General features: G+C 70.6%; 49 protein-coding genes and 1 pseudogene (1 of these 50 running past the window's edge). 27 read left to right on the forward strand and 23 right to left on the reverse strand.

Annotated features, from left to right (window positions below):
- Together AMK25_RS24300 and AMK25_RS24305 are read left to right on the forward strand one after the other, a co-directional pair.
- Positions 1-464 (forward strand): hypothetical protein (locus AMK25_RS24300; protein ID WP_073830713.1); only part of this gene is annotated, 464 nt, incomplete at its 5' end.
- A gap of 137 nt (positions 465-601) precedes the next feature.
- Positions 602-1078, forward strand: coding sequence for a hypothetical protein (locus AMK25_RS24305; RefSeq protein WP_073830886.1), 477 nt, complete (start codon positions 602-604; stop codon positions 1076-1078).
- Between the two features lie 38 nt (positions 1079-1116).
- On the opposite strand, the gene AMK25_RS24310 is transcribed toward AMK25_RS24305, so the two are convergent.
- Positions 1117-2208: a GlxA family transcriptional regulator gene (locus tag AMK25_RS24310; protein ID WP_198937669.1), complete on the reverse strand. Its 1092-nt coding sequence runs from the start codon at positions 2206-2208 to the stop codon at positions 1117-1119.
- Positions 2209-2279: 71 nt separating this feature from the next.
- Between AMK25_RS24310 and AMK25_RS24315 the strand changes: the two genes are divergently transcribed.
- On the forward strand, positions 2280-3578 hold the full coding sequence (locus AMK25_RS24315; protein ID WP_073830715.1) for an MFS transporter: 1299 nt from the start codon (positions 2280-2282) through the stop codon (positions 3576-3578).
- 27 nt (positions 3579-3605) lie between these two features.
- Here the strand turns inward: AMK25_RS24315 and AMK25_RS24320 are convergent, their stop codons facing one another.
- Genes AMK25_RS24320 through AMK25_RS24330 form a run of 3 tightly spaced genes read right to left on the reverse strand, consistent with a single transcriptional unit; the run spans position 3606 to position 5172 of the window.
- Complete coding sequence (locus tag AMK25_RS24320) at positions 3606-4328, reverse strand: RICIN domain-containing protein (RefSeq protein WP_073830716.1); 723 nt, start codon at positions 4326-4328, stop codon at positions 3606-3608.
- A 48-nt stretch (positions 4329-4376) separates the two neighbouring features.
- Positions 4377-4661 (reverse strand): DUF427 domain-containing protein, encoded by a 285-nt coding sequence (locus AMK25_RS24325; RefSeq protein WP_030501939.1) that lies wholly within the window; start codon positions 4659-4661, stop codon positions 4377-4379.
- 40 nt (positions 4662-4701) lie between these two features.
- On the reverse strand, positions 4702-5172 hold the full coding sequence (locus tag AMK25_RS24330) for an aminoacyl-tRNA deacylase (RefSeq protein ID WP_073830887.1): 471 nt from the start codon (positions 5170-5172) through the stop codon (positions 4702-4704).
- Between the two features lie 91 nt (positions 5173-5263).
- Between AMK25_RS24330 and AMK25_RS24335 the strand changes: the two genes are divergently transcribed.
- The 11 genes from AMK25_RS24335 (at position 5264) to AMK25_RS24385 (ending at position 16996) form a co-directional block, all read left to right on the forward strand.
- The gene (locus AMK25_RS24335) at positions 5264-6649 is read left to right on the forward strand and encodes an FAD-binding oxidoreductase (protein WP_073830717.1); all 1386 of its coding nucleotides are present in this window, start codon (positions 5264-5266) and stop codon (positions 6647-6649) included.
- A complete protein-coding gene (locus AMK25_RS24340) occupies positions 6646-7989 on the forward strand; it encodes a class I SAM-dependent methyltransferase (RefSeq protein ID WP_073830718.1) in 1344 nt (447 codons plus the stop codon). Before AMK25_RS24335 ends, AMK25_RS24340 begins: the two co-directional genes overlap by 4 nt.
- Positions 7990-8080: 91 nt before the next feature.
- Positions 8081-8641, forward strand: coding sequence for a winged helix-turn-helix domain-containing protein (locus AMK25_RS24345; protein WP_073830719.1), 561 nt, complete (start codon positions 8081-8083; stop codon positions 8639-8641).
- Positions 8634-9461: an SRPBCC family protein gene (locus AMK25_RS24350; RefSeq protein WP_073830720.1), complete on the forward strand. Its 828-nt coding sequence runs from the start codon at positions 8634-8636 to the stop codon at positions 9459-9461. Before AMK25_RS24345 ends, AMK25_RS24350 begins: the two co-directional genes overlap by 8 nt.
- 78 nt (positions 9462-9539) lie before the next feature.
- Complete coding sequence (locus AMK25_RS24355) at positions 9540-9773, forward strand: zinc-ribbon domain-containing protein (RefSeq protein WP_073830721.1); 234 nt, start codon at positions 9540-9542, stop codon at positions 9771-9773.
- Between the two features lie 260 nt (positions 9774-10033).
- Positions 10034-11104, forward strand: coding sequence for a hypothetical protein (locus tag AMK25_RS24360; protein WP_073830722.1), 1071 nt, complete (start codon positions 10034-10036; stop codon positions 11102-11104).
- Complete coding sequence (locus AMK25_RS24365; protein ID WP_073830723.1) at positions 11101-12606, forward strand: hypothetical protein; 1506 nt, start codon at positions 11101-11103, stop codon at positions 12604-12606. The genes AMK25_RS24360 and AMK25_RS24365 overlap by 4 nt, the downstream gene beginning before the upstream one ends.
- Positions 12607-12776: 170 nt before the next feature.
- Complete coding sequence (locus AMK25_RS24370) at positions 12777-15056, forward strand: putative bifunctional diguanylate cyclase/phosphodiesterase (RefSeq protein ID WP_198937671.1); 2280 nt, start codon at positions 12777-12779, stop codon at positions 15054-15056.
- A gap of 128 nt (positions 15057-15184) precedes the next feature.
- The gene (locus AMK25_RS24375) at positions 15185-15817 is read left to right on the forward strand and encodes a hypothetical protein (protein WP_043326326.1); all 633 of its coding nucleotides are present in this window, start codon (positions 15185-15187) and stop codon (positions 15815-15817) included.
- Between the two features lie 109 nt (positions 15818-15926).
- The gene (locus tag AMK25_RS24380; RefSeq protein WP_073830724.1) at positions 15927-16685 is read left to right on the forward strand and encodes a MerR family transcriptional regulator; all 759 of its coding nucleotides are present in this window, start codon (positions 15927-15929) and stop codon (positions 16683-16685) included.
- 26 nt (positions 16686-16711) lie between these two features.
- Positions 16712-16996, forward strand: a complete 285-nt coding sequence (locus tag AMK25_RS24385) for a putative quinol monooxygenase (RefSeq protein ID WP_073830725.1) — start codon at positions 16712-16714, stop codon at positions 16994-16996.
- Between the two features lie 7 nt (positions 16997-17003).
- On the opposite strand, the gene AMK25_RS24390 is transcribed toward AMK25_RS24385, so the two are convergent.
- Positions 17004-18518: a GntT/GntP/DsdX family permease gene (locus tag AMK25_RS24390; RefSeq protein WP_073830889.1), complete on the reverse strand. Its 1515-nt coding sequence runs from the start codon at positions 18516-18518 to the stop codon at positions 17004-17006.
- Positions 18519-18539: 21 nt separating this feature from the next.
- Positions 18540-20081 carry a gluconokinase gene (locus tag AMK25_RS24395; protein WP_073830726.1) on the reverse strand — a complete coding sequence of 514 codons (1542 nt, stop codon included), beginning with the start codon at positions 20079-20081 and terminating at the stop codon, positions 18540-18542.
- 265 nt (positions 20082-20346) lie between these two features.
- Here AMK25_RS24395 and AMK25_RS24400 point away from each other — a divergent pair, with 265 nt between their 5' ends.
- Together AMK25_RS24400 and AMK25_RS24405 are read left to right on the forward strand one after the other, a co-directional pair.
- Positions 20347-21501 carry a hypothetical protein gene (locus AMK25_RS24400; RefSeq protein ID WP_073830727.1) on the forward strand — a complete coding sequence of 385 codons (1155 nt, stop codon included), beginning with the start codon at positions 20347-20349 and terminating at the stop codon, positions 21499-21501.
- Positions 21502-21543: 42 nt separating this feature from the next.
- Positions 21544-22752, forward strand: coding sequence for an aminoglycoside phosphotransferase family protein (locus AMK25_RS24405; RefSeq protein WP_073830728.1), 1209 nt, complete (start codon positions 21544-21546; stop codon positions 22750-22752).
- On the opposite strand, the gene AMK25_RS24410 is transcribed toward AMK25_RS24405, so the two are convergent.
- Complete coding sequence (locus tag AMK25_RS24410; RefSeq protein ID WP_073830729.1) at positions 22749-23609, reverse strand: AraC family transcriptional regulator; 861 nt, start codon at positions 23607-23609, stop codon at positions 22749-22751. The genes AMK25_RS24405 and AMK25_RS24410 overlap by 4 nt on opposite strands.
- Positions 23610-23730: 121 nt before the next feature.
- Between AMK25_RS24410 and yidD the strand changes: the two genes are divergently transcribed.
- Positions 23731-24102, forward strand: a complete 372-nt coding sequence (gene yidD / locus AMK25_RS24415) for a membrane protein insertion efficiency factor YidD (protein WP_241826469.1) — start codon at positions 23731-23733, stop codon at positions 24100-24102.
- Between the two features lie 142 nt (positions 24103-24244).
- On the opposite strand, the gene AMK25_RS24420 is transcribed toward yidD, so the two are convergent.
- Genes AMK25_RS24420 through AMK25_RS24430 form a run of 3 tightly spaced genes read right to left on the reverse strand, consistent with a single transcriptional unit; the run spans position 24245 to position 26359 of the window.
- Positions 24245-24979 carry a YqjF family protein gene (locus AMK25_RS24420; protein WP_073830730.1) on the reverse strand — a complete coding sequence of 245 codons (735 nt, stop codon included), beginning with the start codon at positions 24977-24979 and terminating at the stop codon, positions 24245-24247.
- Positions 24980-25011: 32 nt separating this feature from the next.
- Positions 25012-25377, reverse strand: a complete 366-nt coding sequence (locus tag AMK25_RS24425; protein ID WP_073830731.1) for a VOC family protein — start codon at positions 25375-25377, stop codon at positions 25012-25014.
- A 46-nt stretch (positions 25378-25423) separates the two neighbouring features.
- On the reverse strand, positions 25424-26359 hold the full coding sequence (locus tag AMK25_RS24430) for a hypothetical protein (protein WP_073830891.1): 936 nt from the start codon (positions 26357-26359) through the stop codon (positions 25424-25426).
- Between the two features lie 112 nt (positions 26360-26471).
- Between AMK25_RS24430 and AMK25_RS24435 the strand changes: the two genes are divergently transcribed.
- The gene (locus tag AMK25_RS24435; RefSeq protein ID WP_073830732.1) at positions 26472-28637 is read left to right on the forward strand and encodes an MMPL family transporter; all 2166 of its coding nucleotides are present in this window, start codon (positions 26472-26474) and stop codon (positions 28635-28637) included.
- Positions 28638-28659: 22 nt separating this feature from the next.
- Here the strand turns inward: AMK25_RS24435 and AMK25_RS24440 are convergent, their stop codons facing one another.
- The gene (locus tag AMK25_RS24440) at positions 28660-29322 is read right to left on the reverse strand and encodes a response regulator (RefSeq protein ID WP_073830733.1); all 663 of its coding nucleotides are present in this window, start codon (positions 29320-29322) and stop codon (positions 28660-28662) included.
- A complete protein-coding gene (locus tag AMK25_RS32480) occupies positions 29319-30536 on the reverse strand; it encodes a sensor histidine kinase (RefSeq protein WP_073830734.1) in 1218 nt (405 codons plus the stop codon). Before AMK25_RS32480 ends, AMK25_RS24440 begins: the two co-directional genes overlap by 4 nt.
- Before the next feature lie 169 nt (positions 30537-30705).
- Here AMK25_RS32480 and AMK25_RS24450 point away from each other — a divergent pair, with 169 nt between their 5' ends.
- From AMK25_RS24450 to AMK25_RS24460, 3 genes are all read left to right on the forward strand, one after another.
- Positions 30706-31284 (forward strand): DUF1772 domain-containing protein, encoded by a 579-nt coding sequence (locus AMK25_RS24450; protein WP_083664821.1) that lies wholly within the window; start codon positions 30706-30708, stop codon positions 31282-31284.
- The gene (locus tag AMK25_RS24455) at positions 31281-31742 is read left to right on the forward strand and encodes a hypothetical protein (protein ID WP_073830736.1); all 462 of its coding nucleotides are present in this window, start codon (positions 31281-31283) and stop codon (positions 31740-31742) included. The genes AMK25_RS24450 and AMK25_RS24455 overlap by 4 nt, the downstream gene beginning before the upstream one ends.
- Before the next feature lie 255 nt (positions 31743-31997).
- Entirely contained in the window at positions 31998-37655 is a 5658-nt protein-coding gene (locus AMK25_RS24460; protein ID WP_073830737.1) for an AAA domain-containing protein, read from the forward strand.
- Between the two features lie 69 nt (positions 37656-37724).
- Here AMK25_RS24460 and AMK25_RS24465 read toward each other — a convergent pair whose 3' ends face one another.
- Genes AMK25_RS24465 through AMK25_RS24485 form a run of 5 tightly spaced genes read right to left on the reverse strand, consistent with a single transcriptional unit; the run spans position 37725 to position 47874 of the window.
- Positions 37725-40505, reverse strand: a complete 2781-nt coding sequence (locus AMK25_RS24465) for a sigma factor-like helix-turn-helix DNA-binding protein (RefSeq protein WP_143194786.1) — start codon at positions 40503-40505, stop codon at positions 37725-37727.
- Between the two features lie 36 nt (positions 40506-40541).
- Complete coding sequence (locus AMK25_RS24470) at positions 40542-42551, reverse strand: AIPR family protein (RefSeq protein ID WP_073830739.1); 2010 nt, start codon at positions 42549-42551, stop codon at positions 40542-40544.
- Positions 42548-43555 (reverse strand): PD-(D/E)XK motif protein, encoded by a 1008-nt coding sequence (locus tag AMK25_RS24475; RefSeq protein WP_073830740.1) that lies wholly within the window; start codon positions 43553-43555, stop codon positions 42548-42550. Before AMK25_RS24475 ends, AMK25_RS24470 begins: the two co-directional genes overlap by 4 nt.
- A complete protein-coding gene (locus AMK25_RS24480; RefSeq protein ID WP_073830741.1) occupies positions 43552-46350 on the reverse strand; it encodes a Z1 domain-containing protein in 2799 nt (932 codons plus the stop codon). The genes AMK25_RS24475 and AMK25_RS24480 overlap by 4 nt, the downstream gene beginning before the upstream one ends.
- A 48-nt stretch (positions 46351-46398) precedes the next feature.
- Complete coding sequence (locus AMK25_RS24485; RefSeq protein ID WP_073830742.1) at positions 46399-47874, reverse strand: ATP-binding protein; 1476 nt, start codon at positions 47872-47874, stop codon at positions 46399-46401.
- 329 nt (positions 47875-48203) lie between these two features.
- Here AMK25_RS24485 and dcm point away from each other — a divergent pair, with 329 nt between their 5' ends.
- Positions 48204-50156 (forward strand): DNA cytosine methyltransferase, encoded by a 1953-nt coding sequence (dcm, locus tag AMK25_RS24490; RefSeq protein WP_073830892.1) that lies wholly within the window; start codon positions 48204-48206, stop codon positions 50154-50156.
- An 18-nt stretch (positions 50157-50174) separates the two neighbouring features.
- Here dcm and AMK25_RS24495 read toward each other — a convergent pair whose 3' ends face one another.
- The 5 genes and pseudogenes from AMK25_RS24495 to AMK25_RS24520 form a co-directional block, all read right to left on the reverse strand.
- The gene (locus AMK25_RS24495; RefSeq protein ID WP_073830743.1) at positions 50175-51479 is read right to left on the reverse strand and encodes an ATP-binding protein; all 1305 of its coding nucleotides are present in this window, start codon (positions 51477-51479) and stop codon (positions 50175-50177) included.
- A 54-nt stretch (positions 51480-51533) separates the two neighbouring features.
- Positions 51534-51947: a very short patch repair endonuclease gene (locus tag AMK25_RS24500; protein ID WP_241826484.1), complete on the reverse strand. Its 414-nt coding sequence runs from the start codon at positions 51945-51947 to the stop codon at positions 51534-51536.
- 171 nt (positions 51948-52118) lie between these two features.
- Positions 52119-52892, reverse strand: a pseudogene (locus AMK25_RS24505) (transposase family protein); the annotation flags it as partial.
- 135 nt (positions 52893-53027) lie between these two features.
- A complete protein-coding gene (locus AMK25_RS24515) occupies positions 53028-53828 on the reverse strand; it encodes an inositol monophosphatase family protein (protein ID WP_073830745.1) in 801 nt (266 codons plus the stop codon).
- Positions 53825-54769, reverse strand: a complete 945-nt coding sequence (locus tag AMK25_RS24520; RefSeq protein ID WP_143194787.1) for a DUF5919 domain-containing protein — start codon at positions 54767-54769, stop codon at positions 53825-53827. Before AMK25_RS24520 ends, AMK25_RS24515 begins: the two co-directional genes overlap by 4 nt.
- 302 nt (positions 54770-55071) lie before the next feature.
- Here AMK25_RS24520 and AMK25_RS24525 point away from each other — a divergent pair, with 302 nt between their 5' ends.
- Genes AMK25_RS24525 through AMK25_RS24540 form a run of 4 tightly spaced genes read left to right on the forward strand, consistent with a single transcriptional unit; the run spans position 55072 to position 56188 of the window.
- Positions 55072-55302: a hypothetical protein gene (locus AMK25_RS24525; protein WP_073830747.1), complete on the forward strand. Its 231-nt coding sequence runs from the start codon at positions 55072-55074 to the stop codon at positions 55300-55302.
- Complete coding sequence (locus tag AMK25_RS24530; RefSeq protein ID WP_073830748.1) at positions 55299-55541, forward strand: DivIVA domain-containing protein; 243 nt, start codon at positions 55299-55301, stop codon at positions 55539-55541. The genes AMK25_RS24525 and AMK25_RS24530 overlap by 4 nt, the downstream gene beginning before the upstream one ends.
- Positions 55534-55788 (forward strand): hypothetical protein, encoded by a 255-nt coding sequence (locus AMK25_RS24535; protein ID WP_073830749.1) that lies wholly within the window; start codon positions 55534-55536, stop codon positions 55786-55788. The genes AMK25_RS24530 and AMK25_RS24535 overlap by 8 nt, the downstream gene beginning before the upstream one ends.
- 19 nt (positions 55789-55807) lie before the next feature.
- Positions 55808-56188, forward strand: coding sequence for a hypothetical protein (locus tag AMK25_RS24540; RefSeq protein ID WP_073830750.1), 381 nt, complete (start codon positions 55808-55810; stop codon positions 56186-56188).
- Here the strand turns inward: AMK25_RS24540 and AMK25_RS24545 are convergent.
- Entirely contained in the window at positions 56185-56712 is a 528-nt protein-coding gene (locus tag AMK25_RS24545; protein WP_073830751.1) for a flavoprotein, read from the reverse strand. The genes AMK25_RS24540 and AMK25_RS24545 overlap by 4 nt on opposite strands.
- A 73-nt stretch (positions 56713-56785) precedes the next feature.
- On the opposite strand from AMK25_RS24545, the gene AMK25_RS24550 reads away from it, so the two are divergent.
- Positions 56786-57671, forward strand: partial view of an AAA family ATPase gene (locus AMK25_RS24550; RefSeq protein ID WP_073830752.1) — the 5' portion only. Its footprint extends 407 nt past the window's final position; 886 of the gene's 1293 nt are visible here — the first part of the coding sequence; the start codon lies at positions 56786-56788; its stop codon lies beyond the right edge, outside the window.

Below are 57671 nucleotides of genomic sequence, written 5' to 3' on the forward strand. Positions count from 1 at the left end.
AGCCGGTGAGCGTGAGCGTGCAGGGTGACAAGCTGATCCCGCACGGTGTGCAGGGCACCCAGTCGCGCATCGACCTGAACGACGAGCAGACCGCGAATGTGAAGGCGATCATCGCGGCGACGAAGAAGGCCGGCATGGACGAGCGCGCCGCCGTCGTCTCGATCGCCACGGCGCTGCAGGAGTCGAAGCTGGAGAACCTCGGCCACCTGGGTGACCGTAACGACCACGACTCGCAGGGCCTGTTCCAGCAGCGCCCCTCCTCCGGCTGGGGCACGGTCGAGCAGATCACCGACCCCGAGTACTCCACGACCGCGTTTCTGAAGGGTCTGAAGCAGGTCGACGGCTGGCAGGACATGCCGCTGACCAAGGCCGCCCAGACCGTCCAGGTCTCGGCCTACCCGGACCACTACGCCCAGTGGGAGCAGCAGGCCGCCGACCTCGTCGCCGAACACTGGAACAAGTAAGCACACAAGCGTGAAAGGCCGGCACCCCGAGACGGGGTGCCGGCCTTTTCGCCTGTCCGGACCCGTCCGGGTGAACCGGGCGCGGTAGCCGGGGTGGGCGCGGCAGCGGCGGGGGTTGGATGCGACACATGGACGAGGTGGACGTCGCGGCACTACGGCAGGCGTACGACGAGCTGCTCGCGGAGATCGACGCGGGCGGGTTCGGGCCGCCGCCGGAGGGTCAGTTGAGCGCCGATCAGATCGTGGCGCACCTCGCCGCCAACGACGAGCTGATGAGCGAGGCGACCGAGGCGGTGCTGGCCGGCTCGCCGTTCGCCTACTACGACCTGGACACCATCCACCGCCCCCAACTGGACGCGCTGGTGTCCGAGTGCGGCGGGTTGGACGGCCTGGCGGCGCTGTTCCGGGCCACCAGCCAGAAGCTGTGCGCGTTGGCCGAGCGGCTCGGCCCGGCGGCGGAGACGCCTGTGGACACGGTGCTGCGCGAGGGCTTCGACCTGGACGTGGACGACTCGCTGCCGTGGGGCAGGGCCCTGGACCTGCACATCCGCGTGCACCTGCCGCTGCATCTCACCCAGCTCCGCGCCCTGCGCCGCCAGCCCCACCTCGCCTGACCGCGAGACCGCCCGCCCGCCGATCGTCACGCCGCCGATCATGCAGTTGTGGCAGTGGACAACTCCGACACGTCCGGCCTTCCAGGCGCCACAACTCCAAGATCGGCGGGAGCAGGCGAGGGCGGGGCAGCGGGCGAGGGCGGGGCGGGGGACGCCGCGGGGGAAGGGCGGCGGAACGTCCGGCGGTACGCGCTCGGTGCCACGCCCACCCGGGCGTGAAAGTGCTGGCGCAGCGCGGCGGTGGTGCCGAAGCCAGCGTCCCGGGCGATGCGGTCGACGCTCAGGTCAGTGGTCTCCAGGAGTACCCGGGCGTGCTCGGTGCGCTGCTGGAGCAGCCACTGCGCCGGGCTGAGCCCGGTCTCGGAGCGGAAGTGCCGGGTGAACGTGCGGACGCTCATCCGCGCGTGCGCCGCCATCTCGCGCAGCGCCACCGGCTCGTGCAGGCGTTGCCGGGCCCACTCGCGGGTGGCGGCGGTGCCGTGGTCGGTGCCCCGGGGCACCGGCCGTTCGATGTACTGGGCCTGCCCGCCGTCGCGCCACGGCGGCACCACGCAGCGCCGGGCCGCCCGGTTGGCCGCCGCGCTGCCGTGGTCGGTGCGGACGACGTGCAGGCACAGGTCGATGCCGGCGGCCACCCCGGCCGAGGTGAGCACGCGTCCGTCGTCGACAAAGAGAACGTCGGGGTCGAGCCGTACGCCGGGGTGCAGCCGGCGGAAGCGCGGCGCGTACGCCCAGTGGGTGGTGGCCGGACGGCCGTCGAGCAGACCGGCGGCGGCCAGCACGAACGCGCCGGTGCAGATGGACATGACGCGAGCGCCCCGGGCGTACGCGGCGCGCAGCGCATCGGCCACCTCGGCGGCCATCGTGCCGCCGAAGAGCGGCGCGCCGGAGTGGATGCCGGGGACGATCACGGTGTCGGCGGTGTCGAGGAGTTCCAGGCCGTGGTCGGGGAGCACCTGGAAGCCGGCGCTGCTGCGTACCGGGTGCCCGCCCGGAGTGCAGGTCGTGACGGCGTACAGGGGAGTGCCGTCTACGGTGCCGGCGGCGCCGAAGACCTGGGCCGGGGTGCCGAGGTCGAGCGCCACCACGCCGTCGAGGGCGAGGACGGCGACCCGGTGCGGTACGGACATGGCCCGATTATTGCGCACGATGGCTTTCCGGCCACTCGTCGCCGGGGCCATCCCGGTCCGAGACTCGGCTGGTGACCCGATCCCGCCTGCATCCGGCCTGGCTCGTCGCCGCCGTCGCCTTCGTCGCGCTGGTCGGCGCGGCCGGCTTCCGGGCCACCCCCGGCGTGCTGCTGCACCCGCTGCACGCCGAGTTCGGCTGGCCGCTGGCGACCATCTCCGCGGCCGTCTCGGTCAACCTGCTGCTGTACGGCCTCACCGCGCCGTTCGCCGCCGCGCTGATGGACCGGTTCGGCATCCGCCGGGTGGTGGCCGGGGCACTGGTGCTGGTGGCCGCCGGCAGCGGCCTGACCGTGGGGATGACCGAGAGCTGGCAGCTCCTGCTCTGCTGGGGCGTCCTCGTCGGGCTGGGTACCGGCTCGATGGCCCTGGCGTTCGTGGCGACGGTGACCGGGCGATGGTTCGTCAAGCGCCGCGGCCTGGTGACCGGTGTGCTCACCGCAGGTGGGGCGGCCGGGCAGCTCGTCTTCCTCCCGCTGTTGGCGGTGCTGGTGCGCGACCACGGCTGGCGCACGGCGGCACTCGTCGTGGCCGGAGGCGCGCTGGCGGTCGTACCCCTTGTGGTGTGGTTGTTGCGTGAGCACCCGGCGGACCTGGGGCGGCCCGCTTATGGCGCGACCGAGGTCGTGCCGCCGCCGCGGCCGGAGGGCGGCGCGGCGGCCCGGGCGGTCGGCGCGCTCGCCGCCGCCGCGCGGACGCGGCCGTTCTGGCTGCTCGCCGGTGGTTTCGCGATCTGCGGCGCGACCACGAACGGCCTTGTGGGTACGCACTTCGTGCCGGCGGCGCACGACCACGGCATGCCGGAGACCACCGCGGCCGGGCTGCTCGCCCTGGTCGGGCTCTTCGACATCGCCGGTTCGATCGCCTCCGGCTGGCTCACCGACCGGGTCGACGCCCGGCTGCTGCTCGGCGCCTACTACGCGCTGCGCGGGGCGTCGCTGCTGGTGCTGCCGAGTCTGTTCGCCGGGTCGGCCCGGCCGAGCATGCTGGTCTTCATCGTCTTCTACGGGCTGGACTGGGTGGCCACCGTGCCGCCGACGGTGGCGCTGTGCCGGGAGTGGTTCGGCGCGTCCGGGGCGGTGGTCTTCGGCTGGGTGTTCGCCGCGCACCAGTTCGGCGCCGCGCTCGCGGCCACCGGCGCGGGCCTGGTCCGGGACCGGCTCGGCGACTACGCGCTGGCCTGGTACGCGGCGGGCGCGCTGTCGGTCGGCGCGGCCGGGCTGTCGCTGCTGCTGCGGCGCCGTCCCGCCGACGAGCCCGCGTTCGCGCTGCCGGTGGTCGCGGGCCGGCGGGCCTGGAGCTACCGCGGCTGACCGGCCGGAGTCACCGGGGCTGACCGGTCAGCCGACCGCCCACTGCTGCTCGGGAGCGCCGCTGCACGGCGCCTGCTCCAGCTCGCGGCCGGGCTCGGTGCCCGCGTCGTCGACCTGGGCGCACTTGCCGCTGTGCACGGCCACCAGCAGCGCCACGCCGTCGCCGGCCTGCTGGAGCCGCCACTGCTGGTTGGCCTGCCCGTTGCAGGACCACTGCTGCACGTCCGCGCCGTCGTCGGTCTTCGCCTCGTTGACGTCCAGGCACTTGCTGCTCGCGGCGTTGACGAGCAGGTAGGTGTCGTTCGTGACCGGCGTGACCACCCACTGCTGCTCGGGGCCGCCGGTGCAGTCGGCGAGCGCGGCCTGCGCGCCCTCGGCCTCGTCGCCGGTCACGCCGAGGCAGCGCCCGGACGGCACGCCCCGGAGCACCTTCGGGGTGGCCACCGGCGCGGCGGGCGTTGTCGGCGGCGCGCTCGGTGAGGGCGACGACGACGGCGTGGGCTCGGCAGTCGGTTCCGCGCTCGGCTCGCTCGGCGCCGCGGTCGGCACCGCTGCCGCCGGCACCACCGGCCGCTCGTTGCCGCCGCCGAGCACGCCGGTGGCGAAGAAGGCCCCGAGGAGTACGCCCGTCGCGCCGACGCCCAGCGCGATCCGCATCAGCGGGTCCTGCGGCAGCCGGAGACCACGGGCGCCACGGGCGCGGCGGGCCCCGTAGACGGTGCCGGACGGGTCGGAGTGCGGGTCGGCCATGGGGGCATAGTGACCCACCGGGGCCGCCGGGTGCCAGTCGAGCCGGTGTCAGTCGACGACCCGGACGTCCTTCCAGAACGCCACCCGGTCGCGGACCATCTCCGCCTCCGGCTTCGGGTCGCTGTAGTACCAGACGGCGTCCGGGCTGGTCGCGCCGCCGTGTTCGAGCGTGTAGTAGGAGGCGGTGCCCTTCCACGGGCAGACCGTGTGGGTGTCGGAGGGGCGGATCAGGTCCTCGCGCAGGGCAGTACGGGGGAAGTAGTGGTTGCCCTCGACCAGCACTGTGTCGTCGCTCTCGGCGACGACGAGGTCGTTCCAGACGGCTTTCGGCATGTCCTCCACGCTATGCCGCCGTCCGCCCACCGGCCACCGGTCAGCGCGTCGGCTCCTCGTCGGTCACGTCGGCCACCGTCGCGTCGAGCGCGGCCAGCGCGGCGTCCGCGTCGACAGCGACGGCGAGGCCGTGCTCGCCCGCGCCGAGCGTGATCTCCCGGCCGCGCAGCCGCTCGTCGGCGACCACCGGCCAGGCGGTGCTGGACCCGAACGGCGTGATGGTGCCGCGCGCGTATCCGGTGGCGTCCTTCGCCGCGGCGGCGTCCGGCATCGACAGCCGGCTCACCCCGAGCAGGGCGCGCAGCTTCGGCCAGGAGATCACCCGGCCGCCGGGGGCCAGCACGAACAGCAGGTCGCCCTCGCCGCGGCGGACCACGATCGTCTTGACCACGTCCGGCACCTCGACGCCGCGCGCCGCGGCCGCCTCGGCGAGGCTCGCCACCGGCCCGTGCCGGATGACCCGGTACGGCAGACCGGAGTGGTCGAGAGCGGTCAGCGCGGGATTCGCCATGGCGGTCACGGTAACGCGAGTGTCGACGGCGTGTCGGCGAGGCCACCGTGGACGTCCCACGAATTGTCGTACCCGAGCGTAAGGTGATCTCATGCACGCTGTCCGTGATCATGAACGGGCGGTGGACACGCTGCGGCGCTCCTACGCCGCGGTGCCCGCCGGGGAACCCGTACGGCTGGCCAAGCAGACCTCGAACCTCTTCCGGCCCCGCTCCGCGCCGCGTACCCCGGGTCTGGACGTGAGCGGCCTGACCGGTGTGCTCGCCGTCGACCCGGCGGCCCGCACCGCCGACGTGCAGGGCATGTGCACCTACGAGGACCTGGTCGACGCGACGCTGCCGCACGGCCTGATGCCGCTGGTCGTGCCGCAGTTGCGCACGATCACGCTGGGCGGCGCGGTGACCGGCCTGGGCATCGAGTCCACCTCCTTCCGCAACGGCCTGCCGCACGAGTCGGTGCTGGAGATGGACGTGCTCACCGGCGCCGGGGAGATCGTCACGACCCGGCCCCGGGGCGAGCACGCCGACCTGCACCGGGCCTTCCCCAACTCGCTGGGCAGCCTCGGCTACGCCACCCGGCTGCGCATCGAGCTGCAACCGGTCCGCCGGTACGTGGCGCTGCGCAACATCCGGTTCACCCGCCTGGAGGAACTGGTCGACGCCGTCGGCGAGGTGGTCGCCAAGGGCGCCTGGGGCGGCGAGCCGGTCGACGCCATGGACGGGGTGGTGTTCAGCCCCGGCGAGTCCTACCTGGTGCTGGGCACGTTCACCGACGAGGCCGAGGGCGGCCCGTCCGACTACACCGGCCAGGACATCTACTACCGCTCGCTGCGTCGCCGCACCCGGGACACGCTCACCGCGTACGACTATCTCTGGCGGTGGGACACCGACTGGTTCTGGTGCTCGGCGGCGTTCGGGGTGCAGCATCCGGTGGTGCGGCGGCTGTGGCCGCGGCGCTACCGGCGCAGCGACGTCTACCACCGGATCGTGCGGCTGGAGCACCGGCACCAGGTGGCCGCCCGCGTCGACAGGTGGCGGGGTCGCCCGGCGCGCGAGCGCGTGGTGCAGGACGTGGAGGTTCCGCTGGACCGCACGCCCGAGTTCCTGCGCTGGTTCGCCGCGAACGTGGGCATGACGCCGGTCTGGCTGTGCCCGCTGCGGCTGCGCGAACCCGCCGGCCCCGGGTCGGCGAAGGCGTGGCCGCTATATCCGCTCCAACCGGGCGAAACGTATGTGAACATCGGCTTCTGGGGAAGCGTGCCCATCGCGGCGGGCGCCGCCGACGGCGACGTCAACCGGCAGATCGAGCGCATGGTGTCGGAGGTGGGCGGTCACAAGTCCCTCTACTCCGACGCGTACTACGACCGGGGCGAGTTCGACCGGCTCTACGGCGGGGACACCTGGCGCGCCGTGAAGGACCGCTACGACCCGGACCACCGACTCACCGGACTGTACGAGAAGGCGGTATCCCGAGCATGAGTCTGACCGACCGAACACCCGGGGCGGCGAGCGCCCCGGCCGGCCCGCCGGCGGGCGGCCGGCATACCGGACCCACAGTCGCGGACGTGGTCCGCGCGGTCACCACCGGCGACCTGCCCGTCCGGGTCACCGGCTACGACGGCAGCACGCTGGGCCCGGCCGACGCCGGGATCACCCTGGCGATCCGTACCGAGCGGGGCCTGTCCTACCTGCTCACCGCGCCGGGCGACCTGGGCATGGCCCGGGCCTACGTCAGCGGCGACCTGGGGCTGGAGGGGGTGCATCCGGGCGACCCGTACGAGGCGCTTCGGGTGATAAAGGACGAGGTGTCGCTGCGGATGCCGGCGGTCGCCGAGGCGCTCGCGCTGGTCCGGGGCCTGGGCTGGGAACGGCTGCGCCCGCCGCCGCCCCCGCCGCAGGAGGCGGCGCCGCGCTGGCGGCGGCTGATGACCGGCCTGCGTCACTCGCGTACCCGGGACAGCAGCGTGATCTCCCACCACTACGACGTGTCGAACGCCTTCTACGAGAAGGTGCTCGGGCCGTCCATGACGTACACCTGCGCGGTCTTCCGCAGCCCCGGCGACACCCTGGAGGAGGCGCAGCGGGCCAAGTACGACCTGGTCGCCGGCAAGCTGGCGCTCAAGCCGGGGATGCGGCTGCTGGACGTCGGCTGCGGCTGGGGCGGCATGGTCCGGCACGCGGCCCGCGAGTACGGCGTCAAGGCCCTGGGCGTCACCCTGTCCCGCGCGCAGGCCGAGTGGGCGCGGGCCGCGATCGAGCGGGAAGGGCTGAGCGAGCTGGCGGAGGTGCGCCACCTCGACTACCGGGACGCGCCGCGCGAGCAGTTCGACGCGATCTCCTCGATCGGGCTGACCGAACACATCGGCGTGCGCAACTACCCGGCCTACTTCGGCGCGCTGCGCTCCCGGCTCAAGCCCGGCGGGCGGCTGCTCAACCACTGCATCACCCGCGCCGACAACCGGGCCCCGCACCGGTCCGGCGCGTTCATCGACAGGTACGTCTTCCCCGACGGCGAGCTGGCCGGTCCGGGCCGGCTGATCAGCGAGATCCACGACGCCGGGTTCGAGGTGCACCACGAGGAGAACCTGCGCCAGCACTACGCGATGACTCTTGCCGGCTGGTGCCGCAACCTGGTCGAGCACTGGGACTTCTGCGTCGGCGAGGTCGGGCCGGGCACCGCCAAGGTGTGGGGGCTGTACATGGCCGGTTCCCGCCTGGCGTTCGAGCGCAACGGCATCCAGCTGCACCACGTGCTCGCCACGCACAACGGCCCGGAGGGGGTGAACGGGTACCCGCTGCGTCCGGACTGGACGCCCTGACGCGACGTACCGACGAGAGGCCGCGCGGACCGCGCGGCCTCTCGTCGAAGCCATTGACAAAGAAGTTTTGTACGTACAAACTGATTTTGCCATGAGAGACGTCCTGTACCTGGAACAGCGCGAGCAGGCCGAAGTCCTGCTCAAGCCGCAGCGCATCGAGGTGCTGCGGCAACTGGCCGAACCCCGCACCTGCACCGAGGTCGCGGGCCGGCTGGAGCAGACGCCGCAGCGCGTCTACTACCACGTCAAGCAGCTCGTCGCGGCCGGGCTGGCCGAGCAGGTGGCGCAGCGGCAGGTGCGCGGCATCACCGAGGGCATCTACCAGGCCGTCGCCCGGTCGTACTGGCTCTCGCCCCGCCTGGTCGGCCGCATCGGCGGCGCCCGCCGGGCCCGCGACGAGCTGAGCCTCGGCTACCTGCTCGACCTCATGGAAGAGGTGCAGGCCGACATCGCCGCGCTGGACCGCGCCGCCCCCGAACTGCCGTCCATCGGCGTCTCCGGCGAGATCCGGGTGCCCGCCGAGCGGCGGCAGGAGTTCCTGCACGACCTGCAGACGACGCTGCAGGACCTGTTCACGCGCTACGGCGGCGCCGAGGGGGACGCCTTCAAACTCGCCGTGGCCTGCTACCCGAAAGGCGACAAGCATGAGTGAGCCGATGACCATCCGCGCCCGCCTCGCCGCACCGGTGGCGACCGTCCGCCGGGCCCTGACCGACCCCGCCGAGCTGCGCGTCTGGCTCGCCGAGCACGCCGAGGTCGAGCTGCCCCGGCGGTACGAGTTCTGGGGCCGCTACACGCCCGAAGGTGACGCGCCACACCAGCGGCTGCTGCACGTCGACGACCGGACGCTGCGCTTCGCGTGGACGCTCGACGGGGTGGAGACCACCACCGAGTTCGAACTGGAGCCCGACGGCGACGGCACCCTGCTCACGCTGCGGCAGAGCCACTTCGACTACGCGGAGGCGATGAGCGGCAGCAGCATCCGGGGCGTGCTCCAGACGTACTGGTACCTGGCGATCGCCCACCTCAACGACCACCTGGACGGCCGGCCGCTGCTGCCGCGTACCGACTTCACCTCCGCCGACCTGCGCGGCGAGGTGGTCATCGACGCGCCGATGGACAGGGTGTGGACGTCGCTCACCGACTCGGCACAGGTCACCGCCTGGTTCGGCTACCCGATCGGCGTCGAGCCCTGGGAGGGCGGCCGGTACGCGATGGGTGGCCTCGACGCCGGTGAGGCCGCGAAGGTGTTCGACGTGACGCCGGGGCGGGCGCTGTCCATCGACTGGGGACCGGTCGGCGTGACCTCCTGGGAGCTGGCGGAGACCGACGGCCGGACGAAGCTGACGTTCGTGCAGTCCGGCTTCGACGAGGGCAACCCGCCGTACGCGGCCTGGAGCGGCAACGTGGCCGGGTGGGCCGAGCTGCGCCGCTTCCACGAGGTGCCCGACTGGCAGCCGATCTGGGTGTAAGGAAGGGCCCCCTCTTAACGCCTCCGGTAGAGGAGGGGGCCCCTTTTAACACGGACCCCGGGTGGGTAATGCCGGGCGATGTTCTTCATCTTCGGGCTGCGCACCAAGGTCGTCCGGTCCGGCGTCGTCACCGAGGTCTGCCGCAACTGCGGCAACCAGGCCGCCCAGGTGATCACCCGCCGGGTCACCAAGTTCAGCCTCTTCTTCGTCCCGTTGATCCCGCTGCGCACCCGGTACGCGCAGCAGTGCACGTTCTGCGGCGCCGAGTACGACATCTCCCGCGCCGAGGCCCAGCGCCTCCCGGTCGGCTGACCGTGACCCGTTTCCTCTACTGGCTGATCGGTCGGCAGCCGGCCGCCCCGATCGCCCCGCCGGTGCACACCGCCGCGCGTCCGCCCTGCACGCCGGGCCGCCGGCACCGTCGCCGGCGTCGTCCGGACGCGGGCGCGCAGTCGCCCCGCGCGCCCTGGAACCGTTCCGCCGGCCGGTGACCGGGCGGTCCCCCTGTGTTAACAAGGGGCCCTTCCTCTACCGGAGGCGTTAAGAGGGGGCCCTTCCTTACACTTCATCGGGTGGAAGATCGGCTGGCACGGATCCGGGGTGGTGGACCGCCGCGGCGGCACAACGCCCGCACCATCGCCGCGTTGACCGGCAACCCTGGCTGCACCCGGCGCGCCGTGCTGGACAGCGCGGGCGCGGACAAGCCGGCGCTGGCCGAGCGGCTCGGCTTCCCGGCCCGGTTCGGCCAGTCCCGCTTTGCGATCACCCGGGGCAACGCGTTCGAGGCGCAGGTGAAGGCCGACGGCGGGGCGGAACTGCTGCGCCTGGTCGCGGAGCGGCTCGGCGTACCGGTGCCGGAGGGCGCGACCTGGACCGACCTCGGCGCCGACGACGACCGGCCGGAACGGTCGCGGGCGGCGCTGACCGCGAGCGGCGACGGCCCGGCGTTGTTCGACCACCCGCTGCTCGGCCTGGACGTGGCCGGTACCCGGGTGCACCTGGAACCGGACCTGGTCGCCGCCCGGCTGGCCGGCCGGTTCCACGTCGTGGAGATCAAGTCGTTTCCGGTGATCGACGGGCAGGCCGACCCGGGCAAAGTCGCCGCCGCCGCGATCCAGTCCGCCGTCTACGTGCTGGCGCTGCGCGAACTGCTCGCCGCCGAGGGACGCGACCCGGAGCTGGTGTCGCACGAGGTGGTGCTGGTCTGCCCGCGCGACTTCGCCAACCAGCCGGTGGCCAGCCTGCTCGACGTGCGCCGGCAACTGCTCGTGCTGCGCCGCCAGCTGGCAAGGATGGCCCGGGTCGAGGACCTGCTCGCCGCCGTACCGGCCGGGTTCACAGTCGATCCCGCGGCCGATCCGGCCACGCTCGCCGCCGCGCTGCACGAGGTGCCGGCCCGCTACGCGCCGGACTGCCTGGCCGCCTGCGAGCTGGCGTACTTCTGCCGGCACGAGGCGCGCGGGCAGACGGGCGCGCTGGGCCGGCCGGTCCGCGAGGCGCTGGGCGGCGTCGAGGAGGTGGCCGACGTGCTGGCGCTCGCCGAGGGTTCGGCCGCTCCCGAGCCGGAGCAGGCGGAGGCCGCCGCGCTGCTGCGGGCCGCCGCGCGCCTGCGCGCCGACGCCCTCGCCGGGCAGACCGCATGAGTACGCTGCGCGCGCTCGCCCGGGCGCAGGCGGTCGCCTCCGGGCGGGCCCAGCCGGTGGCCACCGTCCGCCACCTGCACCTGTCGGAGCGGCCACTGGTGGTGGTGCCGCTCGCGCTCGCCGGTGAGGCGAACGCCCCGCTCGCCGCGATTGTCGGCGCCGCGCCCGACGAGGCCCGGCTGCTCGTGGTGCCGCAGCCACGCAACCGGGACCAGCGGTTCGCGTTCGCCGCCGAGCTGGCCGCGATCGTGCTGCCGTACCTGGACGAGTTCCGTGACCTGACCGAGGCGGTACCGGTGGACCGGGGCCGCGACGTCCGCCACCGGTACGCCGACGCGCCGCAACTGCTGGTGCCGAACCCGGCCGGGATCACGTTCCTGCGGCTGTTCGGGCGGTCCACCCGGTTCCGCCGTACCGACGGCGACTATCCGGTGCATCAGTCGGTGCCGATGCTCGGCCGCTGGCTGACGTTCTTCGCCGAGCGCGCCGAGCAGCCCGGCTCGTCGGCGCTGCTGGCGCTGACCGAGGCGCTGACGTTGCACTGGGCGACCGGGCAGAGCACTGTGGAGGATCTGCATCTGCCGGCGGTGCTGGGCTGGCTCGACCCGCCGGCCGGGTTGACCGGCGCCGAGGCGGCGGCCCGCGCCGAGGACCCGGCCCACTGCCCGCCGGCCGGGCCGGCCACCGACCCGGACTTCGACAACCGCCGGCTCGCCCCGGCGATCGAGGCGTACACCCGGGCCGGGGACGACCCGGTCGCGCGCGCGGCCGCGTACGACGAGCTCGTCGGTCTGCTGCGGGACCAGCTCGCGCCCACCTGGGAGCTGATGTGGCGCGGCGTGGGGCTGTTGCGGACGCTGCCGGCCGGCGCGCGGGTGGCCGGCCGGTGGGCCGGTGACCGGGACGCGTTCACCGCGCACGCCGAGCACGTCGACGCCGGGGGTGGTCCGCAGCCGCGGCGTGACGGCGCGGTGGCGGCGGCGCTGCGGTTGCAGCGGCTGGAGCGGGCGTCGACCGCGTGGGCGGTGCAGCGCGCCTACGACGATCCGCTGGTGATGGCCGAGCACCGGCTCGCCGGGGAGGCGTTCGTCGGCGAGGTGACGCTCGCCGACCCGGCGCGGGTGGACGACTCCGGCAAACGGCCGGTGCTGCGCCCGCGCATCCAGGTGGTCACCACCGAGCCGGTGCCGATGCCGGTGGGCGCGAGACTGTTCTCGCCGCAGCGTCCGGCGCAGAAGGCGACTGTGGTGTTCGTGACTCCGGGCGCGGACGGCAAGACCGAGGTGGTGCTGGAGCTGTCCGGCGGGATGGGCCGGGGGCTGACCGCGCCGCCGGGCAGCGTCCCCGAGGTGGGGGAGCGGATCTGCCTGACCAGCCTGTCGGACGTTTTCCTGCCGGGCGGTGCGTTCCCCGCGCCGGAGGAGACACCGTGGACGCACGGCGGGCCGCCCGGCACTGCCGCCGCGCCGCAGGACCCGGCCCCGGCGGAGGACTGGTCCTGACCTGTCGCGGCACTCGCGGCCGCCTGGGTACGGTCCGCTGACCGACAGCCGTCGACTCTGGCGGCGGCCCCCGGCGCTGACTAGGCTTGCGCCGTCCGTCGTCCTGCCCTCGCCGTCGAGGGTGCACGTCTGGAAGAGAGCCGGAGCGCATCGTTGTACCCCAGCTCGACGTGAGCCTCGCCGCCGCGGCGCCGGCCCGTCATCCGCTCGCCGGCCGTGTCGGACTTGCCGCGGCCGCCGTCGCCGTACTCGGGGAGACGGCCTGGCTGGTCGCCCGGCTGCCCGGCGCGGCGCTGGTCAGCGACCTCGGCGCGGTGGCGGTGTCGAGCCTGGCGGCGGTGCTCTGCTTCGGCGCGGCACGACGCCACCCGGTCGCGCTACGCCGGTTCTGGGAGCTGCTGGCGGCCACCATGGTCCTCGCCGCGCTCGGCCGTACGGTGTGGACAGTCGAACGCCTCGGTGGGCTCGGCCTGCCGCACACGCCGCTGATCGCCGGACTGTTCGCCGCCGGCATCGTCACCGGCACCGCCGCCCTGCTCAGCTTCCGCGCCGGCCCGCGCAGCCTGATCGGCCGGGCCCGCACTCTGCTCGACGGGGTGATCGTCGGGCTGGCCCTCATCCCGATCGGCTGGGTGGTGGTGTTCCAGGAGATCACCGAGGCCGGCCTGGCCGATCCGATGCGCACGTTCGGCCTGCTCTACCCGATGTTCGACCTGATGCAACTGACCATCCTGGTGGCGGTCGCCGGCCCGGGCCGGCCGATGTGGCGGGCGCTCACCGTGATCGGGGCGGGCCTGGCGATCCGGGCCGGCGCGGACGCCGTCTACGTGTCCCTGGTCGCGCACGGCAACTACACGCCCGGTCACCCGGTCGACATCTGCTGGCCGCTGAGCTACCTGCTGGTCGGCCTGGCCACCCGCTATCCGCCGCCGGTCGACGAGGACGGCGAGGACGACGTGGTCGAGTCGCCGCTGCCGCCGTGGTGGCGGGTGGCGCTGCCGTACCTGCCGGTGGGCGGCGCGATCGTCGCGGTCATGCTGTCGCGGCGGCCCAGCGGGCAGACCCCGCACGTGGTCTTCGTCGGCATGATGGCCCTGCTCGGCGTGCTGGCGCTGCGCCAGGGGCTGGCCGCGAACGAGAATCTGCGGCTGGTCGGCCGGCTGCGCCGGCTCGCGTACTCCGACCAGCTCACCGGCCTGCCGAACCGGCTGACGTTCGTGCGGCGGCTGCGGCGGGCGTTGCGCGGGGGCGGGCCGGTCGCCGTGGTGCTGCTCGACCTGGACGGCTTCAAGCAGGTCAACGACAGGTTCGGTCACGCCGCCGGGGACCGGTTGCTGACCACCACCGCGGAGCGCATGCGGGACGCGGTCGGCCCGGACGGGATGATCGCTCGGCTGGGCGGCGACGAGTTCGCGGTGCTGGTGGCCGGGGAGCGCCCGGTGCCGCCCGAGCGGCTCGCGATCCGGCTGCTCGCCGCACTGGAACCGCTGCCCGGCGAGGAGGACCTCGGCGTCCACCCGTCGGCGAGCATCGGCATCGCCGAGTACGGGCCGCAGCACACCTCGCACACCGACCTGCTCCGCGACGCCGACATCGCCATGTACGCGGCGAAGGCGGCCGGCAAGGCCGCGTACCGCACGTGCACGCCGGAGCTGCGCGAGTCGGCGGTGAGCCGGGCCGAGCTGATCGCCGACCTGCGCCGCGCGGTGGACGAGGGCCAGTTGCTGATGGAGTTCCAGCCCATCGTCGACCTCGACACCGGCGTGGTACGCAGCGCCGAGGCGCTGGTGCGCTGGCGGCATCCCCGGCTCGGCGTGCTCACCCCGGCCCGGTTCCTGCCGCTGGCCGAGGAGACCGGGCTGATCGTGGCGATCGACAGGTGGGTCATCCACGAGGCGTGCCGGGCCGCGGCGACCTGGCGCGCGAACGCGCCGGAGGTGACAGTGGCGGTCAACATCGCCGCCGCTCACCTGTGCCGGCCCGACCTCATCGCCACTGTCACCGGCGCGGTCGCCGCGGCCGGCCTGCCGCCCCGCGCGCTCACCCTGGAACTCACCGAGTCCGCGCTGATCGAGGGCAGCGAGTCGGTGCTGGACCGGCTGTCCCAGCTGCGCGACCTCGGCGTCCGGATCGCCATCGACGACTTCGGCACCGGCTACTCCTCGCTGAGCTACCTGCACCGCATCCCGGCCACCGAGTTGAAGATCGACAGGTCGTTCGTGTCCCGGCTGGACGCCGGTGACACCCGCGCGTACGCCACCGTCGAGATGGTGAACCGGCTGGCCGGCGCGTTCGACCTGGCAGTGGTGGCCGAGGGGGTGGAGACTGTCGCGCAGCACGCGGCGGTCACCGCGATCGGCTGCCGGCAGGGCCAGGGCTGGCGGTACGGCCGCCCGGCGGCCCTGCCGGACCTGCTTCCCGCGTTGTCCGGGGCGGGCGCGGACCGCTGACCGGCCCGCCCGGGTGGGGGCCGAAGGTCCCGGACAGGCAGGGGATTCGACCCTGCTCACGGGCGGTACGCGCCGTCATGATTATTCTCGTCAGCCAGACGAATACACCCTCCACACGGGAGTCAGATATGAAGCGACGGACGCTCGACCTGCTGTTCAGCATCGGTGGGCTGGGACTGGCGGTCCTGCTGCTCGTCGTCGGCGTCGTCCTGACGACGAACGCCAACTTCGCCAACGACTACGTACGTTCCCAGCTCGGCGAGCAGAACATCACCTTCACCCCGGCGGACAAGCTGTCGGACGAGGAGAAGAAGTCGGACTGCCTGCGCGAGTACGCCGGCCAGAAGATGACGACCGGCAAGCAGGCGGAGTGCTACGCCAACGAGTACATCGGCCTGCACCTGAAGAACATGGCCGGCGGCAAGACCTACGCCGACCTGGGCGAGCCGCAGAGCGCGCTGCGCGAGCAGGTGGCCCAGGCCGAGCAGAGCAACGCCGCCAACCTGGCCGACCTGCAGAAGCAGCTCGCCGAGGTGACCGCACAGCGGGAGACCGTGTTCAAGGGCGAGACGCTGCGCGGCCTGCTGCTCACCTCGTACGGCTTCAGCGAGTTCGGCCGCAAGGCCGAGCAGGGCGCCCTGGCCGTGTACCTCGGCGCGGGCCTGCTCCTGCTGCTCTCCGCCGCCGGCCTGGTGCACGCCTTCCGCACCCCGCCGACCGCGACCTTCGCCGCCCCGGAGAAGGAGAAGGTCACCAACTGACCGCACCGACGACGCCCCCGGCCGATCATGGTCGGGGGCGTCGTCGTGTTTGCGGCTTGACCCTCACGCAGCGGGAGGCGGCAGCCTTGGTCGCGGAAGGGAGGGAACCATGGCGTACACGGTGGGGCAGGTGGCGCGGGCGGCCCGGGTGACGGTCCGGACGCTGCACCACTACGACGAGATCGGGCTGCTGCGGCCCAGCGGGCGCACGCCGGCGGGCTACCGCCGCTACGACGACGCGGACCTGGACCGGTTGCAGCTCATCCGCTACTACCGCGAGCTGGGGTTCCCGCTTGAGGAGATCGCCGAGATCCTGGACGACCCGGACGCCGACCCGGCGGCGCACCTGCGCCGGCAGCACGAGTTGCTGTCCGGGCGGATCGGGAAGCTCCAGGAGATGGTCGCGGCGATCGAACACGCGATGGAGGCGAGGACGTTGGGGATCCAGTTGACGCCGGAGGAGCGGTTCGAGGTGTTCGGGGACTTCGACCCGGACGAGCACGCCGAGGAGGCCGAGCAGCGCTGGGGTGACACCGAGGCGTACCGGCAGTCGCAGGAGCGGGCCGCCCGCTACTCGAAGGAGGACTGGCTGCGCAACAAGGCGGAGAACGAGGAGTGGGGGCGGCGGTTCGCCGCGCTCATCGACTCGGGCGCGCCGGCTGACGGCCCGGAGGCGCTGGCGCTGGCCGAGGAGCACCGGCAGCTCATCACGAAGTGGTGGTACGACTGCTCGTACGAGATCCACACCGGTCTGGCCGACATGTACGTGGCCGACCCGCGGTTCACCGAGTACTTCGAGACGCTGCGGCCCGGGATGGCCGCGTACCTGAACGAGGCCATCCACGCCAACGCGATCACCCGGTCCTGACGGGGGTTCGTGGCAGGATGGCCGGCATGCTCATCGTCGCCGGCACCCTCTACGTCGATCCGGCCCGGCGGGACGCCTACCTGGCGTCCTGTGAGGCCGCCGTCCGCGCGGCCCGGTCCGCGCCCGGCTGCGTCGACTTCGCGGTCAGCGCCGACCTGGTCGAGCCGGGCCGGATCAACGTCTACGAGCGGTGGGAGTCCGACGAGCAGTTGCTGGCGTTCCGGGGCTCCGGCCCGGAGGCCGAGCAGGTGACGGAGATCCTCGGCGCCGAGGTGCACAAGTTCCGCATCTCCGGCGTCGAGGCTCCCTGAGACGTCGCTACAGGAAGACGTCGAGCAGCAGGACGCCGAGGAAGCCGACCACCGAGATGATCGTCTCCATCACCGACCAGCTCTTGATGGTCTGCCCGACGGTCAACCCGAAGTACTCCTTCACCAGCCAGAAGCCGGCGTCGTTGACGTGCGAGAAGAACAGCGACCCGCAGCCGATGGCCAGCGCCAGCAGCGCCACCTCGGGGCCGGCGAGCGTGTCGGCCAACGGCGCCACGATGCCGGCGGCGGTGATGGTGGCGACGGTGGCCGAGCCGGTGGCAACCCGGATGCCGACCGCCACGAGCCAGCCGAGCAGCAGCGGCGAGAGGTTCGCGCCGTCGGCGGCGTTCGCGACCAGGTCGCCCACGCCGGCGTCGACGAGCACCTGCTTGAAGCCGCCACCGGCGGCGACGATCAGCAGGATGCCGGCGATCGGCGGCAGTGAGCCGCCCAGAAAACCGGAGACCTGGGTACGGCTGAAGCCGGACCGGTAGCCGAGGAAGATCATGGCGAAGATGACGCCGGCGAGCAGGGCGATGATCGGGGTGCCGACGATGTCCAGCGCCTTGCGGCCGGCGGTGTCCTCGGCGAGTGTCAGCTCGCCGATCGCCCGCAGCAGCATCAGCACCACCGGCAGCAGCACGGTGACCACCGCCGCCCACAGCGCCGGGGAGCGGCGGGACCGCCGGCCGGCCGGTTCCTCGATGGCGGCGCCGGGGCGGCCGGTGCCGGGGTTGAGCAGGTCGTCCTCGGTGACCAGGTCGCCGTCGGCGTCGGCCCGGCCGTCACCGGGACGGGTCGGGCTGCGGTCGTCAGCGGCGGCGTCCCGCCGGATCGGCAGCAGCTCCGCCGGGGCGGTGGCCGGCACGTACCGGGCGATGAAGTTGCCGAAGACCGGACCGGCGATGATCACCGTGGGGATCGCCACCAGCAGGCCCAGGGCGAGCGTCTGACCGAGGTTGGCGCCGAGCGCGTCGATCGCCACCAGCGGGCCGGGGTGCGGCGGCACCAGGCCGTGCAGCACCGACAGGCCGGCGAGCGCGGGAATGCCGATCTTGATCAGCGGGACATTCACCCGCAGCGAGACGAGCAGCACGATCGGCACCAGCAGCACCACGCCGACCTCGAAGAACAGCGGCAGGCCGATGAGCGCGGCCACGCCGGCCATCGCCCAGGGCAGCGCCGTGCCGGAGACCCGGCCGACCACCCGTTCCACGATGCCGTCCGCGCCGCCGGACTCGGCCAGCAGGCCGCCGATCATCGCGCCGAGCGCGATCAGCAGACCCACGCCGCCGACTGTGGAGCCGACGCCGCCGCTGAACGACGTGACGATCTTGTCGACGGGTACGGCGGCGACCACGCCGAGCACGGCGGCGCCGAGGATCAGCGAGAGGAACGGGTGCACCTTGCCCCACGCGATGAGCAGCACGACAGCGGCGATGCCGAGCAGGGCGGCGAGGACGAGTTGGGTGTCACCGGCGTTCGTGAGCGGTTCCGCGGGAGCAGCGAGCAGTGTGACCACGGCGATCACGCCCTTCGGTCGTCAGCGGGGAGGTGCTGTCGGTGGCGGTTCCGGCGGCAGGCTGGGCGCCATCCGCCGCAGGGACGCGAACGTGGGCACGAGCGCGTCGTACAGCTCGGAGAAGAGGGGGAGCAGCGCGGCGTACGTGGCGGCGGAGGCGGGATCCGGGTGGACCGTCTCCTCGATCCGGACCAGATCGGCGGCGACCTCGATCGATCCGATCAGCCCGAGCGCCTGCATACCCAGCAGCGCGGCGCCGAAGCCGGACCCCTCGTGCCCGGCGGGGAACCGCACCGGCATGCCCAGCGCGTCGGCGAGGATCTGCCGCCACAGTGGGCTGCGGGCGAAGCCGCCGCTGGCGCGGACCTCGCGTACCTCGTTGCCGGCCGCCCGGACCGAGGCGAGGACCAGCGCGAGCTGCTGGCAGACGCCCTCCAGCGCGGCCCGGACCAGGTGCGCCCGGCCGTGGCCGTGGGTCAGCCCGACGTACGCGCCGCGCGGCAGCGCGCTCCAGTGCGGCGCACGCTCGCTCAGCAGGTACGGCAGCATGATCAGCCCGCCGGAGCCGACCGGCGCCTGGGCGGCCAGGTCGAGCAGTTCCTCCTCGGCGTGCTCACCCAACTCCGGGGCGAGCGCGTCGTTCGCCCACTGGAGGACGATCCCGCCGTTGTTGATGGCGCCGCCGACCACCCAGCGGTCCTCGGTCAGCGCGTAGCAGAACACGCCGCCGAGCGGGTCGACGCCGGGGCGCTCCACCATCACCCGCATCGCGCCGCTGGTGCCGATCGAGCAGGCCACCACGCCGGGGCGTACCGCGCCGAGGCCGAGGTTCGCCAGCGGCCCGTCGCCGGCGCCCACCACAAGCGGGGTGTCCGCCGGCAGCCCGGTGGCCCGCGCCGCCCCGGCGGTGAGCCCCGGCAGCACGTGGGTGGTGGGTACGAGCTGGGGAAGCTGCTCCTCGGTGATGCCGGCCAGGCGTAGCGCCTCGGCGTCCCAGGTCAGCCGGTGGATGTCCATCAGGCCGGTGGCCGAGGCGACCGAGTGGTCGGTGACGAGCGCGTCGGCGAGCCGCCGCAGGACGAGGTCCTTGATGCCGACCCAGTGCGCGACCCGCTCGTGCAGCTTCGGCTCCTGCTCGGCGAACCAGACCAGCTTGGGCAGCGGCGCCATCGGGTGCACCGGGGTGCCGGTGCGCCGGTGCAGCGCGAGCCCGGACGGCACCGCCCGCAGCCGCTCGGCCTGCGCGCTGGCCCGGGAGTCGGCCCAGGTGATCGACGGGGTCAGGGGGGTGCCGTCGGCGTCCAGCCCGATCAGGCTGTGCATGGCGGTGCTGAACGACAAGCCGGCCACCGGTACGCGCAGCTCGTCCACCACCGCGCGGATCACGCCCAGCACTGCCTGGTGGATGAGGTCCGGATCCTGCTCGGCCCAGCCCGGGTTCGGCTCCTCCAGCGGGTAGCCGATCGAGTGGCTGGCCAGTTGCCGGCCGGTGGTGTCGAACGCGACGGCCTTGGAGCTGGTGGTGCCGATGTCCACTCCCACCACCACGGCCGGGTCGCCCACCGGTGCACCTCCTCGCCGCCGGGGGCCGCGGTCCGCCCCGCTGTTGCGGCTGACGTTACCCACGTGTCCACGCGCCCGCATGACGAAGCGGGACCGCCGGAGACCGGTGGCACGGAACGTGAATCGACGCGGGAGTTTCCGCCGATTGTGGAGGTCAATCAGCCGATCGGTCTAATTGGTGACTTTCGCGTGTCTTCGTACCCCTGCCGGATCGTTGACATGAATGACACCCCGATTGGTGGGCTCGCGCGGCGGAGGAGTCGGCGTGGCGAAGACTGATTCGACGGGTTCCACATGGCGGTACCGGTGGGCGCACCGGCAGAACGAACGGCGGCAGCGGGCCTTCCGCGCGGCCGACGAGGCGTGGCGACGCCGCGACGACGAGCTGCGCCGCCTGCGTACGCTCGCGGTGTCCTTCCACGGCTCGGCCCAGGCCGGCGTCGGCCTGCCGATGGAGCTGGCCCCCGGCGAGGTGGTCTTCTGGACGCTCCCGGCCGCGCAACTGGTGGAGGTGCGGCACACCGCCGTGCTGCCCGCCCCCGAGCTGACAGTCGACCCCGACCCGCCCGTGCTGCGCCCACGCCGCCCGGAGGGCGTCAAGGTGGTCGACGCCGGGCTCGCGGTGCTCACCAACCGCCGGCTGGTGCTGCTCGGCGGGCGCGGCCGGCGCGACTGGGCGTACGGCCGGATGACCGGCCTGTCCCACGACCCCGGCGCGCCGGTCACCCTGATCCAGGTGCTGGACCGCCGACGTACCTCCGGGTTGCTGCTGCCCACCGGCGCGGTGGCCGACTTCCGGTTCACGCTCACGCTCGCGTTCGCCGACGCGATCGAGCAGCGCGCCGCGGTCGTGGCCGAGCTGGACGAGCTGATCGAGGAGCACGCGGCGGAGCGCCCTCAGCGGCCGCCCGTGCTCACCCCTGCCCAGGCCCGGGTCTCCGCACTGGTGCCCGGCGGCCGGCGCACAGTGGCGGTCGGCGTGGCGCTCGCGCTCGTCGTGCCGGCGATGCTCTTCGAGTCCAACCCGCCGACCCGGGCCGGCTCGGAGCGCGCCGTCGCGGCCACCCCGGCGGCCACCGGAACCCCAGCGCCGCCGCAGGTCGCGCCCGCCGTCCAGGTCCGGCCCACGACCAGCCCCGAGCCGTCGCGCGCCCGTCCCGCGCCGCCGCGCGGCACGCCCCAGCCGCCGGTCGAGCGCCGCTGCGGCGCCCCGGTGAACCCCTTCGGGTACGACTTCTGCGGCGGCCAGCGGATCCGCAGGCCGGCTGCCGGGGTGTGCGACTGGTTCGAGTGCGTACCCGGGTTCTGGTCCGATCGGGGCTGGCTGGTGCAGTGCCGCGACGGCTCGATCAGCCGTACCGGCGGCCAGCGCGACGTGTGCGCCGGGCACAAGGGGCTGCGCCGCACCGTCTGGCGGTGAATCCGCTCGCCTCCCGTAGGGGTGCCCGGATACCGTCCGGCCGTGTCCCGCACCGTGTCGCTGGTCCTGCTCGACTCCGCCGGCCGCCCGCTCGGCGCGCTGCCGCCGTTCGACGTGCCAGAGCCGTGGTGGCAGGAAGCCGCCTCGATCGTCGACACCGTCCGGCGTCGCCACGGTCTGGAGGTCGCCGTGCTGCGGCTGCTCGACGCCGACCGTCCCGCGCCGCCCGGCGGCCACGTCCGCTACCTCGCGCAGACCGCCGACGCGCCCGCCGTACCCCTGGAACCGGTTGCCGTGGACCTCGCGCCGCACCCGTTGCGTCTGCCGTGGGCGCAGGCCGGCGGCCCGGACCGCAGCGTCGGCTGGGCGGCGGGTGAGCTGCGCCGGCTCGGCCGCCCGGTGACGGCGGTGGCGCAGCAGCGCACCTGGAACCTCTCCGCCATCTGGCGCCTGGACACCGCCCAGGGCCCTACGTGGTTGAAGCAGCTCCCCCCTTTCGCCCGCCACGAGCCCATGCTCCTGGCCTTCCCCGGTGATCAAGGAGTTGGTGTCGGTGACGATCTCCCTGGCGACACGAACTCCTTGGTCAACGGGCCGAGGGTGCTCGCCGCGGACGGGGAAGGGCGGATGCTGCTGGAGGACGTGCCGGGACAGGACCGGTACGGGGCCGGGGAGGGGGAGCGCGCCGCCGTCGCGGCCGGGCATCACGTGGTGCAGCGGCGGGCGTGTGGGGTCGTCGGTGAGCTGGTCGCGGCGGGGGTGCCGGATCTGCGCGGGGCGGGGCTGGCGGACTGGATCCGCGAGCGGCTGGCCGGGCACGACGTGTCGGCGGCCGCCGGCCTGCTCGACGGGCTCGACTACCGGCTCCGGCAGGTCCGTGACTGCGGCATGCCCGACACGCTCGTGCACGGTGACCTGCACCCCGGCAACGTGCGCGGCGACGGGCAGCGGCGGGTGGTGATCGACTGGGCGGACTCGTTCGTCGGCCACCCCGCCTTCGACATCCTGCGCCTGACCGAGGACGTCGACGCGGACGCCGCCGCCCGGCTGGTCGACGCGTGGGCGCGGCGCTGGCGTACCGACGCGCCCGGCAGCGACCCGCGCCGGGCCGTCGACCTGCTCGGGCCGGTCGCGCCGCTGCGGCTGGCCGCCGTGTACGCGATGTTCCTCGCCGCGATCGAGCCGAGCGAGCACCCGTACCACGTACACGACGTGCCGGCCGCGCTGGCGCGAGCGGCGGCTACTCCCTAGACCCGGCGGACCGGGATCCACAGCTCCGCGTCGGCGGTGCCGCCGTCCTCGGCGACCCGCACCCGCGAGATCTCCGGCCCTGGGCGGGCCTCGTACGGGTTGGACGGGAACCAAGACGTGAACACGGCCCGCCACAGGTGCTGCACCGCCACCGGGAACGCGCCGGAACTGGAGAACACTGCCCAGTCACCGGCCTCGACGGGCAGGCTGCGCAGGTCGCCGGGCACCTCCGCACCGGTCACCGCCGCGTACCAGTAGTCCAGCTCGGCGCCCTCGTCGCGGGAACCGGCCAGCTCGGCGCTGACGTTGACGATCCCGCGCGGCTCCTGGTCGGACAGCGCCTCAATGCGGCGTACGGTGGCCGGGTCGATGCCCCTGACGAACGCCACGATGTGCGGGTTCATCCCCTCGTGGACGAGCGGCACCCGCGCCGTGAGACCGGCGAGCCGGAAGGCGTCCTTGGTCACGATCCGGTAGTCCATGCTGGTGTTCCCTTCGACGACGAGCCGGAAGGACATCCGGGGCTGGGACCGCAGCACCGCCCCGGTCTGCCGGGCCTGTGTCGGCCCGACGCCGTGCACGGCGCGGAACGCGCGGGCGAACGCCTCGTTCGAGCCGTACCCCCAGCGGACCGCCACGTCGAGCAGCGACTCCCGGCCGGCGAGCACGTCGGCGCCCGCAAGCGTCATCCGGCGACGGCGGACGTACTCCGACAGCGGCAGCCCGGCCAGCGCCGAGAACAGCCGGCCGAAGTGGTGTTCCGACACGCCCGCGACCCGGGCCAGCGCGGCCACGTCGAGCGGCTGGTCGAGCCGCTGTTCGAGGTGGTCCAGCGCGGCGTTGAGCCGATCCAGCACCCGTTTCTTCCCTCCTGGTGACGCCTTCGACGCTAGGTTCCCGGACGCCCACCGACCCGATCACACCGGACCCGGTCCGGTCGCCTCATCGACACTGGCGAGCGTGTCGCATCATGACGTGGTGATCTTTCGGAAGCGGCACCGCAACAAGAAGAAGAGCCGGGACTGGTGCAACTGCGACGTGCCCACCTGTGACGGGCCGGGCTGCTGCGACCTGGGCCTCTTCTCGATGCTGCTCACGCTCGGCTCGGTGACCGCCGGCGTCGTCCGGCGGCCCGCCGTGGACCGGGCCGGCCGGGCCGCCATCCTCGGTTACCGGCGCTGGCTGTCGCACCGCTGGCCGGCGACCTGCCGCTACACGCCGACATGCAGCGCGTACGGGCTCGCGGCAGTGGAGCGGTACGGACTGGCGGTGGGCGGTCGGATGGCCGCCGACCGGGTACGCCGATGCCGCCCCGACGTGCCGCACGGCACCCACGACCCGGTGCGCTGAACCCGCTCGCTGCGGGGCCGCTTGTCTCGGGGCCGCGCGGACGTGTCGTCGCCACGTCGGGGAGGTGGCGGCGTCCCGGTGCGCCGGATGCCGCCACTCCGGCGATCTGGCGTCGATCAAGGCGCTCGGCAACGGGTGGCGGTCAGCCGACCGTGGTGGGGCCGCCGAAGACGACCGGTACGCCGGGGGAGTAGAGCACGCTCACCGGCGGCCCGTCCGGCGCGGGCAGGCCCCCGGCGGTGACCAGTTCGTCGTCCAGGTGCAGCAGTTCGGCACGGTGCAGCGGCCACTGTGGATGCCAGTTCGGCACGTGCAGGGTGCGGCCGTACGCGCGGGTGTGCAGACCCCAGCGGGCGGTGAGGAAATGCTCCAGCGGCGTCGGCTCGGCGATCGGCGCGCCGACGCGTACTGTCATCCGGCTGGACGCGCCGGACGGACCGGGCCAGCGGCGGCGGCACCGGTAGGTGAGCGTGTCGCCGGAGCGGTCCAGCCGCATCGCCGACCACTTGTACGGCAGGCGCAGGCTCAGCTGGGCCACCAGCACCGGCACCAGCCGGGACGCGTCGAGCGAGCGGAACACGACAGCGCGCCGCCCCGAGCCGTCGACCGAGTAGAGCCGGACGTTCGTCTCCCAGAAGGTGCCGAAGTAGGGCACGCCCGGACCACGTCCGAGCCCCAGCCCGACCATCTGGAACCCGATCAGCCCGACGTAGGTGAGCCCGTCGAACGTGTCCGGCCGGGTGCCTGCGGGCAGCAGCGGCGCCACCCGTTCCGGCGGAACCGCCCAGTGCAGAAAGGTGAGGTCGTGCCAGCCCTGCGCCAGCCAGGCCCGGCGGATGGCGCGTACCGGAGCGTGCTCGACCGGTTCGATCTCCACCGGTCCATCCTGTCTCGCCGACGCAACCGGACTCACTCCGGACGGTGGCAGACCGCCTCGACGTTGTTGCCGTCCGGGTCGCGGACGAACGCGCCGTAGTAGGCCGCGTGGTATTCCGGCCACTCCTTCGGCGCGTGCAGCACCTCCGCGCCGGCCGCCACCGCCGCGTCGTGGAACGCCCGTACCGTGGCGCGGTCAGTGGCGGTGAACGCGATGTGCACGGGCACCGGCGTGGCACCGGCCGGGGCGGGCTCCACCCAGAAGTCTGGCGCGTCGACGCCGTAGCCGATCGGGCCGGGCTCCATGAGCCGGCGCCCGCCCAGCGGGGCCAGCACCGCGTCGTAGAAGGCGCCGCTCGCCGCCAGGTCGCGCACCGCTACGGAGAAGTGGTCGAGCACGTCGCCTCCCTGCGATCGTCGATGACCACGCCAGGCTACGAACCCCCTACGACAATTCCGCCGGGCCGGGCGCGCGCCGTCGCCGGGCGGTGTCCGTGACGATCAGCAGGCCGGGCACCGCGCCGAGCAGCCAGACCACGCCCACCGGCCAGTGGATCATCTCGCCCACCGCACCTCGGATGTCCGGCACGTCGCCCACCACGTAGGACGCCTCCGGGTCCGTCGTGCGGCAGTCGAGCGTCCACCTACCCGGAGTCGGCACCCGCACGGTCGCCACCCAGGCATAGGTGGCGGCGTCGCCGCCGTAGTCGCCCGGCGCAACGGAGACCGGCTCGGCCGCCCGGACCTCCGAGTCGTCGCCGGTGAGGCGGCAGTCCGGGTCCGCCGGGGAGAAGCCCACCGCGAAGATCGCGTACGCCCCGGCGGCCGGCGCCGTGAACCGTCCCGTCGACGCCGTGTAGGGACCGACTCCGCCGTACTCCCGAGGGGGTTCGCCGATCGTGCTGTCCTCGGCGCCGAGCCGTACCGTGCTCTGCGCCAGCAGCGCGCCGAACACGACGGCGAGCCCGCCGATCAGATAGCCGCGCCGCGACGCCGGGCCGCCACGGCGGGGGTGACGCCCGCCGACGGCGTACCCGATCAGCGCCCCGGCCACCGCGAGCGCCGCGCCGCCGAGCAGCGCCCGCCCCCAGCGGGCCTCGCCGGTCAGCGGAACCACCCACCGGAAGAAGGCCAGCGACACGGCGAGAAGCACGGTCGTGACCAGCGTGGACACGCCGACGGCAGCGGCGGGGCGCCGGGGTTGGCGGGCCGCCAGCGCGGCGGCGAGCACCGGCGCCGCGAGCACGGGCCACCACAGCGCGGTGGAGACCGGCTGGTCCTCCTCCCACCTGTGGGTCCACTCGAAGAGGATCAGTGGCGCCGGTACGGTCGCGGCCAGCCAGGCGGTCAGGACTCCGGGACCGGGCAGCCGCAGGCTCATCAGCCGAGTCTCGGGCACCCGGATCATCGACGAAAGTCCGCGAGCCGTCCGAAAGGGATTGCTCACGCAGCGTAGGATCGCGTGCGACACAGCCGAACACACGGGGGAAACGATGTTCGAGCGCCTGGGCAGATTCGTCGTGGGCAAGGCGTGGTGGGTGATCGGCGGCTGGGTCGTCGCCGCAATAGCGATCATCGCCGCCAGCCCGTCACTGAGCGACATCACCTCCGCGGACCAGGAGAGCTTCCTGCCGCGCTCCTACGAGTCGGTGCAGGCCACCGAGCTGGCCGAGAAGTCGTTCCCGCAGGCCGCCACCGCCACCGCCACCGTCGTGGTCAAGCGCGGCGACGGCAAGCCGCTCACCCCGGCCGACGAGGCGCGCGTGGGGCAGCTCGCCGCCGCGCTGAAGGCCCGGAACATCCCGCAGACCTCCGGCTACCTGACCGGCCCGCAGGCCGTCGCGCCGGACAAGTCGGTGCAGGTGGTCACTGTCGGTCTCGACGCCGACAGCCCGGACGACCCGGGCCTGCTCGACGCCGTACGCGATCTGCGTGCCGCCCTCGGGCCGGACCTGGCCGGCAGCGGCCTGACCGCCGGGGTGGCCGGCGACGTGGCGAGCTTCGTCGACAACGAGGACACGTTCAACGACGCGTTCGCGGTGGTCGGCGTCGCCACCATCATCCTCATCATCGGGCTGATCCTGATCATCTTCCGCAGCCCGATCGCCGCGCTGCTGCCCGTGGTGGTCATCAGCGTCGTCATGTCCGTCACCACCGGGCTGGTCGCCGCCGCCGGCAAGGCGTTCGACCTCAACGTCAGCCAGGACCTGCAGACCATCCTGCTGATCGTGCTCTTCGGCATCGGCACCGACTACATCCTGTTCCTGCTGTTCCGCTACCGGGAACGGCTGCGCGCCGGTGACGACAAGCGCACCGCCATGGTCGTCTCGGTGCAGCGGGTCGGCGAGGTCATCACCTCGGCCGCCGGTGCGGTCATCGTGGCGTTCCTGGTGCTGCTGCTCGCCTCGCTCGGCTTCTTCGGCTCGCTCGGCCCGGCGCTCGCCATCGCCGTCGGCGTCATGCTCGTCACCTCGCTGACCCTGATCCCGGCACTGGTGTCGCTGCTCGGCCGGTGGGTGTTCTGGCCGTCGAAGGCGTGGCAGCGTCCACCGAAGGCGACCCTGTCCCGGCGGCTCGGCGCCGCCGTCGGCCGTCGCCCGGCCGTCGTCGCAGCCGCCTCCGGTGTGCTGCTCGTCGCGCTCGCCGCCGGGGTGCTCGGCTACAAGGCCGACTACGACTTCAGCGCCGGCTTCCCGCAGGACACCGAGTCTGCGCGGGCCGCCCAGGACCTCCAGCGCGGCTTCGCCGCCGGGGCGCTCGCGCCCACCGAGGTCTACCTGACCACCGGCAACGGCACCCCGCTCACCGACCAGCAGGTGAACGACTTCGCCGCTGCGTCGGCCAAGGCGCCGGGCGTCGGGCGGGCGCAGCCGCCGGAGCGCAGCGCCACCGACCCGAGCGTCGCCCGGATCAGCCTGCTGCTGAACGAGAACCCGATGTCCAACGAGGCGATCACGCTGGTCCGCGACGACCTGCGGGACGCGCTGCACGCCGCCGCGCCGCCGGGCACCAAGGCCCTGGTCGGCGGCGCCACCGCGATCTTCGCGGACATCAACTCGGCGAACAACAGGGACCTCTCGGTCATCCTGCCGGTTGCCGCCGGCCTGATCGCGCTCATCCTCGGGTTGCTGCTGCGCAGCCTCGTCGCGCCGGTCTACCTGGTGATCGCGGTGCTGCTCAACTTCGCCGCCACGCTCGGCGCGACCGTGTACGTGTTCCAGGGGCTCCAGGGCAACCCTGGCGTCACGTTCCAGCTGCCGATCATCCTCTACCTGTTCGTGGTGGCGATCGGCACCGACTACAACATCCTGATGATCGCCCGGCTTCGCGAGGAGGCGCGCGAAGGCCACGAACCGCACGAGGCCGCCGCGATCGGGGTGGAACACGCGGGCCCGACAGTCGCCGCGGCCGGGCTGATCCTGGCCGGCACGTTCGGGGTGCTGATGCTCGCGCCGATCTCGTTCCTCCAGCAGATGGGCTTCGCGGTGGCGATCGGGATCGTGCTGTCCGCGTTCGTCATGTCGATGTTCTTCGTACCGGCGCTGACCGGGCTCATCGGCCACAAGGCGTGGTGGCCGGGGCACGGCGACGAACGGCCCAACGGCGGTGGCGGCGGCCGGCACGCGGCGCCCGAGCCGGCCGACGCGGCGCCGGTCTGACTGTGACCCGCCCCGGCGCGGCTCAACCCTCGCCGGGGCGGACCAGCCCGCTCTCGTACGCGATCACGACGAGCTGCGCCCGGTCGCGGGCGTTCAACTTCTGCAGCAGCCGGCTCACGTAGGTGCGGGCGGTGTCGGGGCTCAGGAACAGCGCCTGCCCGATCTCCGTGTTCGACCGCCCGGCGCCCACCTGCGCGAGCACGTCCCGCTCCCGCGCGGTCAGTCCGGCCAGCCGCGCCGGGTCGGTCACCGGCGAGCGGGCCGCCGCCGCGAGCACCCGCCGGGTGACGGCGGGGGACAGCAGCGCGTCGCCACCGGCCACCGTCCGGACCGCGTCCCGCAGGGCGTCCGGCGCGGTGTCCTTGAGCAGGAAACCGGCCGCCCCGGCGCGGATCGCCTCGAACAGGTACTCGTCGTCGTCGAACGTCGTCAGCATCACCACCTGCACGCCGTCCAGCGTCGGGTCGGTCAGGATCCGCCGGGTCGCCTCCAGCCCGTCCCCGCCCGGCATCCGGACGTCCATCAGCACGATGTCGGGTCGCTGCTCGCGTACCACGGCGAGGCCGCTGCGGCCGTCGCCCGCCTCGCCCACCACCTCGATGTCCGGCGCCCGGTCGAGCAGCGCGCGCAGGCCGGTCCGGACCAGGTGCTGGTCGTCGACGAGGACGACGCGGATCGGGTTCACGCGGCCACCCCCGCCAGCGGCAGACTGACCGCCACGCGGAAACCGGCGCTGCCGGTTTCGACGGTGCCGGTTTCGGCGCTGCCGGTTTCGACGGTGCCGGTTTCGCCAGTGCCGGTTTCGACGGTGCCGGTTTCGACGGTGCCGCCCAGGAGGGCGACCCGCTCGGCCATGCCGCGCAGGCCCTGACCCTCTCCGTCCGTCCGCACGGCGGGTGGGCCACCGCGACCGTCGTCCACCACTTCAAGCGTGAGCCGCCCGGGCGTGGCGCGGACCGTCACGGTGACCCGGGTGGCTTCCGCGTGGCGCAAAACGTTCGTCAACGCCTCCTGCACGACCCGGTAGACGGTGCTGCCCACCACCGCCGGAAGCGTGTCCACCGGCCCCTCGACGCGCAGGTCCACAGCCAGCCCGCCGCGGCGTACGCCGTCCACGAGCGCCGGGATCTGGTCGAAGCCGGGCACCGGCTCCCGTGGTCCGGGTTCGCGGCGCAGCGTGCCGAGCGTGGCCCGCAACTCCGCCATCGCGCTGCCGCTCACCGACCGGATCGCGGCCAGCGCGCTCTCCGCCTGCGCCGGATCGCTGTCGGCGAGCGCCTCCCGGGCGACGGCGGACTGCAACGTGATCACCGACATCGTGTGGCCGAGCGTGTCGTGCACCTCCCGGGCGATGCGCAGCCGTTCCGCCTCGACCTGCCGGGCCGCCTCCCGGTGCCGCTCCTCGTCGGCCGCGACCGCCTGCCGGATCAACGCCGCCCGCAGCGACCTGCGGTTGCGTACCGCGTCGCCGAGGGCGATGACGGCGAGCAGCAACGCCGCCTCGGAGCCCAGCTGGGTACCGACGACGACGCCGATGTCGTCCCCCTCGGCCAGCCGCGCGACCACCGACACGGCCAGCAGGCTCCCGGCGACCACAGCGGCCGGGGTCACCCGCCCGCGTTCGGACACCCGGTAGAGCACGGCCGCGGCCGGGGCGGCCACCCCGACCGGCGGCAGGTCCAGCGCGTAGTACCCGAGAATGGCGACCGCCGTGGCCAGCAGCGCCGGCACCGGCCACCGCCTGGCGCACAGCACCAGCCCGCCGAGCCCCGCGCCGAACAGCACGGCGAGCGCCGCGCCGCCGGCAGCGGGCCGCTCGGCCGCCACGGCCACCGCGACCAGGCCGAGCGTGGCCGCAGCGAGCAGCGCGTCGGCGCGTGCGGGTGAGGTGTCGGGCACGCTTCGAGCCTAGGTCCGCGCGGCCCCTCGCCGCTGTCGTCCGCAGGCGTCAGGGACAACCCCGAGGCGTACGCCGAGAAGCGACAACCGGTCGCGCGGCCACGCGGACGACGGCCGCCGGCTGCCGACCTAGCGTCGATGGCGTCCCCAATTCGTGAGGAGAACCCTCGTGGTACGCACAAGACTGACCTGGATCGCCCTTATTGCGATGGTCTGGGCGGCAATGATGTCGTTCGGCGGGGTCGCCGCCGAGACCGTCATGCTCTACCCGAACGTCTTCAACGACGCGCCCGCCTCCCTCGACCGGGCACGCGAGTTCCTCGTCCACGGCGGCCCACACGACTACTTCCCGCCGCTGGGCGCGTCGGTGATCCTGAGCAGCGTCGCCGCGATGCTGCTCACCTGGCGCGACCGGCGGCTGCGCTGGTGGGTCGCCGGTGCCACAGCAGTCTTCGTCGTCTGCGAGTTCCTGTTCTCGGCTGTCTTCTTCTGGCCGCGCAACGAGATCATGTTCGTGGACCCGGTGGGGACGCACTCGCCGGAGTACCTGCGGCAGGTCGCGGCGGAGTTCGTCGCCGGGCACTGGGTGCGCTTCGCCGGAGGGGCGGTCACCGCCGTACTGGCGTTCGTCGCGCTGCTGAAGTTCGTGCGCGCGACCGCGCCGGGCTCGGCGTCGGCGTCCGTAGGGGCTTCCGCGTCGGCTTCTGTTCCGGCGTCGTCTTCGGGTTCTTCGGAGGTGACGCGATGAGCGGGGCCCGCCGTACCCTCGGGTTCTCCTGGCCGGCGCTGGTCGCGCTCGCCGCGCTGGCCGCCCCGCGCGTAGCTCTGCACGACCTGGACGTGGTGCCGGAGGGCACGATCGTGGCCGCGCTGCTGGCGATCGGGCCGCCGCTGTGCTGGGTGGCTGCCGTGCTGTGGCGGCGGCCGCCGCGCCCGTTCCTGACGCTTGTCGTGGTGGGGGCGCTGTACGGGGTGTTCCTCGCGGTCGGTCACCAGGTGTTCTGGGACTCGTCGCTGGGGATGGACGCGCCGGGGCTGGCCGGGCTGGCGCCGGGGGCGCGGGAGGCGTTGTTGCGGGGTGCGGCGGTGATGTCGAGCCTGGTCACCGGGACGATGGTGGGCGTGGTGGCCGGGGTGGTAGCGGTGCTGCTTGTCCGGGTGCTGCCCGCGCCGCCTGACCACTCTCGCCGACCCGCATCTCCCTAATCTGTACAAGTGGCCTTTGCCGCATGGCGGGACGGGCGGCGGTCATGTCAAACCGGTCAGTGAATTGCTGACGACCGAGGGCTCCCGCTTGTGGGACTTCGCCGGGTAGGGTCCGGAGACCGCCATGGGGAGGTCGGTCGATGTACGTGTTGTCGCGGCACTTATCGCAGACGAGCCGGAATTCGTAGTGCTTCCATCCGCACCAGACTGACCGCTCGGATCTTCGAACCTGCACGATCAACGCAAAGGGTCCACATGCTGTCCCGCTCGACGTCCTCGGACGAACTCCCGTCGGTGATCCTCGACCGGGCCACCGCTCTGGTCGACTACCTCTTGGCCGTACGAGCCCAGATCGAGAAACCTGCCCGGACAGTGCCGCCGGCCGATGCTTTCTGGCAACACAACCTGCCCATCCACCCGGACTGCCGAGTCGGTGTCTCTCCAGACGGCAGCAGCTGGTTGCAGGTGGGCCTACCGGCAGCCCCGAAGCCCTTGCGGGCACCGGTGGAGTTCGCGCCATATCTCGCTGGCCAGGTCTCATGGGAGACGGAACCGCGTCTGGTGGGTGACGACGACACGGTCGAGCGATTCACCACTGGATTTGAGAAGTGGCGGGAACGCGAATGGCGCCCGTGGGCGGAGCAGGCGGGGCGTACCGAAGCGGTCCGCCTGTTGCATCGAAGTCTCTTCGATCTCAAGCACCGCTTGGACATGAACGCTGCCACCCAGGAACTTGTCTGGGGTCACGGGATCCTACGTGTGGAAATCGGCTCCCATCGAGTGCATTATCCGCTGGCGGTCGCGCCGGTCGGCATCGAGTTCGATGCTGATCGATCAATCATCCAGGTGGTGCCGCAAGGGCCGGCACGTCTTCAGACGGACCCACTCACTGGCCTCGATGAGCGGTACCTCAGCCAGCTCCTGGGGCTGGCCGGCCCAGGCGGGCAGCTTGACCTGGACATCTGGGACGACCTGAGCCGGCTGGAGTTCCTGGAACGGGCGCTGCGTCGACTCGGCCTCGACCCGACCGTCCGTGCCGGCGGCGCACCTGCCCCGGCCGGGCCTTACGTCCATGACACCGGCGTGCTCTTCGTCCGGCCCCGGCAGCGGATGCTCCGGCGATTCCTCGAGGAGTTCCGGGCGCGTCTGCTCGCCGGAGACACCGCGGCCATCGGGGCGCTGGCGGCCATCCTCGCTCACGAACCGAGCCGCCTGGAGATGCCGCACGACCAGCCGGAGCGGTGGGTGCCTCTCGGCGAACGCCTGCTCATGCCGCTGCCCACGAACGAGGCGCAGGAGTCCATCGCGCGCCGCCTCGCGCAACACCGGAATGTCGCCGTGCAGGGTCCACCCGGCACGGGCAAGACCCACACCATTCGCAATCTGATCTGCCATCTCATGGCTCACGGCAAGCGGGTGCTTGTGGTGGCGCAGAAGGAGGACCCTCTACGGGTGCTGCGGGACGGGTTGCCCGCAGAGATCCAGTCGCTCTGCTTGGCTGTTCTCGGCCGGTCCACGGATCAGCTCGTCCAGCTTCAGCTGGCCGCCCGGGAACTCTCCGATCGTGGCGCCACGCTCGACAAAGGTATGGAGCAGCAGCGCGTGGACCGGCTGCGCCGGCAGCTCGAAGAGACCGAGCGTGACCTGGGACAGACTCTCGGGGCGTTGCGGACGCTGGCTGAGAACGAGTCGGTGCACTATGAGATCGACGGCGTCCGGCTATCGCCCAGCGAGTTGGGCGGTTGGCTGCGGGAGCGCGCCGAGCGATACGGCGACATCCCCGACGAAATCCCGCCGCACCTCGCCCCGCCGCTGACCGTCGAGGAATTCACCGAACTGCTCGACATCGCTCGACGTACCCAACGTCAGGATCGGGCCCAAGCGCTGCGGCACCTTCCGACCGTGGCCGCGCTGCCCTCTGCGGCTGCCCAGCTGGCCGCCCGGCGCGACCTCACCATTACCCGTGCCGAGCTGGACCAGCTCGCCGCCGATGGGGTGCTGCTGGCAGAGGTACGCGCGCTTGGTCGGCCGATGCTCGACGAGCTCGGCCAGCAGTTGCGGCAGGCCCACGCCATCCTCGCCCGCCGCGAGGGCGCTTGGACGGACAGACTGGCCAAGCTGCTTCAGGCCGACCCGAACTGGCGGGCCATGTGGGAGGACCACGTCGCCGCCTGTCAGCGGGCGTTGGCCGAATTCGGCCAGGCGGCCAGGGTGGTCGCGGCGCACCGGGTCCACGTCCCGGAAACGCATTTGGCCGAACCACGCCGGCTGGTGGCGCAGCTCGGCGAGCTGCGGCAACGCTTTGCCGCCGGTAAGGGTGTCAGCAAGCTCTTCCAAGGTGCGCTGGCGAAGCTCGCCACCGACTGCCGCATTGATGACGAGGCCCTACGCGGCACCGCCGATGTCGATGTGGTGCTCGCGTGCCTGCACCTGCGGCGATTGCGGCAGGAGTTGGATACCCGATGGGCCTACTGGCGTGGCCCGCTCCAGTTGCCACCGGCAGCCGGTGAACAGTCCGAACTATGGGTGGGTGGGCTGCTCACCGACGCGGCGACCGCCCTCGATTGGGACCGGCGTGGATGGCCCACCCTCCACGCCACCGTCCGGCGGTTGGTGCCCCGCGCTGAGCAGGTCGTCGACGTGAGCCGCCTGGCCGCGCTCACTCACCTGGTGACCCGATCAGCGACGGTCTTCGAGCACGATCGAATCCTCGCCGAGGAGCGGGGTCTCGACGCCGCGCTCCAAGTCGGCATGTCCGACACCGAGGCCAGTGAGCTGTGGCGACTGCTGGACCAGAGCAGGCAGGGCGACCTGTCGGGCTGGGACGGCATCCTCGACGAGGTACGACGACTGGCCGGGCTCCGGCCCGAGGCACAACGATTCGCCCAGCTCACCGACCGGCTCCGTCCCGCCGCCCCTGCCTGGAACGCCGACATCGATGCGGGCACTGCGACCGCGCTGACCGGCACCGGGGAGGACTGCCTGCATCGATGGCAGTGGCGCCGCGCCCAGACCTGGTTCGACACCGTCGTGGGAGGCGTCGACCCTGTCGCGCTCGGACGCCGTGTCGAACAGACCCGGGACCGGATCCGGCGCCTCACCCAGGAGCTCGTCGTGGCCTCCTCCTGGCTGGAGGTCTCCAAGGCGCTCGACGACCGTCGGCGGGCCGCACTGGCCGACTGGACCACTGCCCTCCGAAAGATCGGAAAGGGTACAGGCAAGAACGCGGCTCAGTGGCAGGCTCACGCCCAACGCGCGATGAGCGCAGCGGTCGACGCTGTCCCGGTGTGGGTCATGTCCGTCGACCGGGCCATCGAGCAGTTCGCCAGCGGGGCGCACTTCGACGTGGTGATCGTGGACGAGGCGTCCCAGGCCGACATGTTCTCCCTGCCTGTGCTGAGCCTCGCTGAACGTGCCGTTGTCGTCGGCGACGATCAGCAGATCGGCCCGCAACTGTCCTTCGTCGGCACGGTCGCCGGCCTGATCAACTCGCATCTGGTCGACGTACCGTCGGCGGAGCACTTCGACCCCGAGAGCAGCCTCTACGATCACGCTGTCCGTCGATCCCCGGAACGTATCCTGCTGACTGAACACTTCCGGTCCGTACCGGCGATCATCGGCTTCTCCAGCCACACTTACTACGGCGGCGAGATCGAACCGCTGCGGACCGATCGCCCTCTGGGCATCGGCGAACCGGTCGTCGCGGTGCACGTTCCCGACGGCATTCGGCAGGACCTCTCCACGTACGGCAACGTCAACGTCGCCGAGGCGGAAGCCCTCGTCGCACAGGTCGTGGCAATCGTCGCCGAACCTGCGTACGTGGGCCGCAGCATCGGCGTGGTCAGCCTGCTCAGTACCAGCGGGCAGGCTCTCTACCTGCTCACCCGGCTCCGGGAGGAGATCGGCGAGGAGGAGATGGAGCGGCGGCGGCTTCGCGTTGGCGACTCCTACACCTTCCAGGGCGACGAGCGCGACATCGTCCTGGTCTCGATGGTCGTCGAGCCGCACTCCGGGCCGGTCTCGCCCTTCACCAAACGGGACCACCACCGGAGGGTGAACGTCGCCGCCTCGCGCGCCCGTGACCAGCTGTGGGTCTTCCACTCCGTGCAGCCGACGGACCTGAGGGAGGACGACGCGCGCGGACTGCTGCTCACCTACTGCCAGAACGTCAACGCCGTGGAGGAAGCGTACGACGACCTGGAGCGGCGCTGCGACAGCGACTTCGAACGTGAAGTGCTGCGCCGCATTCTGCGCCGCGGCTACCGACCGCTTGCCCAGTTCCGCATTGGCGGCTACCGGATCGACTTCGTGTTGCCCGCGCCGGACGGCCGACGTCTGGCAATCGAATGCGACGGCGACGCCTACCACGGGCCGGACCAGTGGGAGAGCGACATGCGCCGGCAGGCGGTGCTGGAGCGAGTCGGCAACTGCGTATTCGTGCGAATCCGGGGGAGCGTGTTCAGCCGGGACCCGGAGGCCGCGCTGGAGCCGCTGTGGCAGCGCATCGACGAACTCGGCATCGTTGTTCCCGAGCCTACCGGGGAGCCTTCCCGGGACCTGCCGGTTAATGCGACACCTGGCGGCGGGGGCGAGTCGATCGAGATCGGGACCGGTCTGCGGGTGCCGGATCAGCGTCCGCGAACCGATGAGAGCGAGAGCCTTTTTGGCGGGGCAGCTGGAAGTGCGGCGAAACCGGCGAACAGTGGTGTTCCAACTGCGACCGAGGCGTCAGTCGAGCCGGCCGAGGACGCTTCCAGGGCAAGTGGCGAGCAAGGCGTACCAGAGGCTGCCGAGGATGAGGACACGGCATCTGTGCCGGAACCCACAGGCCATGGGACGCCAAGCCTCAGGCCTGAAGCCGTCGATGTTCCTGAGGCTCACTTGGCCGTCGCTTTACCCGTCGTTCCGACGGTGGTCGTGACTCCCGCGCAGAAGTTGCCCGATCCGGCCACGTCGCTGGTCCGCGGGCGCCAGGACGAGAGCGGTCTGGATGAGTGGGTGCCTCCCGGCTACCGCAGCATCGCCTGGCTTCGTCCCTACGAGGCGATGGCTGCCCTCGAAAGCTACCGACACGGCCGTGACACTCCCATCCGTCATGCCGGCAAGGTTCTGGGCTGGGCCCGGCACCAGGGTGGCACCTCAACCGAAGCTCGCCCCAACCGAGCAGATGTGCGCATCGAGCGAGCCGAGGCCGGCGGGCCGCGCTTCGTCTGCTGGGTACGCCAGAACGAGGCGGAGGCCGTCGTCCGCACGGCGAGCACAAGGAAGGACAGCCCCTGCGACACCGACGACGGTCGGAGGGAAGGGCTGGTTCAATACTTTGCCCCGACCAGCCCGGCTGCGATCCGGAACCGAAGCGTCACCCGTCTGCTGCGCTCATCCTGGGAGGAAGCTGCACCCCGCCGCAACCAGAAGGCGTCTGTGGACGAGGTGCAGGTTCCAGCCGCCAGCGTGAATCCTGAGGGAGCCAACAAATCCGAGCCCCGTCCTGCCGTGCTGCAGAGGACGGGCGGGGATGAACTCGCTGGGTTGCCGGCGACGCCGGGCGAGAGCCATGGACGACAAGGCGGAGCTTTCAGCCCGTCGGTGGCTCCCGGAATCCGCGCCGTGGATCGGCGCAGCCTTGAGGCACGCTTCCATCGGGAGATGGTCCGCATCTGTCAACGGGCGAGGGACGAGGTCAGCTACCACCCGAGCCTGTTGCTGCGCCTGGTGACGGAGAAGGGCGGACTGGCCAGCGTGCGACAACTGCTACACAATCCGGCGGTCTCCGATGGCTTCACCGCACTGTGGGAACGGGGACGAGTTGACCTCACGGCTGAGGCACTCGCACTGCGTCCGGAGTTCCACGCCCTGTTCACTGAGCAGGAACTGACAGTCGCCCGCAGCCGTGTGGAAGCAGCATCGTCGTGATGCTGAGTGACGCTGAGATGTCTGCCGTCCCTGCCCATAACAGGACGGCAGAAACTTCAGCGCTCTCCCTCAGCCCAGCGGACGGCCCCGGAGCAGCCTCGTCGAACTCAGAAAGCGCGTGGCCTGTTCGCTGCCTGGTTGGAAATACTCCACCAGTCCGGCCACCTCGCCGTTTGGCCCAGTCACCGCGACGGAACGCTTCTCAGCCGAAGCCTGGGTGACGCTGAACGCCTCATGCTCTCTGATCCAGCAGGCGATCCGCTCACTCTGGCCACGGGTTCTCACCAGCTTGACGTTGGCGTTGAGGTCGAGAGCCCTCGTCGAGGCCTCGTCCACGTAACGAGCCCAGCCCGTGATCTCATCACCGTCATGCACGGGTACATCGGCGTGCAACTGGTACGCCAGGACGGCGGCTTCCGCCTCATGGGGACGAACCCAAGCGACGCTGCGGTACCCCGCAGGCACCGGCACCCAGGCGGCCGACGAATCCTCGTCCGGTCCTCCGTCGCCGCGAACAGCGTCTTTCGTGTTCACAGAATTGCCGTGCAGATCGTCGGCGTGCGGCGCGGCGTCACCTTCAGGGTCCGCTGACGTCGGCAGGTCGGCTTCGACCAGGGAGAGCTTGAACGCCTCCGACCGGCTCTCGGCGGTGGTCTGGCTAGTCCAGTTGTCCCGCTGACGTGTCCACACCTGCTCGAGGAGCGCCGCGATGTCGTCGTCGCCGCGCTGCCGGTAGGCCGCCAGGATGCGTCGAGGCTTTGCGTCTTCAGGAAGGTCGACTGCAGTGGCCAGGGCAGCCTTGGCGGCCTCCACATCGCGGGTGTCTGCGGCACCGACCAGTTCAAGAGCCTGGGTCAACGGATCCGTGCCGGGCGCAACCGGCTCACGGACCATAAGGCTGAAGCGGCCGTACGGCTTGAACTCGAGAAAGGCGTTCTGCCCCTCCCTGGCCTGCAACTGGTCCAGGAACCTCTTGATGGTGCCGCTGGCGGGCTGCAGCCCCGTCCAGCGGATGCTTTGGGTGCCGAGATCCGAATCGAGCTCAACCACCTCGCCCTGCACACATCCGACGAGGCTCGCGACACCTGACGGCAAAGGGAAGCCGGATCCACGGAGGTGATCACGGGTGATGACAATGCGGAACTTCCACACATCGCCATGTCGGAACAGCCTGCGGGTCGCGCTTGGGGCTTTGCGGGGCGCTGCTGGAGATTCCCGGCGCCGTACGACGCGACCGGTGATCTCGTATTCGCCGTTGCCCGCGTAGGCCTGGACACTGCTTGGTGACACGTCGAACCGGTTCGTGATCGACTCCACCAACCGGCTGAGTTCGATCTGCCCGCCGGCTGCAGCGAGTTCGAGACCGATCTGCTGGCGGATCGACGTGTACTCCTCCACCTCCCAGCTCGCCAGTCCCCACGTCGCCCTGTCGGTCCTGACGAACCGATCGTCGCTGCCGAGCACGTTGGTCAGGCTGCGGATGGTGGCGTCTCGGCCCATTTCCTGGTGCAACTCGGCAGCCTGAAGCGGTTCACCCGTCGCTGCCAGCAGGCTCGCCGCGTGATCGTTGAGGGATCGCGTACGGGTCAGGATCTGGTCGTTGTACACGACGTAGCCGCACCAGTTCAGCCATGCGAGCAGCTCCGCCTTCGGCATCGCGGTGGCGGAGGTGGCCGCAGCGAGGTCGACAAGACCGTGCTCGGTCGCGAAGTCCTCGAGCAGGATCCGGGTCTGCTCGCGTGCGGCGCCCACATCGGGAGCTGCGGCCCACCCGTCACTGACCTCGAAGTAATCGTCGAGGCGGTCGAGCACCAGCCATAGGGGCACCTCAACACCCGGAACATCACGGGCGAGATCGGGGTGCAGGGTGATCAGTCGGTCAAGCGCAGCGATAGGTTGGATCTCGGCACGGAGACTGGCCAGCAGGTTTCCGATGCTGGTGCCGAAGTGGAAGGTACGTGCCAGTAGTTCCTTGAGCCGGACTTCGATCTGGCGCACCCGCTCGCGGGAAACGTCGAAATCAACCGCGAGTTCAGCCAACGTCCTCGGTGGCCTGCCGAGGAACCGGTCACGGAGGATCTGCAACTGCCGCTCGTCGAGCTCGGACAGGAAGGCGGTGAACTCCAAGACCGGGTCAGGACTGGCGCCATTGGGCACCATGTCGGCTGCCGTCAGGGAGTTGAGCCGCAGTGCCACTTCCTGAATCTGCTCGGGTGCGCCGTCCTCGATGACGACCTTCAGCAGAGACTGACCGCTGCGTCGCCGAAGATGGTGCCATGCGGCAAGCTGAGCCAGGTCCTCGAGCAGCTGAGCCTGTGCCGGTGGCAGGCTCACTGTTGATGCACTCGTGGATGGAGTGTGTTCTGCCCTGACGTCGATCTTGGGCAGGTCGCCGGACCGGATGATGGCAGCGGACACCAGCGCTGCGACAACCTCCTCCACAGTGCCCTGGCCCGTGCCGCGGACATCGTACAGGTCCTTCACCGACAATGGCTCAAGCTCGGCGACGGTCTGCACCTGAAGTCTATGGAAGGCTGTCCGCGCCCTGGCTCCCGTCGTGAGAGTGGCAAGCGGCATCCGTCCGGGCACCGTCGGGAAGCTTTCTCCGAAGGTCGCGTCCAGATGCCGGGCCAGAAAGAACCGGGCCAGGTGACGGCAGAGCACTTCGTGTTCGGCCATCATTGTCGTCACAGCAGGTGACTCGGTGAGCCACCAGTCCGGAGATGGGGTGAGATCAGCCAACTCCCGTGCTGTGGCAGGCGTGTGATGGGCAAGCCAGGGCAGCACCCGGGTCCAGAGCGCGTCGTGATACGCCTCGGGAGGGAGATCCCCGAACGGTGCGCTGGTCACAGTGGTCCTCTCATGCTCGTACGCTGAGCGCCGATGTCAGGGCTTGCTTTTGAACCCGAGCCGCTCTGCCTCGGCCATCACCCGCATTGCCTGCGCTGCCTGCTTGTCACTGATTGTCCAGCTATGGTTGACGTATCGGCCCACGTTGTCAGCCAACTGCCGCTGCCACGGCTGGAGATTGCTGGTCTCCTTGGCCCATCGCGCCAAGGCGAACCATTCAGGGGCTGGAATCGCCAGCACCAAGGACACATCACCGCTGGTGCTGTCAGCCGGGTCTGTCGGTGTGCTGTCGTCGAGTGGCTGATCGGTCAGCTCCGCCGCGAGGTCGTCGGGGACCGTCCACGGGATGGCGAGCACGGCCTCCCAACAGTCCGGGCGCTTCGCCCACTCGCCGATGTTGGTGCCTCCCCTGAGGGGGTTGACGATCACCTCGCGGACGGGCGCGCACAGGTCATCAAGCGCGGCGGCGAGCGCAGGCGACAGGCGCTGCTCCCGCCAGATGCGGTCCAGGTCCACCCGTCGATTGGTGGCCTCCGCCAGCCGCGCGATGGAGTACGAAGTGATGTTGATCTTGTAGCCGCCGAAGTCCCTCGCCGCGACGATCTTGTCGGTGGCCTTGAACAGGATCGCTTTGGCGAGCAGGCGCTGTGCGTAGCTGATGTTGACGTCCGGAGCGTTCTCACCCATACGCACCATGAGCTCGCGGAAGTTCTTCTCGGCCCCTCGGCTCACCAGGTAGGGAAGACCGCCCCACGAGTGGATGAACTTGGCCGCGTCAGCCTTGGTGAACTTCTGGCCGGTCGGATGCAGGCTCTTGAACTTGCGCTGGTTCGCGGGGGTGCGTTCGCGGGCCAGGGCGTCGGTGTACTGCCCTCGGGCACGCTCGTAGAACCACTTCGTCTCCTGCCCGCTTCCGTCCGCTGCCGGTGCCCAGAGCGATCGCGTGACCTGCTCGATGGCCACGTGGAACGGGTGGTTGGAGCTGAAGTCGACGACCGTGACCTTGTTCTGGGTGTTCGAGTACTTGGAGATCTCCGGAACGATCTCCTGCAGGCGGTCGGGGGAAACCCGGGTCAGTTTCATCTGTACGTGGACCCGGCTGAGATCGGCCTTGTCACGCGTGTGCGCGTAGTGGATCGAGGCCGTGGTCTGACCGCCGTTGACGATCTGCAGATCGTGGATCCTGCTGATCGCCTGACCGCCACCGGGCAGCTCAGTGAACTCGACGGTCGAAGCGGTGGCGGTGATGCCGTTGTTGTAGGCCAGAAAACGGTCCGGGTTGGTCAGGAGGGTTTCCCGGATGCCCTTGTTGACCCCACCCTTGGTCTGCAGGAACGACCGGACATTCAGCTCCAGCAACCGTGTGCCGTGCCGACCGTAGAGGTCGGCCAGATCCTGTCCCGGAATGATCGCCAGGAAGACAGAGTAGTTGCGGTCGGTCTCGGGCGTGGCGAGGCAGGGGAGCGGCGGATTGAACTCGACCGCGATCGGCTCACTGAGCGTCCCCGAGGACGCCAGGCGGTGGAGCCGGGTGAGGTCCCAGACCTCATGGGTGACGGTGAGACCGTCCAGCTCGCCGGGCGGCAGCGTCGAGACTGCGCTGACGGTGTCCGTCAGGAGGAACAAGCGGATCCGCGGAGCGTCGGGCAGAGCCTTCTGGACCGCGACGCACATGTCATGCACGTCAGACGATTCATCAATGTCCTTCGCCAAGCCATCACGGCACTTGCGGACGAAGGTCTGCAGGCGCTTGAAATGTCCCTCGGCCTGGCTCCGGGTCAGGCGACCCTCCTCCGGCTGAAGGCTGAAGTGAGTTATGAAGAGATCCAGGGTCCCGAGGGACTCGTTCATCCCGTAGCCGTTGACCTCAAGACCGATCGCCTTGTGGTACGCGGTGAAGGTGTTTTCCACCTCGCCGGCCTGCTCCAACTCATCCAGCACACGGCGGGTGAAGGTGTCTGGAGCGGTGGCGTTCTCCGCCTCGGCTGTCGCGAGCACGTCGGCGACGAGTTCCTGTGCGTAGGCCGACAGGCTGCTCTGGCTCATGCCTCCCCCTTGACAATGCTGGCGACCCGCTCAGCGGGGACACCGTACTGGTCCAGTCCGACAGTGCTGATTCGGTAGCGGCAGCCCCCGACCCCCGACCGTAGGTCACCCTCGGTGATTCGCGGAAAGTCGCCAGTGACGTGCCAGAAGTGCGTTTCGCGGACCGTGTAGCGGAGCTCGTCGTACAGATGCCGGTGTTCGGAGAGGTAGCCGGCACGGATGAGCAGATCATCGATCTCCGCTCTCACCACCGCCGACGGTGACGCCTCCCTGAGAGAGTCGACCACGGCGTTGAGCGACTCGCCGGAGCCGCCCCGGCGCTCGTCCAGTTCGAGGTAAGCCAGCAGCAGGAGATCCGTCCCGGTGTCATCGAGCTGACGCTCGCTCGCAATGACGATGGTCCGAGGGCTTCTTCCTGTTCCGGTCTTGACCTCAATGGCACAGGTCGTCAGTTCGAAGTCCTGATTCGTTCCCATCGGCCCGCGCCAAGCCGACACCGCCTCCTGAGGCGGCAGGACCGGACACAGGTGGTCGCGTAGGACGACCAGTTCCCCGAACAGGCCTCGTCGTGCCTCTTCACTGAGCCCCGTGTCACGGATGGACTGGAGGAGATGACGCCAGTGTTCGAAGCGCTCGATGGCCGCAGCCAGAGCCTCAGCGGGACCCTCCGCCGCGTGCGCGGTCGTGGCCACGTCGGCAATCAGCGGATTGAAGACCTCCCGCCGTTCATCCGCTGTGAGAACGACCCGAAGTTCGGTGCTCCCGTCAGGAGCCGTCGCGAACTCGATCCCAAGGCCTCGGGTGCTGGGCAATGACGGATACCGTTGGGCCACCGGCTGGCCGGCAGATGCCGGCACCCGCAAGAGGAGCACGCGCCTCCCCGTTGGCTGCTGGACCGCCAAAAAGATGTCGTGTCGCGATCGTGGAAACAGACGCCGGGCGACGATGCCGTACGGGTGATGCTCAGCCTCGAGGGGCGCCCAGTCTTCTTCTCGGACCTTCACTCGTCCGGATCCTCGTCATCGAAGAGATCGATCTCCAGCTGCCTCCAGACGTCATTGACGACGTACTCGGTCTCGGTCGGATGCTCCGAGAACGGAAAGCTGATCGCGAAGCCCACCAAGGGAGGAAGGTCCACGTCAGCTTTGGCCTCAGGATGCTCGATCGGGTAGATCAGGAGCAAGGGCTCCTGCACCGGCCGGAACCTCCGCAGCGGCTGCCCTGTGGGAATGCTCGGCTCCTTGAACTCCTTCCCCTTGCGGTCGGTTTCGAGCCGACGAGCTGCGCTCGTCGCTTCCAGAGCGCGTGTCCGAAGATCCTCGGGCAGATCCCTGCTCTCGTCTGCTGGACTGAGCACGCGCTTGATGGTGTGCCGTCCTGGCTCCGCTTCCAAGCCTTCGGGACGGGAACGGGTCACGAGGCGAAGAGAGTGGGTGCCAATCGTGCGCAGCTTTCCGGTAGGCGTGCCCACCAGCCGCACCGTCCAGCTCGACAGTTCGCGCACAGCGATGCAGCCACGGATGTACTGCGCGATGAGCGCTGGGCGCACCCGGTAGGAACCGCGGTCGGAGATGTATCCGTCGAGGAAGCCGTCGATGATCTCCGTGGGCGGCACGCCCCGCCAGACCAGACTGGTCCCGTCGGTTTCAGGACCGCTTTGCTGGTCTAGGCCGGTGATGAAGCGTTCGAGGATGTCGAAGTTCCGCCGGACGGCCTCGGGATGCAGGCTGAAGACTGTCGTCTCAGGAAGCGCCCCGGAATAGCTGAGCCGCACCTTGACGCCGCGTCGCATCTTGTTGGCGGCGGTGACCGCCAGTCCGGCCGGAGAAGCGCGAACGCGCAGTCCGAAACTCTCCGGCGTCTGGCCCAGGCGCGCCATCTCCGCGAAGTCCTGACGGAGCTCGTTGTCCGCTGCTGTGATCTCCCCGTACGAGTTGAAGAGCTCCGGCGTCGTGTACAGCCTGCACAGGTCCTCGTAGCCGGGGCGGTAGCCGAACCAACGGCCCATCTGGAGCAGTGTGTCGTACATACTCGACGCGCGAAGGTAGTAACTCACACTGAGGCCCTCGAGCGTCAGCCCACGGGAGAGCTTGTCCGCACCGACGGCGATGACGGACAGCCCGGCCTTGCGCTTCTCGTAGTATTCGAGCGCGTCGCGGGAGGTGCCGTTGACGGCACGGACATCGATCTTCCGGAGAGCCGGTCGCAGCTCCTTCTCAACGTCGGTCCATTGAACCGGCGAGGCTTCCTCGGCCGGAAATATCGCACTGGTGGTGGCGAAGTCCCTCTCCCACAGGTCCCGGAGTTGGCCTAGCACGTGGGCCGCCTCGCCGCCCATGCCGTCGCGGAGCCGGTCACGCATCAGGCTGACGTACTCGTCGATCTGGTCGCGGATCCGGTTCTGCACGCTGACGAACCGCGTGACGTGGATGAGCATTGAGTTGTGCTGGGTGCCCTGTCCCCGTACCCGACGGGCGGCGCAGGTCAGGATGAAGGCATCGATCGCTTGGCAGAGCGACGGGGGAAGCTCCTCGGGCGGCATCCACTCCTTTTTGTGCCGGGGGGGCATCCAGACCTCGTGGTCATGGACGGGGCGGAAGATCGGAAGTGCCTTGATTCCGTCCTCGTCAGGGTCCGTGGCGCTGAGCCCGAACACCCGTTCCGGTCCGAGGTAGTTCGAGGGCGCAGGCAGGCTCTCGATGAAGCTTTCGGGGAACAGGTCCAGCCCGAACGTGTCGTGGTCCGCCTTCGGCTTGATGTAGATGTTGGCGAAGGGCGTTGCGGTGTACCCGACGTAGACCGCCTTGTCGAAGCTGTTGAGCAGGTGCCTGATCGAGCGGTTGATCGTCGAGGGGTCGGTGTCGTCGTCCTTGGTCGTGTCGACGGATGCGTGATCCGCCTCATCGTCGATGACGAGGAGAGGAATGTCCCGCACGACCTTGGACTTGCCGTCCCCAACGGGCACACCCTCAACCTCGACGATCCACTTGCGGACGTTTTCAAGGATGCTCTTGTGCTTCTTGATCACCAGAACGACGGGGTAGTCGCCGATCGGCAGGTTGAGGTTCCTGGCTATCTGCTGCTTGAAATCCCCACCCTCCGCACTGTTGGTCAATGAGGCGATCTTCAGGCGCTTCACGCCGGGCATCACTCCGACACCGATGCGTGCCGTGTTCGTCGCCTCGTCGTAGCGCTGCTGGTACTGCGTGTCGAAGCCGAGCAGGCCCTCGTCGACCCGAAGCTGGGTCTGACTCCGGAGGCTGTTGTGGATGCCTGCCAGGATGACGATGAGCTTGTAACCGGCGTCCGCCGCCTTACAGGCCATGCCGATGTAGTTGCCGGTCTTACCCGACTGCACCTGGCCGACCACCAGGCCGGTACGACGCCAAGCGCCCGGGCGCCGCGGATCCTCGATCTGGCGAAGGATGCGGTCCGTGCTCTGGTCCAGCCGACGGACAACCCTCGGCGGCATAAGACGCACATCCTCGAGATACCGGCGGTAGCGGTCCCAGAAGTCCCAGCTGCGCTCCAGCTGAGCCTCGGTAAGCCACTCAATGTGGTTGCGATCGTCTTTCAAGCCGACCGAGTCGTCCTGCCACACGGCAACCCGCGACTCGATTTCCTTCAGCAGGACGTCCCGATCAAGCAACTGTCCGCGGGACTGCTGCATCAACCAGATCGGATCGACGCTTTCCGAGATCTCGTCGTGCGTGGCCTGACGGTCCTGAGGCAGCATTGCGAGCACCAGCCGGATCGCCTGCTGCATCGCGTCGTCGTTTGTCTGCGTCTGTGCAGTCATGTGGCCCTCCCCGTTGGTCTGATGGTGCGGTCGGCGGCGACAGGGCCGTCAGCGTTGTTGCCAGAAGCCGTCGAACTGGTCGAAGGGCGGCATCAGCGCAAGTCGTTCCTTCGCCTCGCGCGGTGTCCGGCCTTGAGCTACGAAGGCGGCGTAGATACGGTTCGCCACGTCGCCCACCTCCTTCGGTACCGCTCCGAGGAACGGCTCGGGGTCGTCCGCCACGTCACCCTCGTGCATGATCCGCAGTGCGGCCACGGGGACCGTCTCCTCCAACAGTCGGATCAGCGCTTTGGCGTCAACGGCGGCATCAGGTCCACCCTGCAGCACCTCCCGTACCAGCGGGTGGTCGCGGTTGATGCGGCACCGGATGTTGCCATCGCGCTTGTCCACCCGCCATGCGTAGATGAACTCCGCGCCGTGCTCACGGGCAGCAATCCGACCGCGATGGCTGAGCACCTCTGCCGCCCTGCTGCGGGTGGCGGTACCGATGCGTTGGAGATGGCGCCGGACACCCACCGGGGGCACAGCCGTGGACTTCCGCACGTCGATGGCCCATTCGGCATCCGCCTCGGCGGGGACGTCCACGACGATCCGCGCAAGGTTGTAGCGCTCGTCGCGTCGGAAGCCGCGGATGCCGAGCCAGTCGCCGGCGAGGATCAGTCGATCCCGTCGGTAGACGTAGAAACCCTGCTGGTCGAGCCATCCGGCGGGACCGGCGGCCTGTTCCTGCTGCTCGGAGTCCAGCTTCTTGGGATGAGGCAGGATGAACGGCTCGATTCGCACAGTGTGCGAACCGACGGGCAGCTCTTCGGCGGGAAGTCTTTGAACCGACGGATGGCCAGTGAGGAACGGATCCCACGCCTTCACCGGCGTGCCGTTGACCGTTATCGTGATCCGGTTCCGGCCGGACAGGAAACGGGCGAAGACCATGCCGAGGTGCTCCTCCACCCGGGTCGTCTCGGTGTAGAACTGCTTCTGCGCGCGGGTGTCCTCCACCGCCAGGCCATCGACATCGAACCGGTGCAGGCTCCGCCAGATGACCGTCGTGCCAACGCCCCCGTCCGGCCGCAGTTGGGCCAGTGTCTGAGTGGTCTCGTCATCGGTGCCATGCAGCAGGCGCCACTCGCTGGTGGCGGACACGACCGCCAAGTCCCAGGTGCGGACAGCCTCGGCGCCGGCCTCGGGTCTTGTCGCAACCGTGAGCCGAGCGGCCTGCGAGAACGAGGCGCTCTTCAGGCCCATACCGAAGCGACCCAGATCCTCAGAGGCCCGAGCCGCGAAGGAGCCCCGCGCGGCGACGGTCATCGCGCTGACTAGGTCTTCGGTCGTCATGCCTCTGCCGTCATCGGCGACCGCGACCCACGATGCGCGGCCCGCCCAAGTGAAGTAGACATCGATACGCCGAGCGCCGGCCGAGACGCTGTTGTCAACGAGGTCCGCCACGGCAGCCTCGACGCTGTACCCGAAGGACCGGAGCGAGGTGATTGTCCCGGCGGGGTCGGGGTTGGCGATGTCGTAGCTCAAAGCAGGTCGGCTCCAGTTGGGCACGGAGCTCGGGGCGCCGCACGTCGCATTCGTTGCTGTCCGACGACCATCTATCCCTCGCGACGGTGTGAGAGTGACCGATGGCGGACAGCGCGAGTATAGGGAGGTGATGCTCCTCTCATGCGGTGCATCAAGATCGTTTCCTGCGTTTCTGGTCGACCTGCCCCTTTTGCCCATAAAGCTTCTACCCGTACGGATGGTCGGTTGCTCAGGTCAACGGTCGGGTTGACAGCAGCGCTGAATGCTCCGGCGGTGTGTCGGGACGGGCTATCGTCGCCGCAGGCACCCTGGCGGTAACCTGCCTGATCGTGACCAGTGAAGACCAGCCCGCCGCCGCACCTGTTCGTCGCCGTGGGTACGGGGTCAAGCTGGTTCGCGGTCCTTTCGTCCGCCTCGCTGCTCACCCTGACGCCTGCTCGGAGCCGGAGGAGCTTCTTGCCTTGGCGTCGAGGCTCAGGGCCGACGGCGGCCGGCTGGCCGCCGACCTCTTCAGCGGTGCTGGCGGCCTGAGCCTGGGACTGGAAGCGGCCGGCTATCAGGTCGTGATTGCAGTGGATCACGACGAGGAAGCGATCGAAACCCACCGGCACCATCACAGCGGGTTGAGTGTCGACTGGGACCTCGGCGACCCGGAGCGGGTCCGGCAGGTGGCTGAACTCATCAAGGCGGCGGGGGTGGAACTCCTCGCTGGCGGTCCTCCCTGCCAACCGTTCTCCAAGGCGGGACGCTCCAAGATCAGGCACCGTGTCCGTCATGGGCTGCGCGACCCGTACGACGAGCGTCGGGACCTGTGGCGCTCCTACCTTGAGATCGCTCGCATCGCCCGCCCTCAGGCTGTTCTGATGGAGAACGTGCCGGACATGGCACTGGACAAGGAGATGTTCATTCTCCGGACCATGGTCCATGAACTCGAGTCGATCGGCTACTCGGTCGAGGAGCGTTCGGTCGAGACCTTTCGCTATGGGGTTCCGCAGTTCCGCCAGCGGCTCATCCTGGTGGCGCTCCGTGACGGTGTGGCCTTCACCTGGCCCCAGGAGCAGCGCGAGCGGGTGACCGTTTGGAATGCCATTGGGGACCTGCCGGAAGTGGAAGGCGGATGGCGGCCGGCGGGCGGTGCCGAGGGCTGGAGCGATTACGACCGACCGCACAGTGAGTTCCAGCGGCGCATGCGGAAGTCGGTGCCTGAAGCCGATGCGAACAAGATCTTCGACCACATCACGCGACCCGTCCGTGAAGATGACGCTCGGGCCTTCGAGGCGATGGACGCCACCACGAGGTACCGGGATCTTCCGGACGAGGTCAAGCGCTACCGCGAGGACATCTTCGACGACAAGTACAAGCGACTCGATGAGAACAACCTGTCCCGCACGATCACCGCGCACATCGCCAAGGACGGGTACTGGTACATCCATCCGCGGCAGAACCGCACCATCACAGTTCGTGAGGCGGCACGACTGCAGACGTTCCCGGACTGGTTCCGCTTTGCCGGGCCGCCATCGGCGGCGTTTCGCCAGATCGGCAACGCAGTTCCCCCGCTGCTCGGGGAGCACCTCGCCGGTGCTGTCCGTGCAGCCCTGGACGATCCGCGACCCGTGCCCGCGACGACGCAGGAGATCGCTGCGCTTCTCGCCGTCTGGTTCGACAGCGCCGCGGTCCGCGGCCTGCCGTGGCTGAGGGCGGAAAGCCGTTGGCAGGTGATTCAGGCCGACATGCTGCTGGACCGGGCGCCTGCGGAGGTGGTGCGCTTCATCTGGCCTCTTCTGGCCCGCTGGCGTGAGCCGCAGGAGACCGTCCTTGCTGAGGCCGAGCTGCTGGAGATCAGCAAGTGGGCCGGGCGGCCGGGCCGAGCCGGAGCGATCCTGGAGCTGGCCGGACGGCTCGCCGACAACCCGGAGCTGCTTCAGGATGACGACCAGCTCCGGCAGGTCCCGGGGCTCACCGAAACGGTGGCCGATCTCGCGATTCTCGTGGTTCCGGCCCATGGCGACGAGGACTCAGAGGAGCCTGTCCTCGTGACGAAGGGCGTACTTCGGGTTGCGGCCCGCTTCAGCGGTGATCCCGTGGATCGCCGGAATCGACTCACGGACGGCCGCTTGGAGATCGCCCGGATGATCGGCGCGGACTTGGACGCCCGGCGAGCCCATCTGGGGCTGGTCGAGCTGGCAAACAGCCTGTGCCGACCGGTGGAACCGGAGTGCAACGCCTGCCCGCTCCAGAAGCTCTGCTCGGAGTCGCGCGCGGATCCGCTACGGCTCTTCTGATCCCGGTCGGGCAGCGGCTCACGGCTCCAAGCCCAGCGATTGGGCGATCTCCGGGGCCTCCTTGCGCAGCGTCGCTGCGATCCGCTGCCAGGCGGCCCACTCTCCGGACTGCATCGCCGCAGCTCTCAGAGCGAGCCCTGCAGTCGCCGCCGACTGGGTCGCGGACCGCACGTCGGCGGTGGTGTTCAGATCCGGAGGAACGGGCTTGTTCTTCACGCGCGCGCTCTTACGGTAGGCGTCGTTGGCGTAGACGCACAGCTCGTTGACCGGGGCCTCGAGCATCTGACGCAGCTGCGCCGGTAGCGAGACCCGCATCTTCGCGACGTTGATGTTGAAGGCCGAGTCGAGGTCGGTGCTGAAATCCAGCGAGGCCCGGGCCATCTTGGTGTGCTCGTCGATGCCACGAATGGCGCTCCAGCCACCCCATTGCACCAGCCGGTCGGCACGGTAGACGTAGAGCCCTTGCTGTCGGTTCCAGTTCAGTGGCCCGGACAGCCGCTCGAATTCGCTTGGACTGGAGAATCGGTCTCGGGACGGCAGGATGAAGCGACGCAGGTCAACGTGACCGGAGACGTCACCTACGGTGATTTCGAAGCGCTGCGCGGGCAGCTCGGAACGGCTCTCCTCGTCAGGAGCAAAGGGGTTCCACGGACGAACCTTCTGACCGTTGACGGTGATGACGATCGGAGCCCGTCCGCTCACCCCCTCGATGAATCGATGAAATACGACTCCCAAGTGTTCCGCCGTCTTCGTCGCCAGCGCTTCGAGACGCCGGCGCGCCCAGCCTCCCTCGGGGCGGTTCTCCGGAAGCACGCGGTCGAGGTTGCGCCAGAGGACGACAGTCCCCGTCCCTTCGGCCAGCCACTGGCGAGCTCTGGCGACATCCGGATCCGCGCCAGGGTCGACCACCACCCACTGGTCCCACTCCTCGACTATGTCGAGGTCGAGAACTCGGGCTGAGGTACGCACGACATCGGGGTTGCTCCGGGAGATCACGGCCACCGAGCGGCACTGCGACAGGGACGCGGTCTTCAGCCCAAGCCCGTAGCGTCCGAGCTCACCAGCCTTGTACGTCCGGCGTGTGCCCAGCCGGAGTCCCTCCAGCAGCGCTCCGGGAGACATGCCGCGTCCGTCGTCGGCGATGTATACCCGCGTCTTCGACCCAGCGAACTCGATCATCACCTCCACTCGCGACGCGCCGGCGGCGACGCTGTTGTCGACGATGTCGGCCACTGCGGTCGGAAAGTCGTAACCGATGTCGCGCAGCGAGTTTGTCAGGCGTGAAGCTGAGGGTGCGACATCGAACCACGCCTTGCCGGGCATCTGCCCACCTCCGTCAGCTCGTCCCTGGTGACGACCAGGATGTCACAACCTACGTCATGATCTTGAGGAAGGCGGCGGTGTCCCCAGATGCCGCCATGTCTGCTCCAACTCATCCGCCACGGCCGCAGGGTCTTCGTGTTCCCAGAAGTGCCGAACCTGCCAGCCCAGTGCCGTCAGTTCCGCGTCCTTCTCCCGGTCCCGTTCGACGTTTCGATGCAGCTTCGCCTGCCACCACTCACGGTTGTTCTTCGGCATCACGCCGTGCTTCGGACATTGGTGCCAGAAGCACCCATCAACGAAGACCGCCAGACGCACTTTGGTGAAGGCGATGTCGGGACGTCCTGGCAACGCAGGATGGTTGATCCGGAACCTCAGACCGCGGCGGTGCAGTTCTCGACGGATTAGCAGCTCGGGCTTGGTGGAGGCCCGGCGCATCCGCTTCATCTGTTTGGAGACCGCTTCACTCAACGGGGCAGGCCGACGCGCGGGTGGCCCTGCAGAGCCGTTGGTCATCGCCGTCCCCCGTACCTCGTCGCGGCGACCGTGTTTCCTGCACGCGTCATCCCTATCACTCGTGTCGGACAATCCTATGTCAACGACTGCTGAATTTCGGCTCTGGCACGCATTGAGCCATTTCCATCCTGCGTAGCTGTTGGGTTCGACGTGGTGCAGGACGAGGACGGCTTGAACGATCGCGGTGGCTCGGCGTGGGCAGCAGCGCAGCTTGATCAGGATCTTCCAGGTTTTGAGTGTGGCGATGGCTCGTTCTCGCGGGCGCGGATCTTCGCGTGGGTCCGGTTCGCGGCCTTCTGCCTGCGTGACAGCTTCGGCCGGAAGCGGCGTCGCTTGAACGGCGTACGCACGCTGCGCCGGGCGCCCTGGTAGCCCTTATCGGCGAAGGTCATCACGTCCGCGCTGGTCAGGGCGTCGATGATGCCGTGATGGCGGGCGGCGGTCAGGTCGTGTGCCCAACCGGGCATGCCGGTGATGCCCACACGCGCCGGCCGGCTCCGTCCGCGATGACCTGCACGTTCACGCCGTGGCGTTGCTTGCCGCTGTAGTAGGGCCTCTGATCGGCGACCGGTCGATCGGGATCAGCGTGCCGTCCAGGATCGCGTACGCCAGCAGCCGGATGCGTCGCATCGCGGTGTCCAGGTCGTCGGCCGCCGAGCTGAGCAGGGCTATCACCTCTTGGACGTAGCGCCAGGCGGTGGCGACGCCGATCTCGAAGCCGGCCGCGAGTCAGGTGTAGGTGTCGCCGTTGCGCAGATGGGCCAGAGCCAGCAGCGCCTGCCGGCCGGGCTCAAGGCGTCGCCACCGGGAGCGGCGCTGTCTACGGTGGCCGCGGATGCGTTCGGCGAGGTGGTCCAGGGTGCGGCTGGACAACGGAATCGTGGCGGCGTAGGACAGCATGGCGAGGCTCCCGGTCGGGCTTCGAGTCTTGGTCGACAGCTGTCCTGCCTGGAGCCTCGCACTCATCGATCATCGGGCCCGCAACACCCGTCCTGGGCTGCAAGATCAGCTTGGAAAAGGCTCATTAAGAACCCCTCAGTCGGCGACTTCCGCTGCTGCACTTCGATACAGGTCGAGTATTGCCGGCATGAGCAGCGGAGACGCGGCCAGCGTTTCCTGAGATGTGCTGTCGTGGGCGTTGCCCTGTCGATCCACCACGAAAGCTCCGGCCTCGCGCGCGATGATGATGCCGGCTGCCATGTCCCACAGGTGGTTCGAGAGGGTGATCGCGGCGTCCAGCCGCCCCTCCGCGAGCCAGGCAAGGTCGAGTGCGGCGCTGCCCGTCATGCGCACGCGTTGAGCCCGCGAAGCGAGCTGGGCAGTCAAGGCCAGCCTCAACGCGTTTTTGGTCTCGGCGCCAGCTCCGACTGCGTAATCACCGATGGCGACAATCGCGTCCTTCAGGAGGTCGACTTTGCTGACCGTTATCCGCTGCCCGTTGGCCTGGGCGCCGCAGCCCTCCACGGCGGTGTATAGCGAGCCCAGGAACGGTAGCTCGATCATGCCCAGCACTGGATTGTTCTGATGCACGAGTGCCAGCGAGACGGCGCACATCGGCAACCGGCGGAGGAAGTTCGCGGTGCCGTCGATAGGGTCGAGTACCCAACGGAGGTCGGCTCGGCCGGAGTCCCCTTCCTCCTCACCGAGGAAGCCGATACCGGGCGTCTCCGCTGCCAGGAAGGCGCGGACATCCCGCTCGATCGCGAAGTCGAGTTCGGAGGCGACGTCGCGGTCGCCTTTGAGGGTGAGTACGCCGGGAGATCCCTGCCGCATGGCCCGAGCAGCTCGCCGAACGGCCTCGGTCGCGACGGGTAGGAGGTCCTGGTAGGTGCTCACAGCGCCTTGCCACGCTGCCAATGCGACTCGAAGAACTGCTCGAACACCTGGTAGAGCCCGGATCGGTGTACGTCGCGCCGAATGACGAAGGCGGGTGAATCCACCCCTCGACTGTCGGCCAGGTAGGGCTGCGCCACGCACTGATCATCCACGAGCACGATGTTGAAGCGAAGAGTCTCGTCATAGGTGGCCAACTCCATGCGAGTCTGGAGCTCGCCGGGTAAGCGCTCACGGACTCGCAGCAATGTCTCCACGTTGAGTTTGGTGAGCGCCGCGAGCTGCCCGGAGACGAATCCCTCCTCCGCCTCGCGCGCCTGGATCGCTGTTCCCGCCGGATCCAAGAACAGGCATCGGGCGTGGGTGCCGCCTGCCAGGAGCGCTTGCCAATGACGGTCCGCGTAGTCCTGGCAGAGCATGTTGAGAGACAACCCGATCGCTCGGACGCGACGCGCGCCGTCTAGGAGACGGTCTGCGGGCAGGTGAGCGGTGAGCTGAGATCGGCTCGGATAGACCGCGATCAGGCCAGCCAGGTTGTCGGCCGTCGGACCGAGCAACACGTCAAGCGCCAAGAGGACGTCTCCCGGCGGTGTTTCCGTCGTCTCCCAGCCGACGACGCGTTCGGCCGTTGGACTCCACCCGAGGACGGTGCCGAGCAGGCGAGCGAAGGCTTCTGGCGACAGCCCGGCAGCGTTCCGGCCGTCCGCCAGGCGTCGCCGCGCCGCAGCCGCGAGATCGGAGGAGACTTCTGACGCCACGCGTCCCGCCTGGTTCCGTTGGGCCGAGGCAAAGCGGCTGCGAACGTCCTCTGCTGCCGTACCGAGTGCCGTGTCGAGCGCGGCCTGCATCTCCGGCCGGGGGCAAGCTGCGTCCATCGCGGCCTCCCACTTGGAGACGGTTCGCTCGGCGACGCCGAGGTGTGCGGAGAAGTCTCGGATGCTCATCCGCAGGGCCTGCCGTAAGGCTCGCGTTTCCCGGCCCGTCCACCTCTGCACTGTCGTCATTCGCGCCGCCCTCGATCACGCGTAGTTCAGACCTGAGGCAGCGTAGTCCGCATCAGTGCGGTGCAGTTACCGCTTTGGTGCAGTGCGTAGTCATGTTGTGCGACGGCGGTGCTGACGAGGCTGGACGCATGGCCCGGGGCGGGTGCCGGGCTCCGGTGGTACCGCGTCCCCCGATCGCGGCTCCCGCCGTCCCCGCCCGCTCCGGCGCCACTCCACAAGAACCGACCCGGAGGCGCCAGCCGATGTCCGCCGTACTCACCGACTTCCCCGTCCTCACCCCGGTCACCGACGAGGATCTGCTCGTCGCCGCGTTGGCCGTGCGCGTCCACGTGCCCGAGCACTGGCCGCAGGGACCGCTGTGCCGCAGCGAACGCGTCCCGTACCCCTGCCGGCTGGCCCGGTGGGGGAGGGCGACGCTCGCCGCGGCCGGGCTGCCCGACGACGCCGTGGCGGCCGGGATGGTGGCGTCGTGATCTACGTGACCGGGGAGCGGGTGCAGGCGTACCAGGTGCGCAGCGCCGTCTTCGACACCCGCTGGCGCGGGCTGGACCCGGCGCAGGTGCACGACTACCTGCGTCGGGTCGCCGACGAGATGGACCGCCTGCACCGGGAACTGACCACCGCGCGCACCGAGTCGGAGCGCGTCCGTCAGGCCCTCCGGCAGTGGCAGTCCCGCCACAACGGGTGCCGGCGACGCGGCCAGGATGACTGAGCCGCGCTGGATCATCCACCTGCCGACCACGCTGACCAGCCAGGACGCCGCCGCCGACCTGGCCGCCGCGCTCGCCCGGTCGCTCGGGCACGTCGACGTCGTTGATTTCGGCGAGACCACGCTCAGCGAGGAGGACGCCCAGCACCTGCGGCACCGGGTCTGGTGCGACCATCGGCTGCCGGAGGCTGGCCGCTGCGGGCTACGGGATGGTCACGCCGGGTCGTGCAGGGCGACGGAGCTGCGCTGACGCCGGTACCGTCCCCGACGTGCTGGACACCGAAGGACTGCTGGCCGCGTTCACGCCGCCCCGCCCGTACACGATGGCGGTCGTCGCCGACGCGCCGGCCGCGCCCGGCGTGCACCTGGTGCTCGACGGTGGCGTGGTGGTCTACGTCGGCTACACCGGCAACCTGCGCTCCCGGCTGCGGCAGCACCTCACCGGCAACCGCGACTCGTCGGTCCTGCATGATCAGGTCGGCCAGCTCCTCGACACGCCCGGCCGCGCCGCTACCCGCGACGACATCGCCGGGTGGCTGGGGCGGCGCGAGGTCCGCTGGCTGGAGACCGACCACCCCGAGGGTACGAAGGACGCGCTGGTCCTGGCGTTGCGTCCCCGCTTCAACCGCCAGGTACCCCGGCCCCGCTAGGTGTCGGATCGCGCCGCGCGCAGCGCGTCCACCACCACAGCCCAACGGCTCGGCGACATCTCTTCCGGCGTCCGCAGTACGTCCCCGTCGTGCACCACCACCCCGGCCTCACGCAGCCTCACCAGGTTCGGCCGGTACGCGGGGTGCGCGGCGAGCACGGCTTTGACCTGGGGGAACACCTGGATCGGCAGGCCGGCGCCGAGCAGCTCGTTGAGGATGCCCAGGGCCAGCGTGTCGCTCGCGCCGGTCGCCCATTTGTTCAGCGTGTTGAACGTGGCCGGCACGACCGCGGCGACGTCAGCCGGCGGGTGCGGTTCGGGATCGCAGGGGCGGCGCCACTGCGCACGTACCGGATATCCGGTCTGGTCGGCGAGTGCGTCACAGTCGAGCCAGCTCGCGGCGAGCGGTGTGGCGATCAGACATACCCGCCACCCGTCGGTCATGAGCAGCTCGACGAGTTCGCCGATCCGCTGGGCCGGGGGAGCGGCGCAGACGATGAGGTAGAGCACCGGCGCTTCACTCATGCCCGCAGTCTTACCCGGCGCATGTTAAGAAGGGGCCCCGCCTCTACCGGAGACGTTAAAAGGGGGCCCTTCCTTGCACGAAGCGGAGCAGGTGATCCAACGGGTGCTGCGGGACCTCCGGGAGGGGGCGCACCGGGGCGTCGTGGTGGACTCGCCGCCGGGCGCCGGGAAGTCCACCCTCGTGGTCCGCGCCGCGGTCGAGATCGCCGCTACCGGTGACCCGCTGATGATCGTGGCGCAGACCAACGAGCAGGTGGACGACCTCATCGACCGGCTCGGCCGTAGGGCCCCGGAGCTGCGCGTCGGGCGGCTCTCCGCCACCGACTACCGGCCCACCGAGCGGGTCACCGGGCACCCGGCGGTGCGGGTCGCGGCGAAGGTCGCCGACCTGGGTGGGCCGGCGGTGACCATCGGTACGGCGGCCAAGTGGGCCACCGTCACCGAGGGAAGCTGGCCGTGGGCGATCGTGGACGAGGCGTACCAGATGCGCGCGGACGCGCTGCTGCGCGTGGCGGGGCGGTTCGAGCGGGCGCTGTTCGTCGGCGACCCGGGGCAGCTCGACCCGTTCTCGACTGTGGAGACGTTCCGCTGGACCGGGCTGACGTGGGATCCGATGCAGTCGGCGGTGGCCACGCTGCTGCGGCACAACCCGGAGCTGCCGGTGCACCGACTGCCGGTGTCGTGGCGGCTGCCCGACTCGGCCGCGCCCGTGGTGTCGGCCGCGTTCTACCCGTTCACCGGGTTCCGCGCCGGCACCGGTCCGGCCGACCGGGTGCTGACGTTCACCGAGCCGGGCCCGGGTGACGCCTACGACGCCTCGGTGGAGGTGGCCGCCGCGACCGGCTGGGCGTTGCACGAGCTGCCGGCCCGGCACACCGTGCGTACCGATGGGGAGGCCGCCGCGGCCTGCGCGGAGCTGGCGCTGCGGGTGCTGGCGCGCGGCGCGGTCGCGGTGAGTG

It is taken from the genome of Micromonospora sp. TSRI0369, assembly GCF_001905625.1.
GTDB lineage: Bacteria > Actinomycetota > Actinomycetes > Mycobacteriales > Micromonosporaceae > Micromonospora > Micromonospora echinospora_A.

Bases quoted from the DNA above. Each gene is read 5' to 3' on its own strand.
- AMK25_RS24310 (WP_198937669.1), bottom strand. From the start codon at position 2,208: ATGTCCGTACCGCACCGGGTCGCCGTCCTCGCCCTCGACGGCGTGGTG.
- AMK25_RS24320 (WP_073830716.1), bottom strand. From the start codon at position 4,328: ATGGCCGACCCGCACTCCGACCCGTCCGGCACCGTCTACGGGGCCCGC.
- AMK25_RS24325 (WP_030501939.1), bottom strand. From the start codon at position 4,661: ATGCCGAAAGCCGTCTGGAACGACCTCGTCGTCGCCGAGAGCGACGAC.
- AMK25_RS24330 (WP_073830887.1), bottom strand. From the start codon at position 5,172: ATGGCGAATCCCGCGCTGACCGCTCTCGACCACTCCGGTCTGCCGTAC.
- AMK25_RS24335 (WP_073830717.1), top strand. From the start codon at position 5,264: ATGCACGCTGTCCGTGATCATGAACGGGCGGTGGACACGCTGCGGCGC.
- AMK25_RS24340 (WP_073830718.1), top strand. From the start codon at position 6,646: ATGAGTCTGACCGACCGAACACCCGGGGCGGCGAGCGCCCCGGCCGGC.
- AMK25_RS24345 (WP_073830719.1), top strand. From the start codon at position 8,081: ATGAGAGACGTCCTGTACCTGGAACAGCGCGAGCAGGCCGAAGTCCTG.
- AMK25_RS24350 (WP_073830720.1), top strand. From the start codon at position 8,634: ATGAGTGAGCCGATGACCATCCGCGCCCGCCTCGCCGCACCGGTGGCG.
- AMK25_RS24355 (WP_073830721.1), top strand. From the start codon at position 9,540: ATGTTCTTCATCTTCGGGCTGCGCACCAAGGTCGTCCGGTCCGGCGTC.
- AMK25_RS24365 (WP_073830723.1), top strand. From the start codon at position 11,101: ATGAGTACGCTGCGCGCGCTCGCCCGGGCGCAGGCGGTCGCCTCCGGG.
- AMK25_RS24375 (WP_043326326.1), top strand. From the start codon at position 15,185: ATGAAGCGACGGACGCTCGACCTGCTGTTCAGCATCGGTGGGCTGGGA.
- AMK25_RS24380 (WP_073830724.1), top strand. From the start codon at position 15,927: ATGGCGTACACGGTGGGGCAGGTGGCGCGGGCGGCCCGGGTGACGGTC.
- AMK25_RS24385 (WP_073830725.1), top strand. From the start codon at position 16,712: ATGCTCATCGTCGCCGGCACCCTCTACGTCGATCCGGCCCGGCGGGAC.
- AMK25_RS24430 (WP_073830891.1), bottom strand. From the start codon at position 26,359: ATGAGCCTGCGGCTGCCCGGTCCCGGAGTCCTGACCGCCTGGCTGGCC.
- AMK25_RS24435 (WP_073830732.1), top strand. From the start codon at position 26,472: ATGTTCGAGCGCCTGGGCAGATTCGTCGTGGGCAAGGCGTGGTGGGTG.
- AMK25_RS24455 (WP_073830736.1), top strand. From the start codon at position 31,281: ATGAGCGGGGCCCGCCGTACCCTCGGGTTCTCCTGGCCGGCGCTGGTC.
- AMK25_RS24460 (WP_073830737.1), top strand. From the start codon at position 31,998: ATGCTGTCCCGCTCGACGTCCTCGGACGAACTCCCGTCGGTGATCCTC.
- AMK25_RS24470 (WP_073830739.1), bottom strand. From the start codon at position 42,551: ATGAGCCAGAGCAGCCTGTCGGCCTACGCACAGGAACTCGTCGCCGAC.
- AMK25_RS24480 (WP_073830741.1), bottom strand. From the start codon at position 46,350: ATGACTGCACAGACGCAGACAAACGACGACGCGATGCAGCAGGCGATC.
- AMK25_RS24495 (WP_073830743.1), bottom strand. From the start codon at position 51,479: ATGCCCGGCAAGGCGTGGTTCGATGTCGCACCCTCAGCTTCACGCCTG.
- AMK25_RS24520 (WP_143194787.1), bottom strand. From the start codon at position 54,769: ATGAGCATCCGAGACTTCTCCGCACACCTCGGCGTCGCCGAGCGAACC.
- AMK25_RS24525 (WP_073830747.1), top strand. From the start codon at position 55,072: ATGTCCGCCGTACTCACCGACTTCCCCGTCCTCACCCCGGTCACCGAC.
- AMK25_RS24535 (WP_073830749.1), top strand. From the start codon at position 55,534: ATGACTGAGCCGCGCTGGATCATCCACCTGCCGACCACGCTGACCAGC.
- AMK25_RS24545 (WP_073830751.1), bottom strand. From the start codon at position 56,712: ATGAGTGAAGCGCCGGTGCTCTACCTCATCGTCTGCGCCGCTCCCCCG.